The organism is Rhizobium sp. BE258, from assembly GCF_031457345.1.
Taxonomy (GTDB): domain Bacteria; phylum Pseudomonadota; class Alphaproteobacteria; order Rhizobiales; family Rhizobiaceae; genus Rhizobium.
Map to the genome: position 1 here is coordinate 110352 of NZ_JAVDWL010000009.1, position 56540 is coordinate 166891.

The following is a 56540-nucleotide window of genomic DNA, read 5'->3' on the forward strand; positions in this document are numbered from 1 at the left end:
GGCGCTCGCGGATGAAATGCCAGGGAACGATGTTGGAATGATGCTCCATGATCGACAGAACGATCTCGTCGCCCTCGCCGATCTCGGGCATGCCCCAGCCATAGGCGACGGTGTTGATCGCTTCGGTCGAGGACTTGGTGAAGACGATCTCGTCGACCGAAGGTGCATTCAGGAAGCGGCGCACCTTTTCGCGCGCAACCTCGTAAGCTTCGGTCGCGGCGTTCGACAGGAAATGCAGGCCGCGATGCACATTGGCATATTCGTTCGAATAGGCATGGCTGATTGCGTCGATCACCGCCTGCGGCTTCTGCGCCGAGGCGCCGTTGTCGAGATAGACCAGCGGCTTGCCATACACCTGCTTCGCGAGGATCGGGAAATCCTTGCGAATGGCTTCGACGTCATAGGCGGCCGGCGTAGTCTGGTCCATTGCAGACCCTTTCGGTTCTCGCTCCTTGATGGAGCCTAGTAGTAAGCCTCGGGCATACCCACAAGCGTCGCCCCTTGCTCCGCGTCATCCTCGGGCTCGTCCCGAGTATCCAATCACGTCGCAGCACGCTCGATGGCGGTAGATGCTCGGGACAAGCCCGAGCATGACGAAAGAGGAGAGTTCTCCTCCTTCGCGGCCTCAGGCGTGCTTTTCGAGCCAGACCGAGATCACGCCCTCGAGCGCTTCGACCAAGGCCTCGTCTTCCAGTTCTTCGACGATTTCGGCGACGAAGGCATTGACGAGCATCGCCCGCGCCTTGTTCTCCGGAATGCCGCGCGCCATCAGGTAGTAGAGATGGTTGTGGTCGATATCGGCAACCGTGGCGCCATGGCCGCACTGCACGTCGTCGGCGAAGATTTCGAGCTCGGGCTTGACCGAGAATTCGGCATCATCCGACATCAGCAGCGTGTTGCAGGCCATCTTGGCGTCGGTCTTCTGCGCATCCGGGGCAACCCGGATCATGCCCTGGAAGACGCCCTTGGCGCGGTCGAATACGACGTTGCGGATGATCTCTGTCGAAGCGGTATTCGGCACGTTATGGCCGAGAACCATGGTGACGTCGGTATGGGTATCGCCGCCGAGCAAATTGATGCCGCGCAGCGTCAGGTCGGAGCCCTCGCCCGTCGCCTTGATATGCAATTCCTGGCGCACCAGCTTGCCGCCGGCATTGATCACGAACAGCCTGAACTTGGCGTCAGCTCCGAGATCAACGCGGATCTGGGCGAGATGCGTGTCATCGGCGCCCTGCTGCTGCAGGATGATCCAGGTGAGTTCGGTGCCTTCGCCGATGGTGATGTCACTGACATGAGATACCAGCGCGGCATCCGATGTCACCGTCAGGTGACGCTCGATCACGGTCCCCTTGACGTTGGCGCCGAACGTCACCGGCAGACGCGTATGGATCTGACCGCCGGCATGGACGATGTCGATTTCGAGAGGCTTGTCGAGTTCGGTGCCATCGACAACGTCGATCACGTAGCCATCGCGCACGAAACTGCCATTGATGCGGCCGACCGCGTCATCGGCACCGAGGGCGCCAAGCGACGTCGCGGCCGAACCGTCGAGCAGATGCTGCGCGTAGCTGGAGACGTCGAGATCGCGGACCGAAGCCTTGGCATCGACATGACCCTGGACAATCGAAAGCACCGAAGATCCCTCGACGAGCGGCTTGACGCTCTTCGATGCGGCATCGCCGGCAACGGTCGGAACAGCGCGCAGCAGGTTCTTCAGGTCGGTATAATGCCAGGCCTCGACGCGGCGCGTCGGCAGGCCGGACTTCTTCAGATCATCAAGCAGGCGGTCGCGCGTCGCGGTGACCGCGCCGTCGCCCGGCAATTCGCCGAACTGGTTGTTGAAAGCCTCGATCAACGCCGCTTCCGCAGCAGTCAGGCGGCTCGTCGTCTGCATGTTCATGGACGTCGTCCTTTCCGCCTCGATCAGGCTGCCGCTCCGATGATGTCGGCATAGCCATTGGCTTCCAGCTCATGCGCCAGCGTCTTGTCACCCGACTTGATCACCTGGCCCTTGTAGAGAACGTGGACGGTGTCAGGCACGATGTAATCGAGCAGGCGCTGGTAGTGGGTGATGACGATGACGGCGCGATCCGGCGAACGCAGCGCGTTGACGCCGTCGGCCACGATCTTCAGCGCATCGATGTCGAGGCCGCTATCCGTCTCGTCGAGAATGCAAAGCTGCGGCTGCAGGAGCGCCATCTGCAGGATTTCCGCGCGCTTCTTTTCACCGCCGGAGAAACCGACGTTCAGCGGGCGCTTCAGCATCTCGGTGTTGATCTGCAGCTTGGCGGCCGCATCCTTCACCAGACGCATGAAATCAGGCGTCTTCAGCTCGTCTTCGCCGCGCGCCTTGCGCTGCTCGTTCATCGCCACCTTCAGGAACTGCATTGTGGCAACGCCCGGGATTTCGACCGGATACTGGAAGGCGAGGAAAATGCCCTTGGAGGCACGCTCGGCAGCGTCGAGCTCGAGAATGCTCTCGCCGTTATACAGAATGTCGCCTTCGGTGACTTCATAGTCTTCGCGGCCCGACAGGATGTAGGAGAGCGTCGACTTGCCGGAGCCGTTTGGCCCCATGATCGCAGCAATCTCACCGGCCTTCACCGTCAGGTTCAAACCACGAATGATCTCGGTGCCGTCTTCGGCGATGCGGGCGTGCAGGTTTCTGATTTCAAGCATGTTCTTTTTCCATAAAAGCGTTCGGAAACGGGCGCGCTCAGTCGCGCCCCTGAATAGTCAATCGCGACGGCGTCAGCCGACAGACCCCTCGAGCGAGATGCTGATCAGCTTCTGCGCTTCAACGGCGAATTCCATCGGCAGCTCCTGCAGGACTTCCTTGACGAAGCCGTTGACGATCAGGGCGATCGCCGCTTCGGTGGGGATGCCGCGCTGCAGGCAGTAGAACAGCTGGTCTTCGGAGATTTTCGAGGTGGTCGCCTCGTGCTCGAACTGCGCCGTCGAATTCTTCGCCTCGATGTAGGGCACCGTGTGAGCGCCGCACTTGTCGCCGATCAGCAGCGAGTCGCACTGCGTGAAGTTGCGGGCGTTGGACGCCTTGCGGTGGGCCGAGACCTGGCCGCGGTAGGTGTTCTGCGAGACGCCGGCGGCGATACCCTTGGAAACGATGCGGCTCGACGTGTTCTTGCCGAGATGGATCATCTTGGTGCCGCTATCGATCTGCTGATGGCCGTTGGAAACGGCGATCGAGTAGAACTCGCCTCTGGAATCGTCACCGCGCAGAATGCAGGACGGATACTTCCAGGTGATGGCAGAACCGGTCTCGACCTGCGTCCACGAGATCTTCGACCGGTCGCCACGGCAATCGCCGCGCTTGGTGACGAAGTTGTAGATGCCGCCCTTGCCCTGGGCATCGCCCGGGTACCAGTTCTGGACCGTCGAATACTTGATCTCGGCATCATCGAGCGCAACGAGCTCGACGACAGCAGCGTGCAGCTGGTTTTCGTCGCGCTGCGGCGCCGTGCAGCCTTCGAGGTAGGACACATAGGCGCCTTCCTCAGCAATGATCAGCGTCCGCTCGAACTGGCCGGTGTTCTTCTCATTGATGCGGAAATAGGTCGACAGTTCCATCGGGCAGCGAACGCCCTTCGGAACGAAGACGAACGAGCCGTCGGTGAAGACAGCAGAATTCAGCGTCGCATAGTAGTTGTCGGTCGTCGGAACGACGGAGCCGAGATACTTCTGAACGAGCTCCGGATACTCGCGGATCGCCTCGGAGATCGACATGAAGATCACGCCGGCCTTCTTCAGCTCCGCCTTGAAGGTCGTGACGACGGAAACGCTGTCGAAGACCGCATCGACGGCGATCCGGGGCTTTTCGACACCGGCCAGGATTTCCTGTTCCTTCAGGGGGATCCCGAGCTTCTCGTAGACCTTCAGGATCTCGGGATCGACTTCGTCGAGCGACTTCGGGCCCGGCGTGCTCTTCGGCGCGGCGTAGTAATAGAGGTCGTTGAAATCGATCTTCGGATAATCGACGCGTGCCCAGTTGGGCTCTTCCATCGTCAGCCAACGCTTGTAGGCGTCAAGGCGCCATTCCAGCATCCATTCCGGCTCCTGCTTCTTGGCGGAGATGAAGCGGATGATGTCTTCGGACAGGCCCTTGGGTGCCTTGTCCATTTCGATGATGGTCTCGAAACCGTATTTGTACTGATCGACGTCAATCTCGCGGACGCGATCAACCGTTTCTTGTACGGCTGGCATGTCATTCTCCAATCTCGCCGGATAAAGGGCCGGCAGGCTGTCGTGCGGGCATTTTTTGATTGCCCCTTATGTAGTGGGCCAAAAGGGCCTTTTCAGCCCTGATGGCAAGCGGAAATTTCCGTTTCCGCAATTTTCTGAGGCGCTCAGGCCGCCTCTCCAGCCGGCCTTCGCCGCCCGGCTATTTTCGCAAAGGCGCCGAGCGCCCGGTCTATGTCTTCGCCACTGGTGGCAAAGCCGAGCGAGATGCGCAGCGCGCCCATTTTCGGGTCATGGCCCATGGCGACAAGGACATGGCTTTCGCCCACCTTGCCCGAAGAACAGGCCGAACCCGCCGAAATCGCCACACCTTCGAGATCGAAGGCAATCTGCCCGGTCTCGGCTTTCAGCCCAGGCAGCGTGAAAAACGTCGTGTTGCATATCCGCGGACCGTCAGCGCCGTAAATGACGACATCGGGTGCCGCCCTCCGCATGCCGTCTTCCAGACGGCGCTGCAAGGCAGCAATACGTCCGTTCCGTTCGGCAAAGTCCGAAAGAGCCTCAGCGGCTGCGGCGCCAAAACCGACGACAGCCAGCGAATTCTCGGTCCCAGAGCGGTGCCCCTTCTCCTGGCCGCCACCATGGATCAGCGGTTTCGGCATCAGGATCTCACCGCGCGACACCAAGGCGCCGGCGCCCTTCGGGCCTCCAAGCTTGTGCGACGAGAGGATCAGGAAGTCGGCACCCAGCGCGTTGATGTCGATCTCGACACGGCCTGCTGCCTGAACCGCATCGACGACCAGCAGCCCGCGATGCGCCTTGACGATCTCGGCAGCCTCGCGGATCGGCTGGATGATGCCGGTCTCGTTATTGGCCAGCATGATCGCCACCATCGGCAGACCTGACGCAACGTCGTGACCGGCAAGCAGCGCTTGAAGCGCCTCAAGATCGACCGCACCTTCCGATGTGACCGGAATTTCGCTGGTCTTGTCCTTCGAAAAGCGTCCGCCCTCGCGCACGGCCGGATGTTCGACGGCGCTATAATAGAGATGTCCGATCGCCAGCGGCGTGCGCCCCATGCGGAATTCCGGCGTTAGCACCATATTGGCTGCTTCCGTCGCGCCGCTGGTCAGCACCACATGCGAAGCCTCGGCGCCGACAAGCGCTGCGACCTGACGGCGCGCAAGCTCGATCGCGGCCCTGACGGCACGGCCCTCGGCATGCACGGAATTCGGATTGCCAAACAGATCCATGGCGCGCAGCATGGCCTCGCGCACTGCAGGATGCAGCGGCGCCGTCGCGTTCCAATCAAGATAAAGGCGGGGCAACGCCATGATCTCAGGTCCTGCGTTTGGTTTCTGCTTTGGCCGCCCGGCTCATTTTTCTTGAAATTTCCGTCGGGCTTGCCGTATGACACGTTCCACACGACGTGGCTTGCCATGCAAAGTTTCGAATTGTTCTAAACTGCGTTTTAGAAAAGCTGACAACGTCCGTCAAGTCTGCGCAGTCCGAACGCGAAAATAAAACCCGGAGTACCGATGCCCGAAGTCATTTTCAACGGCCCAGCCGGCCGTCTTGAAGGCCGCTACCAGCCCTCCAAGGAAAAAAGCGCCCCGATTGCCCTCATCCTGCACCCGCACCCGCAGTTCGGCGGCACGATGAACAATCAGATCGTCTACCAGCTCTTCTACATGTTCCAGAAGCGCGGCTTCACGACACTGCGCTTCAATTTCCGTGGCATCGGCCGCAGCCAGGGTGAATTCGACCACGGCGCCGGCGAACTCTCGGATGCCGCTTCGGCACTGGATTGGGTGCAGAGCCTGCATCCCGATTCGAAGACCTGCTGGGTTGCCGGCTATTCCTTCGGCTCCTGGATCGGCATGCAGCTTCTAATGCGCCGCCCGGAGATCGAAGGCTTCATGTCGATCGCCCCGCAGCCGAACACCTACGATTTCTCGTTCCTGGCGCCCTGCCCGTCCTCGGGCCTGATCATCAACGGCGATTCGGACAAGGTCGCGCCTGAAAAGGACGTCAACGGCCTCGTCGAGAAGCTGAAGACCCAGAAGGGCATCCTGATCACCCACCGCACGGTGCCGGGTGCCAACCACTTCTTCAACGGACAGGTCGAGCCGCTGATGGCCGAATGCGAGGACTACCTCGATCGCCGCCTCAACGGCGAACTGGTACCGGAACCGGCTGCAAAGCGCATCCGCTAGGAATTGCTATTCGTGGCGCCCATCTCAAAGGTCGGCGCCACGAAGCCATCAATATGGCGCGGCGCAATCTGCCGCATACCGGCCTTTCGCAACACATGCTGCGACGCATGATTGTCCGGATGGGTGAAGGCGATCAGCCGGCCCATGTTTCTTGCCGAAAACCAGTCGATCAGTGCCCGGGCCACTTCCGTGGCAAACCCCTTGCCCCACTCATCTTCGCGAAACGCGTAACCCATCTCGTATTCGCCGGTTGCCCGATCGTGCAGCGATATCCCCGCGCGCCCGATAAAGCGGCCACCATCCCGGCTGAGAACCTTGTATTTCGTCGTCCCGTCCTCGGCCTGTTCACGGAACCATTGGCCAATGCGTTCCTCGCACCTCTTCATGTTCCACGGCTCGCCACCGGACATGAAGCGGCTCGTCGCCATTGTCAAATGCAGGTAATGCACCAGCCGCGCATCATCCGGCTGCCACATGACGAGGCGCATCCGTTCAGTCTCGAGAATGGTCTCCACGTCTCACCTCCGCAAGCACTCCACCACTGACAGGTTCCCGCACACCAGTCGTTCCCGGATAGGTCAGCGGCAATCCTTCGAGCGAGCGGACTGCCAGATAGGCCCAGGCCTCCGCTTCCATCGCATCGCCGTTGAAACCGGCATCCTCGGCGGAAATCACCGCCGCGTCCTGCCTTGCCGCCAGTTCCGTCAGGTCACGCATGATCACCCGGTTCAGCCGCCCGCCGCCGCAGATCACATAGAGTGCGGGCGTCACCGGCAGGTGACCGGCGGATTTGATGATTGAGGCCGCGGCTACATAGGCAAGCGTGCGTGCGCCATCGGCGAGCTCAGCATCGCTACCTGAAGGCGGCAAAAAATCGTTGCGGTCGAGCGAACGGCGTTTCGCGGCGGTAAAGAACGGGCTTGCGAGATAGCGCTCCGCCAGATGATCGGCGATACGCCCCTCCGAGGCGATCATCCCGCCCTGGTCGAAGGGAATGCCGGCATGCGCCTCGACCCACTGGTCGATCAGCGTATTGCCGGGACCGCTGTCATAGGCGATCACCGTCCCGTCAGCACCGACATAGGTCAGGTTCGAGATCCCGCCGATATTGACGAAACAGACCGGCAGTTTGGCGCCGTCTATGTTGGCAGCCAGTGCCGCGTGATAGGCGGGAACCAGCGGTGCACCCTGTCCGCCATGCACCATGTCGTTGGCGCGCATGTCGAAAACCGTGGCAATCCCGGTTTCATTCGCCAGCAACGCGCCGTCGCCGATCTGGACGGTCAGCGCCTCGTCTGGACGATGCAGAACGGTCTGGCCGTGAAAACCGAGCACATCCACCGCTTCGGCAGCAATCCCGTTCGTGTCGAGAAATTCCCTAACGGCAGCCACATGCCGTAGCGTAAGCTCGTGCTCGATGGCTGCCAGATCGCCCGGCCGCTCGCTCCGCTTCCTGATCGTCTTTGCCTGTTCGAGCGCCAGTTTCAGCCGGTTGCGGAAGGAAGCATCATAGCCGACGCCCAGAAACGGCCCGCGCTCGACGACACCCGCGCCGTCCGTCCGCACCAGAGCCACATCGATACCGTCCATCGATGTGCCGCTCATCAGGCCGATCGCGGTTCTCACTGCGGGCATGCTTCCTCCAAAAACTGTGCCGCCGAATAGTGCACTTTCGGCAAAACAGTGCTAAACGCGCCGCGGCGCTTCAACAAGTGCCGATCGCAATTCCCTCCGAAGCCTCAAGAGACGAAGTTCATGTCCGAGTTCAAATCCGATTTCCTGCGCACTCTGAAAGAGCGCGGCTTCATTCATCAGATCTCCGATGAATCCGGCCTCGACGATCTTCTCGCCAAGGAAACCGTGACGGCTTATATCGGCTATGACCCGACGGCCTCGAGCCTTCACGTCGGCCATCTGACGCAGATCATGATGCTGCACTGGTTCCAGGCGACCGGCCACCGTCCGATCTCGCTGATGGGCGGCGGCACCGGCATGGTCGGCGATCCCTCCTTCAAGGAGGAAGCGCGCAAGCTCATGACGATCGACATGATCGAAGACAACATCGCCTCGATCAAGCGCTGCTTCTCGAACTACCTCGATTACGGCAAGCCTGCCAATGCGGCGCTGATGATCAACAATGCCGAGTGGCTCCGCTCGCTGAACTACCTCGAATTCCTGCGCGATGTCGGCCGTCACTTCTCGGTCAACCGCATGCTGTCCTTCGACAGCGTCAAGACGCGCCTCGACCGCGAACAGTCGCTGTCCTTCCTCGAATTCAACTACATGATCCTGCAGGCCTACGACTTCGTCGAGCTTGCCAAGCGCTACGACTGCCGCCTGCAGATGGGCGGTTCCGACCAGTGGGGCAACATCGTCAACGGGATCGACCTCGGTCACCGCATGGGGACGCAGCAGCTCTACGCGCTGACCTCGCCACTTCTCACCACTTCCTCGGGCGCCAAGATGGGCAAGTCGGCGTCCGGCGCCGTGTGGCTGAATTCCGAGCTGCTGCCGGTCTATGACTTCTGGCAGTACTGGCGCAACACCGAGGATGCCGATGTTCCGCGCTTCCTCAAGCTGTTCACCACCCTGCCGATGGATGAAATCGCCCGCCTCTCGGCCATTGGCGGCGCAGAACTGAACGAGGTCAAGAAGATCCTCGCGACTGAAGTGACGGCTATCCTGCATGGCCGTGCAGCGGCCGAGCAGGCAGCTGAAACCGCCCGCAAGACCTTCGAGGAAGGCGCGCTTTCCGACAATCTCCCGTCGGTGGAAATTCCGTCCGCCGAACTGGATGCCGGTCTCGGCCTGCTCTCCCTGATCGTCCGCGCCGGTCTCGCGGCATCGAACGGTGAGGCGCGCCGTCATGTTCAGGGCGGCGCAATCCGCATCAACGATCAGGCCGTCAGCGATGAGCGCAAGATGATCGGCAACAGCGAGATCACCGCCGATGGCGTCATCAAGCTGTCGCTCGGCAAGAAGAAGCACATCCTGATCCGTCCTGCTGCCTGATCAGCCGGCAAGTCAGCATCATCGAAAGCCGGCCTCGCGCCGGCTTTTTCATTGGAATTCGAAGATGTTGCGGAAGACGCCGGGCGCGATGATCGACAGCGGATTGATCTGCAGGTTTGGCTTGTCGAACTTGCCCGTCAGCTTGAAGGTGATGCCGATCAGGCCGCGATCGGAACCGTTGCCGAGAATGATGCCGATAACCGGCAATTCTGCGAACAGGCGGTTCAGCCCATAGGCCGGCATGAACGTGCCGGTCATGTCCATATTGCCCTTCGGATCGCGGATGGTGCCCTGAAAGGTCGCGCCGATCTGCTCGCCGCGCACCACACCGTTCTCGATGCTGACAATGCCGTTCTGCGATACGATACGGGCAAAGCCGCGCTGGAAGCGCTGCGCCGATGTATCGATATCGCGCTTGACCGCCGAATTCAGGCTTCGCTGGTCCTGGCCCACAGGGGTCGACACGATCGAATGCAGCCTGTCTTCGTTGACGATCGAAAACCGCCGGACATCGGCAGAACCGTCCCAGCCGCCATTGCCGAAGCGCACCGTCATGTTGAGCAGCCCGCCGCGCATATGCTTGTAAAAATCGGCAAAACGCGACACGGAGCCAGCGTCACCGGTCGTGACGTTCAGGATCCGTCCGTCCTTCATCTGTGTGACCACCGCCTCGCCGCTGTCGGTCACGCCCGAAAGGTTGAGCACCTGCAGATCGCCGTCGCGCATCATGTAGAGCGCATCGAGGCTGCGCAGACGCTCGTCATTGAAGCCGACCACCTGTCCAAGCTTGGCGCGCACCGTGATGTCGCCGCCGCTGTCGGATTTCCCGTCGCCGTCGCCGCTACCGTTCTGGCCGTTCTTCAACCTGGCCAGGATCGGCCGCGCATCCGCGGTGTCGCCGGAAACCGAGACTTCGAAGACACCCTTGGCGCGGCGGATGGAGATCGCGAAATCGTCGAGCGACGACAGTTTCACGCTATCGAATGTCGCAGAGGTCAGTCCGCCCTTGCTGACCACGAGCGAGCCGCTGGCACCAAAACCGTCACCCTTCAACTTGAAATTCTTGACCTGCGTATTGTCTGCCGGACCGGATATCTCGAAGTCCGCCCCAGCCGGAATGCCCGCGCCTTTCGACCATCCGATCCACGGAAGCTGCAGCGTCGAGCGCGACAGGTCGATACTGACGGCCTGACGGTCGTTGTCGATCCGCGTCAGCTCTACCTTGATGCTGCCGTCGATGATGCCTGACAGACCGGGCAACAGTTTTTCACGCTGGTCGTTGGTCAATGTCGCGGTGATTTCGCGCTCCGGCGAGATGCCCGAATTCTTGTCGACCGGCTCCAGCAGCGAAATATCAGCAGGAACGCCGTCGATCTGCCCCTTGCCGTCGAGCGTGACCTGTTTCGGATCAGCGTTGAGCGTGCCATCGAGATTGGTGATCTTGCGGCCGGATACCGGCTTGGCGACATCGACGCCCGAAAGCTGCATCGACGCCTTCCAGTCCGGTGGTGGCGGGTTCTGGGCGCTGACCAGTCCGAAACGGGCCTGTACCGTGGCGCTGATCTTGCCGCTGAGATCCTGCGGCACGAGGTTGGCGCGCTGCAGCACCTGCACGGGCTTATAGGTAAGCAGTTCGCCGACGGCATCGGCAGCCCCCGATATGGCAAGCTGCATCTCCGCCATCAGCGGCTTGTCGTAAGTCGCCGGCAGTACGAACGTGCCTTCGCCGAGATCCACCGTACGCCCGGACGGAAAGAACGACCGGCCGCTTTTGATCGACACAGTCGCCCGCGGTCCCTTGAGATCGAAATGCGCCGCCGTGTCGCGGATCGGCGGAATATCGCCGGCAACGTTCATCCGCGCATTGGCGATATCGAAATCGATCTTGATCTGGTTCTCGTCGAGCTTCAGCCCCTTGCCGACAGCCTCGTCCAGCCGGCCGAAGGGGATGAAGACCGAAATCGAGGCATCGCTCACCGTTCCGCCGAACAGGTTCTTCAACACCCAGTCGCGCGCCTTCGGCGCCATCCAGAACGGCCAGAGCTGCTTGATCGCCGCCGTCTGCAATTGCTGCGACTGTCCGGCAAAACTTATCTCCGGCGAGACGTTGCCGAATTTCACATGCAGAGCGCCGTAAAGCTGTCCAAGTGGACTGGAGGCCGTGATGCCCGGGAATTGCAATTCGCGGGTAGCGACCATGAAGCGGCCGCTAGCCTGGATATCGAAGGGCACCGGCTGCTCGCCGGAACCAACGGGCGAAGCGCTGCCGCCGCTGACCAGGAGATCGACCCCAAAACCCTTGCCGGCCGCTGGATCGAGCCGGTCGAGATCGATCAGCGCGCCGTTGAACGGCACCGATGTGGCGCCGAACTGCCCGTGCGACTTGGCGATCTCGATCGTCTGTTTCTTGAAGTCGTAATCGAGATTGATCTGCCCGCTGGTGAGTTCCTGCTGGTCGCCATCGACATAGATCAGACCGGGCGCAAGCGTAATGCCGGCGCTCAGCGCGGGATCGGTACCCTCGCCGTCTCTCGCTGCCGACACCGTAAAATCGGCAAATGCATTGACCCCCTGCCGGATCTCGCCAAGTACGTTCCGCTTGATGGCAAACGGCGTGACATCGGCGTGGCTGAGCTTGGCGGTAAAGCGCTGGGTTTTGCTGTCGCGGTTGTCGGCCTGGACATCCAGCATCGCAGGCTCGCCGTTGATCGAGATCTGACCGGCCAGATGCAGCGCGGTTGCCGAAGGGCGGGAAAAAACGAGATCATCGACAACGATCGACAGCGGCCCGTTGGCGGTGTCGGCGATCTTGATGTCGATGCCTGAAATACGGATGCTGTCCGTACCGCCCCGCTGTGCGAAACTGTCGAACAGGTCGAGATGGGAGAAAGCCGCTTCCAGCGCCTCGGGGATCTGATCGACCCGCAGATTTTCGAGCTTTACCGGATTGCCTGACGGCAGAAGTGCCGTGTCGAGGGCGATATCCTCGGCCTCGACATCGGCAATCGCTATCCGCCCGCGAAACAGCGCCAGCGGATTGAGAGCCATGCGCATTGCGCCTGTCGTCGACAGATGCTGGCCGCTTTGCTGGTCGATCATGTTGACGTTACGCGCTTCGAGAGCCAGCCGAAGACCGGAGGTGAAACGGATCACGGTCGATCCGACCTCGGCCCTGTATCGCGGACCGATCGCCGAATTGAGCGCCATCTGCGCCTGCTTCGAGAGGGTCTGATCCACCATTCCGCTTTCGATGACGGCGGCGATGACAGCCAGAATGAGGACAAGCACGGCGAAACATCCGCCGGTCCATCCGGCGGTGCGCCGCAGCTTGGAGCGCGGCGGCGGGCAATGCACGATCATGGGATCTTCGGTTTGGGCCGAAGGGAGTTCATGCAAGGCGACGATGTCTTTCTTGCGAAACGTAACTTTTTCGCCGCGGATCGCCGACATACGTCTTGGGTAACTCCTTGAATTCCAATTTCCGGTCTAGCTCGCCCGGTACTCGCCCAATATATATCGGCTGGGTTAAGTGTCACCCATAAACCCGGCAAAAGAAAGGTTTCCACATGGCGGATATCGGCATCGGCGCCGAAGCCCCGGACTTCGACCTCCCGCGTGATGGCGGCGGCCGCGTATCGCTCGCAGAATTCAGGGGCAAACCTCTGGTTCTGTTCTTTTATCCGAAAGATGACACGGCGGGCTGCACCGCCGAATCGATCGGCTTCACCGAGCTTGCCGGCGAATTCGAAAAGGCCGGTGCCGGGCTTGTCGGCATGTCGCCCGACTCGGTCAAATGCCACGAGCGTTTCATCAGGAAACATAGCCTCGCCGTCGCGCTTGCTTCGGATGAGGAAAAGACCGTGCTGCAGACCTATGGCGTGTGGAAACAGAAGAGCATGTACGGCCGCACCTATATGGGCGTCGAGCGCACCACCTTCCTGATCCGCGCCGACGGCACCATTGCCACCATCTGGCAGAAGGTCAAAGTGCCCGGCCATGCAGAGGCAGTGTTGCAGGCCGTCAGGAACCTCGCCGCATGACCGCACTGACGATGACGTCGTTGCGAGGTGGCGCGATCGACGCCATCCGCTCCGCCGATCTCGACAGGAAGACGGAGCTCGCCCAGGAAGCAGCGACGCGCTGGTTCGAGCGCCGGATTTCGCTGCGCTCGCCGCTCGATCCCCCATTGCCGGAGCGGCCGGGCCGCCCGGAGAAACCGAAGCTGGTTCCGCCGACCCAGGTCGAGAAGCGCTCGCTGCACACGGTTCACGGCCGTATCGCCCTGCTTCATTCGATCGCCCATATCGAACTCAACGCCGTCGATCTGGCCCTCGATATCATCGCCCGCTTCGCCACCGAACCGGTGCCGAACTCCTTCTTCGACGGCTGGATGCAGGTTGCCTTCGAGGAAGCCAAGCATTTCCGTATGGTCCGCGACAGGCTGCGAGACCTCGGCGCCGACTACGGCGATGTTCCGGCCCATGACGGGCTCTGGCAGGCGGCGCACTCCACCCGCAACGACCTGACCGCCCGGCTCGCCGTCGTCCCGCTCATTCTCGAAGCACGCGGCCTCGACGTCACGCCGTCGCTGCGGGCGAAGATGCACGAAACCGGCGACCTTGAAAGCGCCGCCATCCTCGATGTCATATACAACGATGAAAAGGGCCATGTCGCGATCGGCGCAAAATGGTTCCGGTTTCTCTGCGCCCGCGAACGCCGAGATCCGGCTCAGACCTTTCGAGAGCTCGTCCGGGCAAACTTTCGCGGCCCGCTGAAACCGCCTTTCAACGACTTGGCGCGTGCCGAAGCCGGACTGACGCCATCGTTCTACCGTTCATTGACATCGACAAGCAGTGGCTGAACCATTGCGTGCGCCAGCCCCATGGCCGAAGTAATTTGTTAACCTTAACAGTGTGTAATCAAACCAATCGAGGCACGGGCGCATCAATTGGGAGATTCTCCGTGACGCATGCACAGCATCAGCGCGTATTCGGCAAGCGTTCACAGGAACATATCCTCATTCTGGCCAGCGGCGACAAGGTCCGCCACATGACGGTCAAGCCCTGGATGGCCGCCCTTGCCTTCTGCTTTGTCGGCGTCTTCGCCATCGGCTATCTGCTCGCAACCTCCTATCTCGTACTCCGCGACGATCTGATCGGCGCCACCATGGCGCGCCAAGCCCGGATGCAGCACGATTATGAAGACCGCATTGCCGCCCTTCGCGCCCAGGTCGACCGCGTCACCTCCCGCCAGTTGCTCGATCAGCAGGTCGTCGAGGACAAGGTCGACAAGCTGATGGAACAGCAGATGGCGCTGACCTCGCGTCATGGGAAGCTCGGATCGCTGCTCGACCGGGCCGAAAACTCCGGCCTGACGGACAAGGACGTGCAGGCGCCGGTCCAGTCTTTCGTGCCCGATACCAAGGACAAGCGCGCATCGCTTTCGGGCGGAGCCGCAGCGATCAACAAGATGCTTTCAGGCGGCAGCGAACCGGCGGACGCCACGCCTGACAATACCACCCTCGCCTATGTTCCCGCACCTGAAACCGTCGGCGACCGCGCCGACCGTCTGTTTTCGAAGGTCACGCTTTCGCTGAAAGGCGTCGAGGAAGACCAGCGTTCGCGGGTCGATCAACTGACAGCCGATGCAGGCGATGCCGCCGATGCCATTTCCAGCGTCCTGAACCGCTTCAGCATTTCAGTCCCGCAGCAGACGGCAAAAGCCGGCGATGACGACAGCGCCATCGGCGGCCCTTATGTCGAGCCGGAGAGCGAAGACGATTTCGACAATTCCCTGGTGCAACTCGACACCGCGCTGACACGGCTCGAGACCGTGCGTAACACCGCAGAATCCCTGCCCTTCCGCAATCCCGGTATCGGCAAGGACATCACGAGCCCCTTCGGCAACCGCCGCGATCCGTTCCTCGGCCGCCTGGCACTTCATTCCGGCATCGACTTCCGCTTTGCCCCCGGCGAAAAGGTTCGCCCGACGGCCGCGGGCAAGGTCATCACCGCCGGCTGGACGGGTGGCTATGGCAACATGGTGGAAGTCGATCACGGCAACGGCATTTCCACCCGCTATGGGCACATGTCGCAGATCCTGGTAAAGGTCGGCGACACTGTCGATCGTGGCGATGTTATCGGTCTCGCAGGTAGCACCGGCCGCTCCACCGGCACGCATCTGCACTATGAAGTACGCCAGAACGGCCGCGCCGTAGACCCGATGTATTTCATGAATGCAGGGTTGAAACTGGCGACCTATATAAAATAACCAAAGGCAGTAACCACAGCTTTACCTGTGCAAGGGCTGCAAGGCCCGTATTCCTTGACTTGCAAGCCGTTTGGGAATATGTCGCGCTGCATTGCGGCATGCAATCCCGCCGACTCAGCCAGAGTTCGGCCGAACCTGAACGGAAATAGTTTTCCCTTTGACGACATTTGCTGATCTTGGCTTGAGCCAAAAAGTGCTTTCCGCCGTTACCGACGCCGGCTACACGATCCCTACCCCTATTCAGGCGGGCGCCATCCCGTTCGCCCTGCAGCGCCGCGACATTTGCGGTATTGCACAGACGGGTACGGGCAAGACGGCGTCCTTCGTTCTGCCGATGTTGTCGCTGCTGGAAAAGGGCCGCGCCCGCGCCCGCATGCCACGCACGCTGATTCTCGAGCCGACCCGCGAACTCGCGGCTCAGGTCGCCGAGAATTTCGAGAAATACGGCAAGAACCACCGTTTGAACGTCGCCCTTCTGATCGGCGGCGTATCCTTCGAAGAACAGGACCGCAAGCTTGAGCGCGGCGCCGACGTTCTGATCTGCACGCCCGGCCGACTGCTCGACCATTTCGAGCGCGGCAAGCTGCTGATGAGCGGCGTCGAGATCTTCGTCATCGACGAAGCCGACCGCATGCTCGACATGGGCTTCATCCCGGATATCGAACGCATCGCTAAAATGATCCCGTTCACCCGCCAGACGCTGTTCTTCTCGGCCACCATGCCGCCGGAGATCCAGAAGCTGGCAGACCGCTTCCTGCAGAACCCGGAGCGCATCGAAGTCGCCAAGCCGGCCTCCGCTTCGAAGACCATCACCCAGCGTTTCGTCGCCACCCATGGCAAGGATTATGAGAAGCGCGCCACCCTGCGTGATCTCGTCCGTGCCCAGGAAGAGCTGAAGAACGCCATCATCTTCTGCAATCGCAAGGTGGATGTAGCCGATCTGTTCCGCTCGCTAGAGCGGCACGGCTTCTCCGTCGGTGCGCTGCATGGCGATATGGACCAGCGTTCGCGCACCACCATGCTGCAGAACTTCCGCGACGGCCAGCTCCAGCTTCTGGTGGCCTCTGACGTCGCAGCCCGCGGCCTCGACATCCCGGATGTCAGCCACGTTTTCAACTTCGATGTACCGATCCATTCGGAAGATTACGTTCACCGTATTGGCCGTACCGGCCGTGCAGGCCGCTCCGGCGCCGCCTTCACGCTGGTGACCAAGCGCGATATGAAATTCACCGATGCGATCGAAAAGCTGATCGGCGAAAAGGTCGAATGGCTGAACGGCGATCTCAATGCCTTGCCTCCCGCAGAGGAAAGCAAGGAGACGGATCGTCCGGGACGCGGCGGCCGTGGCGACAAGAGCCGCGATCGCGGCCGCGGCAAGGGCCGTGGCGCTTCGGGTCATAAATCTGATACCGCCGTCGAACATACTACCGCCGAAATCATCGAAGTCGCAGCACCAGCCCCAGTAAAGGTCGAAAGCGTGAAGCAAGAGCGCAAGGCAGAGAACAAGCAGCACAACAACGCGCGCAACACTCGGCCCTATCCGGCAAACGACGACTCTCGCGACCGCCGCCGCTACCGCGACCACGATGACGGCCCGACACCGGTTGGTTTCGGCGACGACATCCCTGCCTTCATGTTGATCGCAGCCAGCGCCAAGGTCTGATCCCGCGATGGGTCAGCCGGGCATCGATTTCCCAGGCCTCGGCGTAGGCCTGGTGATTTTGCGCGGCGGCAAGATTCTCCTTTATAAGCGCGTCAAGGCGCCCGAACCGGGTCACTGGAGCATTCCAGGCGGCAAGGTGGATTTTATGGAATCCACCGCCGAGGCCGCACGCCGCGAGGCTGAGGAAGAAACCGGCCTCGAAATCCGCACTGTCAGACTGCTTGGTCCAGCGGAGGTGCTCAGCCAGGCCGACAGGCAGCATTGGATTTCGGTGCTTTACATCGCCGACGACTTTCGCGGCGATCCCGAGATCACTGAGCCGGATAAGCTTTCCGATTTCGGCTGGTTCGGCTGCAACGAGCTGCCGCAGCCACTCTCCGAATTTGCCCGTGCGGCAATCGATTTCCTCGGCGACACCGACCTCCGCTGACTACTCGGCCCGCAGCGCTGCCTCGTAGGCAAGCCTGACCCATTTCGCCATCTCGTCCGGATCATCATAGGCATTCTCGGGGATCGACCAGTAGGGCATCTTCACCGGATTGCCCTTCTTGCCCTCGTAGGCCCACTGGCTGGCGCCGGCATCGGCAAATTCCGGCGCGCTCTTCTCGTCAGCCTTCAGGAGCATTTCATCGCGCAGTTCGATCGCGATGATCCGGCCGAGGTGATAGATTCCCTTGCCGCCGAAGATCCGCTTGATGGTGACAGGGCCGAGACCCTGAAACATTTCCTCGATCGCCGCCGTATCCATTCTATCCCCTCAAAATGCCACCGGCCGCAACAACGGCTTCCGGCGTATCCACGTCCAGATGTGCCGCATCGCCGATATCGACATCGATCACAGGCAATCCGGATGTCTCGATGATATGCCGCGCGCCGACATCGCCTTCAAGCCGCATCACGGCATCGCCGAGCGCGCGCGGAAGAATGACCGGGTTGCCACGCTTGCCGCGCGACACCGCGCGAACGATCGCCCGGCCGGAAGCGGCGCGGAAGGCCGAGATCAGGGCGTCGAGATCGGCACCCGTTACGCCGGGCATATCCGCGAGCATGACGAGCACACCGTCCGCATCGCGTACCGGCACCGCCGAAAATCCTGATATCAGCGAGCTTGCCATGCCGGACGCATAATCGGCGTTCTCGATGGCCGCCACACCCAATCCGACGAGTGCAGCCTCGATCTCGCTCCCCCGGTGACCAGTCACGACGATGACGGATGCCGTACCGGCAGCAAGAGCGGTTTCGGCGGCGCGGCGTACCAGCGGCTTGCCGTCGAACTCCGCCAGCAGCTTATGGGCACCACCCTCTCCCATACGGCTGGCTTTGCCTGCCGCCAGGATGACCGCAGCAACTGTCACCGGCCGGTGATGCCCCTCGGCACTGTCCCGCGGCCGTGGCCGTGTCTCGATTTCCATCAGTAGCCCTCCGACACCCATGCCCGTGAGATCGTGGGCATCGGGTTTCTCTCCAGCCAGAATGCGATCCAGCACCCAGTCGAAACCGTTCTCCTTCGGACTGCGGGCGCAGCCCGGGGCACCGACGACATAGGTCTCGCCGATCCGCCCGAGCACCATCAGATTGCCGGGATCCACGGGCATGCCGACGCTCAGAATCTCGCCGCCGGCCTGCCGGATCGCCGCCGGGATCACATCATCTTCGTCGATCACGGCCGACGCCCCAAAGACGATCACGAGCTTCGGAAAGCGATCGGCAGCCACCATTGCCTCACCGATGGCGGCAGCGACGGCGTCGCGCCGGTGAGCCACACGCTGCTCGCGTGCCAACCGGTTGCCGGATGCAGCCAGCCGCCGCTCCAGAATGCGCGCCGTCTTGTCCATGACCACGGGTTTCAGCGACGGCAGTTCGGTGGCGACAAGCGATACCGCATATTCGGCAAAAGGCTTGACTTGGAAGGCCACCGCAGCCCGCAATGCATCGCACGCAGCCTCGACCTTGCTTCCTGGCACCGCCAGCGGAATGATCTTGAAGGTCGCCACCATATCGCCCGCCCGCACGCGCGCATGATCTCCAAGACAGGCGAGCGTGATTGCCGGATCGATACGATTGACGCGGTCGACGACGGCGCGGTCCGCGACAAACAGCCCGTCGGCTGCCGCATAGACATTCACCCGCCCTGTGGCGGCCTCCGAAAACCGCAGATGATCCGGCGCAATTGCCGCAGCGAGCTGCCGCGCTGCTTCGTCTTCGCTGAGATCGCCGTCTTCGATGCGTGCTGCGGTGATGCTGACGATACCGGCCCGCTGGAGCGTTTCGATATCCTCCGGCAAAACGCGGTGGCCTTTGTGCAAGGTCCGGTCACGCAGTTTGACCGCATGCGCAAGCATCAGTCCTTCGGCACCGGCGATCGGAAATTCGCCGAACTTCATCCCCTGTCACCCTTCGGAGGCTGAAGATTGCGCGAGCGCAGTGCCGCGATAATCTGCGCCAGGATGGCGACGGCGATCTCTGCCGGACTGGCTGCGCCGATATCGAGCCCGATCGGCCCGTTGATGCGCGCCAGCGCCTCATCCGGGAAACCCTCAGCCCCCAACCGCTCCAGACGCGACGCATGGGTCTTCCTACTTCCGAGCGCGCCGACATAGAAACAGCCGCAGCGCAGTGCCTCGGCAATCGGAAAATCGTCTATCTTCGGATCGTGCGTCACCGCGACCAATGCCGTATAAGCATCGAGCGGCTTGTCCTTCAGGACATCGATCGGCCAGTCGGCCGTCAAGTCGATTCCCGCAAAACGCTCCGGCGTCGCGAACGCCGTCCGCGGATCGATGATCCTGACATCGAAGCCCACCAGCGCTGCCATTCGCGCCAGAACCTGGCTGATATGGACCGCGCCGATGATGACGATATCAGGCGGTGGCAGATGGACGTTGAGGAAATAGCGCCCGCCATCGGCCTCCACAATGCTCGAGCGCCCCGAGCGAAAGGCAGCCGCTATGGCTTCCCCAAGCGCGCCGGAGAGCTGGTCACCTTCGGCAACGACGCTCGCCCGGCCACCGCTGAGATCGGTGACCAGTGCGGCAGCGATCCGTGCCTGCCTCAAGCCATTCAGCCGCTCGAGCGCCGCCAGCTCCACTAGCCGAGCCTTTCCACATAGACGCGAATCCGTCCGCCGCAGGAAAGCCCGACACGCCAGGCCGTCTCGTCGGCAACGCCGAATTCCAGCATCTTCGCTTCGCCGTTGCCGATAACATCGAGTGCTTCGGTGATCACCGCGCCTTCGACGCAACCGCCGGACACCGATCCCTCGAAATTGCCGTCGCTGTCGATCACCAGATGGCTGCCTGCCGGACGCGGCGCCGAGCCCCAGGTCTCGATCACGGTGGCGATCGCCACGTCGCGACCGCTCTTCCTCCAGGCTTCCGCCGTCGCCAGCGGGTCGAGGCCGAAAGGTGTTTCGTTCATGCAGAGCCTCTCATTCTCTCCAGATAGCGCCGCGGGTCGTAGCTCTCCGAGCGTCCTGTGCCGAGTGCCGCAGCAAGATCGCTCAAGGAGGATAGATTGTGAACCGGCCGGAATTCGTCAACATGCGGCAGCATGGCGCGAACGCCGCGCGCCCGCGGCTCGAAGCCATCGAAGCGCAGCAGCGGATTGAGCCAAATCAGCCTCCGGCAGGAGCGATGCAGCCGGTCCATCTCGGCCGAAAGCTGCTCGACGCCCTCGCGCTCCAGCCCGTCGGTGATCAGCAGCACCACGGCGCCCTGCCCCAGCAGGCGCCGTCCCCAGAGGCGATTGAACTCGTGCAGCGTCTCGCCTATCCGCGTTCCGCCCGACCAGTCGTTGACCGCAGCCGCGCAATCGTCCAGCGCCTGATCCGGATCCTTGTTGCGCATCTGCCGCGTTACATTGGTGAGCCGCGTCCCGAACAGAAAGGTGCTGACGCGGCGGCGGCGCTCGGTCAGCACATGCAGGAAGTGCAGGAAGATCCGCGTATATTGGCTCATCGAGCCCGAAATATCGGCGAGCACCACCAAAGGCGGCTGGATCTCCTTGCGCTCGCGGTAGCGTGGCAGGATCAGCGATCCGCCGGTACGAAGGGCAGCGCGCATCGTTGCGCGGGGATCGACCGTCGCGTGGCGATGCGATGGCTTGAATCTCCGGGTGGTGACACGGTCGAGCGGCAGTTGCAGGCGTGCCAGCTCCTTCTTGGCGAGTGCGATTTCCGCCGCCGACATCTGCGCGAAATCCATGCGCCGGATGATCTCATTGCCCGACATCGTGAAGCGCGCATCGATCTCGATATCGGGCTCTTCGCGCGGCGGCCTGTCGGCGCGCCGGTCACCGAGCAGCGCGTCGCTTGCCCGGGTCTCTCCCGGCCTCTGCTTTTCCTTCTCCCGCGTATCCGGCGCCCTTGGCGACATCATCGCGATCATCTTCTCGACGAGATTGCGCGATCGCCAAAAAAGCCGGAAGGCTTCGTCAAAGACAGCCGCATCCTCATGCCGCTTGACGAAGACCGCCGAGAGCGCCGCATGGAACTCGTCGCGCGATCCCATACCGATCGCTTCCACCGCCTCGATGGCGTCAGCGATCGCCGCAGGGCCAACCTTCAGCCCGGCCTTGCGCAGCGTGCGGCCGAAGAAAACGATATTGTCAGCAAACCGGCCGTCACCCAGCGGAAGCGGCGGAACGACGATACCATCCTCTGCCTTCTCGCCCTGCATCGCCTATCCCGCAACCCGCAATTCGTCCTGGACATCCTTCAGCACCCGTGCGCCCTCGCCGTCCTGAATGCGCGCGATGTCGTCCTGATATTTCAGGAGCGTGCCGATCGTGTCGGAAATCGTTTCCGGATCGAGCGCCAGCCGATCGAGCTCCGTCAGCGCCGTCGCCCAGTCGATCGTCTCGGCAACGCCTGGGTTCTTGAAGAGGTCGAGTGTCCTCAGCCGCTGCACATAGGCAACGATCTGGCGCGACAGCGTCTCGTTGCAGTGAGGCACTTTCCGGCGGATGATCTCAAGCTCCTGCTGCGCCTCGGGATAATCGACCCAGTGGTAGAGGCAGCGCCGCTTCAGGGCATCGTGCACCTCACGCGTCCGATTTGTGGTGATGATGACGATGGGTGGTTCGTCTGCCCTGATCGTCCCGAGCTCGGGAATAGTCACCTGAAAATCGGACAGGACCTCCATCAGGAAAGCCTCGAAGGCCGCGTCGGTACGGTCGAGCTCGTCGATCAGGAAAACCGGCGCACGCCCGTCTGTGGAGGAAAGCGCCTGCAGCACCGGGCGGCGGATCAGATAGCGCTCGGAAAAGATATCGGATTCGATCCGCGCGCGGTCGGTCAGGCCCGAGGCTTCCGACAGCCGGATCTCCAGCATCTGTGCCGGGTAGTTCCACTCGTAGACGGCAGAGGCAACATCCAGCCCCTCATAGCACTGCAGCCGGATCAACGGACGCTCGAGCGCCTTTGACAGAACCTTGGCGATTTCAGTCTTGCCGACGCCCGCCTCGCCCTCGAGAAACAAGGGCCGCTTCATCTTCAATGCCAGGAAAAGCACGGTGCCGAGCGCCCGGCCCGCCAGATAATCCTGCCCGCCGAGCAGCGCGATCGTTTCATCGATCGATTGCGGCAGAAGCGGCGCGGTCTGATCAGCCATGTCTCCTCCCTTTTGGAGAAGTTATAGCGTGTGATAGTCGCGGTTCATATAGAGAAGAGCCGGTTTTGTTTCGTCGAAACGGACACCGACGACCTCGCCGAAGATGACGTGATGCGTCGACATCTCCTTGATTTCCATGACTCGGCAATCGAAGGAGGCGAGTGAATCCGAAAGCACCGGCGCACCCGTCACCAGCTTCTCGAACCTGCCCCTCGAGAACCTGTCCTCGTTGTCGAGCTTCATGCGTCCGGAGAAGGCATCGGCCAGCCCCTGATGATGGGCGCCCAGCGTGTTCAGCGCAAAGATGCCGCTGCGGAAGAAGATTTCATTCTTGGGGTTGCTGTTGTTGAGGCAGACGAGCACGCAGGCCGGACTGTCGGAGACGGAGCATGCGGCAGTGATCGTCACGCCGCGCTTCTGATCGCCGAGCGCCGTTGTCACCAGCTGGACATGCCCACCAAACCGGCTCATGGCATCGCGATACAGCGCTGGATCGATCGGTTGCCTGCTCAACACAGAAGGTCTCCTGCGGCCTCGCCGCTTGTTGTTATCTCACTAATATGGCCGCCATCGGTTACATTTTCTACAATGAACGCGACGAAATGCTGCCTATTACGCTGTTTTTCTTTGACGATTAGTATTCGCCGGATAAAAGGGCATGGACAAAGGTCAGGAGCCGGCGACTTTTATGAATATTCTGCGTGGCATAGCTGCTGTTTCGATGCTGCTGATGGCGGCGCCGGCAGGCCATGCAGCTGGCATCACCATCGGCGTCGTTGCCCCCCAGGGCGGCAATCTCCAGCAGCTCGGAACCCAGATCTTCGCCGGTGCGAATTTTCAGGTCACCAAGGATGGCAACACCTTCGTCGCGGTCAACGAACCCTGCGAGGACAACAGCGGCGGCACGATTGCCGACGCGCTGATCGCCGCCAAGGTCCAGGTCGCCATCGGCTTTCTCTGCAGCGAGACGCTGGAAGGCGCCCTGCCGAAGCTGAAGGATGCCAATATCCCCGCAATCACCGTGTCCGTCCGTTCCCGTATCCTGATGGAAGATTCACTGAAGAACGGCTGGCCGCTCTTCCGTCTTGGCCCGCCTGATGGGGCTGAAGCCGCTCGCATCATCGAGGTCATCCTGCGCGACTGGGCAGCCGCGCCGATCGCACTCATCGAGGACGGCACGATCCACGGCCGCGAACTGACCGAAGCCGTCAGGAACGCTCTTGAGCAAAACGGCCTGAAGGCGGCCTTCACCGACACCTACCGGCCGGGCCAGGAACAGCAGATCGCGCTTGTCCGCCGGCTGAAACGCGCCGGCGCCGCCAAAGTCTTCATCGGCGGCGACCGCTCGGACGTGGCGATCATCGCGCGCGATGCGGCGGCCGAAAAAATCCCGCTCGATATTCTCGGCGGCGACGCGATGCGGGCCGCCAATCAACCGCTGGCGCTGGCGGACGGGGTGCACGCTGTCGCGATCCCCGAATATGCAAACCAGCCGGATGGCAAGGCTGCCGCCCAGGCGATGCGCGAACAGGGCATCGAACCGGAAGGCTATGTGCTTCCCGCAGCCGCAGCCGCCACGATTGCACAGCAGGCGGTGTCCGCGGCAAACGGCAAGCCGCTCGCCGATGTGCTGACCGGCACGCGCTTTGAGACGCCGATCGGTCCTGTCACATTCGGAGCCAATCACGAACTGGCGGACAACCCCTACCGCCTGCAGGAATGGCGCAACGGCGCCTTCACGATCCTCGGCGCGGCCTCGGAGTGATGCTGCAGATCGGGCACCTCGATCAGTTGCCCGTCGCGTCGCACACTGCTAAATCCGCGGCGAGCATCTTAACGAGAGAGAGTTCCCCATGACGCTGCCGATCCGCATCGCCCCCTCCGTCCTCGCCGCCGACTTCGCCAAGCTCGGCCAGGAAATCCGAGACGTGACCGCAGCCGGCGCCGATTGGATCCATCTCGACGTCATGGACGGCCACTTCGTTCCGAACATTTCCTTCGGCCCCGATGTCATCAAGTCCGTGCGCTCCTATACCGACGCCACCTTCGACTGCCATCTGATGATCGCGCCTGTCGATGCCTATCTCGAAGCCTTCGCCAAGGCCGGCTGCGACCGCATCACCGTCCATGCCGAATCCGGCCCGCATCTGCACCGCTCGCTGCAGACCGTCCGCAATCTCGGCAAGAAGGTCGGCGTGACGCTCAATCCGGCAACGCCGCTCTCCGTCATCGAAAACGTCATCGACGATATCGACCTGATCCTCATCATGTCCGTAAACCCCGGTTTCGGCGGCCAGAAGTTCATTCCGGCGATGGCCGGCAAGATCGCCGCCGCCAAGTCCCTGATCGGTGACAGGCCGATCGAATTGCAGGTCGACGGCGGCGTGACGCTGGAAACAGCACCCATCGTCGGCAAGGCGGGCGCCAATGTGCTCGTCGCAGGATCGGCGATATTCAAGGCCGGCTCGCCCGAAGCCTATCGCAGCGAGATCGCCGCATTGCGGGCGGCAGCCGAAGCCGGCCGTGTATGACGGCACTCTCCGCAATCGCCCGCTGACCATGGAACGCCTGCGCGCCGCAAAGCCACCGCTGCTCGATGTCCTTGCGGGCGCCCTGCTCTGGGGCCTGATGATGACGGCCTCGGCGACCGCGGCGCTTTATCTGCGCAACCGCTTCGAAACCAGCCATCTTGCCGAACTCGCGCTGCTCTATTTCTTCGGCGGCCTGTTCGCCTGGCCGTTCATGCTGCCGCTCGCCCGCTTCTTTGCCTGGCAACGCCCGCTCGAAACCCGTTTCGCCGCCTTCTTCGCCTGCCTGACGATTGGCACGATCCTGATGACGGCGTTTCTGTTTTCGATGGATTACCGCATCTTCTATTCGCGCTGGCATGCCCCCTTCGGCAGCGTCATCTGGATTTTCGAGTTCATCTTCACCGGCGCCAATGCCGTCTACCAGTTCTCGGTGCTCGGCGTCCGGCTGTTCCTGCCCTTCGGCCTGATCTGCCTGCTCGCCACCAGTTTCGCGCTGGCGAAACGCATGCGTTGAGATTGCCGCCCGTCTTTGCTACAGGGGCGCCAGCAAGTTTTGTCTACCAACGAAAGCAGTGAGCCATGATCCCGCGTTACTCCCGCCCAGAGATGGTCGCCATCTGGTCGCCCGAAACCAAGTTCCGCATCTGGTTCGAGATCGAAGCCTTCGCCTGCGATGCGCTCGCCGAACTCGGCGTCATCCCCAAGGACGCGGCGAAGACCATCTGGGAAAAGGGCAACGCGGCGGTATTCGACGTCGCACGCATCGACGAGATCGAAGCCGTCACCAAGCATGACGTCATCGCCTTCCTGACCCATCTGGCCGAATTCGTCGGTCCTGACAGCCGCTTCGTGCACCAGGGCATGACGTCGTCCGACGTGCTCGACACCACTTTCAACGTCCAGCTCGTCCGCGCCGCCGACATCCTGCTTGCCGGTGTCGATCGCGTGCTCGCCGCCCTGAAGACCCGCGCCTTCGAGCACAAGGACACCGTCCGCATCGGCCGCAGCCACGGCATCCATGCCGAGCCGACGACGATGGGCCTGACGCTTGCCCGCTTCTATGCCGAGATGGACCGCAACCGCGCCCGCCTCGTCGCTGCCCGCGCCGAAATCGCCACCGGTGCGATCTCGGGTGCCGTCGGCACCTTCGCCAATATCGACCCGCGAGTCGAAGAGCATGTCTGCGCCAAGCTTGGCCTGACACCAGAGCCGGTCTCGACGCAGGTCATCCCTCGCGACCGCCACGCGATGTTCTTCGCCACGCTCGGCGTCATCGCCTCGTCGATCGAAAACATCGCCATCGAATTCCGCCACATGCAGCGCACCGAAGTTCTGGAAGCCGAAGAGTTCTTCTCGCCGGGCCAGAAGGGCTCGTCGGCCATGCCGCACAAGCGCAACCCGGTCCTGACCGAAAACCTGACCGGCCTCTCGCGCCTCGTACGCATGTCGGTCATCCCAGCGATGGAAAACGTTGCCCTCTGGCATGAGCGCGATATCAGCCATTCGAGCGTCGAGCGCGCCATCGGCCCCGATACGACGATCACCCTGGACTTTGCCCTCAACCGCCTTGCCGGCGTCGTCGAGAAACTGGTGATCTATCCTGAGAATATGGAGAAGAACCTCAACAAGTTCCGTGGACTTGTTCACTCGCAGCGCGTTCTGCTTGCCCTTACGCAAGCTGGCGTCTCCCGCGAGGACGCTTACCGCCTGGTACAGCGCAACGCCATGAAGGTCTGGGAACAGGGCAAGGACTTCCTCGAAGAGCTGCTCGCCGACCAGGAGGTGCGCGCCGCGCTCTCCGAAGAACAGATCCGCGAGAAGTTCGACCTTGGCTATCACACCAAACATGTCGACACGATCTTCAAGCGCGTCTTCGGCTGATACGCTCCATCTGCATTGCAAACGGCGCCTCAGGGCGCCGTTTTTGCTTTCTGCTTGCGGCTTTTCACATCCATCGGCTTGCGCCCGGCCGCTTTTGCAGACGCTGATCTCTTGACGGCAAAACTGGCCTTCTTGGCAACAGTAGCGGCCTGCTGCCGTTTCGGGCCCTTGCCGCTCCTGTCTTCATCGGCAAGCTTGACCTCCCCTCCATCCTCCTGCGCGTTGCGCCTGCCCTTCGCCGCCTTGGCAACCAAGCGATCGAGATGCTTCAGATCGTCCTCGTCGAGGTTCTCGATGCCGATGAAGCGGTTCTCGGCATGGCTGGTCAGGATGATCTCGTCGAGCTTCGCCTGGATCGCCCGCGTATCGCGCGTCTGGGCGTTCTGCAGCACGAAAACCATGAGGAAGGTGACGATGGTGGTGCCGGTGTTGATCACCAGCTGCCAGGTCTCCGAATAATCGAAAACCGGGCCAAGCCCGGCCCAGACAAGAACGGAGATGACGGCAAGAACGAAGGTAACGGGCGCGCCCGCCAACTCCGAGATCTTCGTCGCGAAATGCGCAAAGAGTTTTTTGGCACCTTCCATTCGCTGCCTCCCTCAAAGATGTCGCAAGACAACTCGGAGGAAGGCCGCAAAGTTCCGGTTGCGCCCGAACCGGCCAGATCAGGCCGGCGCGACGAGCTTTCTATAGAGATGCCAACTCGCATGTCCGAGGATCGGCATCACGAGGGCCAGTCCGGCAAACAGCGGAATGCTGCCTATGACGAGCAGCACCGCAATGATGAGCCCCCAGAAGAATACCGGCACCGGATTGGCCGCCGTTGCCCGGATCGAGGCGCCCATGGCAGCCACCAGACCGACATCGCGGTCGAGCAGCATCGGGAACGTCACGACCGTCGTCGCCAGCACGACGATGGCAAAGACGAGCCCCAGCACATTGCCCCAGAGCATCAGCTGCATGCCTTCGGGTGTTCCGAAGATCTGCGCCGAGAATGTCTCGACCGAGCGCGGGAAGACGTCGCCGAAAAGATTGCTGTAGAGCGTCTGTGCTGCAACCAGCCAGACGACGAAGAAGGCGAAGAGCAGCAGCCCGCCGGCAATGATTGAAGGCAGCGCCGGGGAATGGCGGACGTCGAGGGCATGGGTCCAGGACGTATCAAGCCCGGTTTCGCGGCGGCGGCTGATCTCATAAAGGCCGATCGCCGCGATCGGGCCGATCAGCGCGAAGCCTGAAATCAGCGGGAAGATCATCGGCAGCAGATTGGCGCTCGATGTCGCGACAGCCAGGAACACCCCGGCGACAGGATACATCAGACACAGGAAGACATAGTGAGACGGCTTTTCGCGAAAATCGTCCAGTCCGCGCTTCAGCGCGTCGAAGACGTCTGCAATGCTGATCTTGTTGATGGCGGGATGCGCATAGGCTTCGCCTGCTCCCGTCATGACATGGAATGCCGTCATGGCTTTCTCCTCCGTGAGCCGTACACCGGCGGCGGAAGAAGCATCGGCTTTGAAGGGCCGACACGAAATCCGCAACCGGCAATGGCCAAACGATAACAAATTTTGCCGCCTTTGTCCCGTCTTCCCTTGACAGACGGGTCAAGCTTTCTCACATCGGCGGCATCATGAAGGTTTCAGACGCAGATATTCTCATCATTCCCGGTTACACCAATTCCGGCCCCGATCACTGGCAGAGCCGCTGGGAAGCCAAGCTCAGCACGGCGCGCCGTGTCGAACAGGCGGAATGGTCGAAGCCGGTTCGCGACGATTGGGCTGCCCGGATCGCCGAGGAGGTCAACGCCTCCACGCGCCCGGTGGTGCTCGTCGCCCACTCGCTCGGCATCCCCTCGGTGATCCATGCGATCCCGCAGTTCAAGAACAAGGTGGCTGGCGCGTTTCTGGTCGCTCCCCCGGATGTCGCCAATCCGGATATCCGCCCGAAGCACCTGATGACATTCGGCCCCTATCCGCGCGATCCGCTGCCGTTCCCGACACTCACCGTCGCCAGCCGCAACGATCCGTTCGGTACCTACGAGCATGCCGACGATATCGCCGCCAGCTGGGGTTCGATGCTGATCGATGCTGGCGAGTCCGGACATATCAACGCCGAGTCCGGTCATGGCCCCTGGCCGGAGGGCACGATGGTCTTTGCGCAGTTTCTGTCGAAACTGAATCCCTGACCACGCGGCACCCCTGAGTTTTAATAGATATTTCAGTGAACGCTACGATAATGCGCCGAGGCGAATGAATCGAGTGCGCGCATTTGAAGCGATACAGACAAGACCATCCGGCAACCGTAGAGCTGAAGCCCGCCAAGCCGGCGGACAAGCGGCGGCTCGAAGTGCGCGATACGCCGGATCTGGCCGAACGCGAAAGCCGCTGGAACTACGCCCTGATCGGCTCGGGGCTCGGCGTCTGGGATCACAACCACCGTGCCGGCACCAAATACTATTCCGAGACCTGGAAAGAAATCCGCGGCATGGGCCCGGATGAGGAAGCCGACGGCGACTACGAAGAGTGGCTGGCGCTTCTGCATCCCGATGACCGCGCGTTCGTCATCAAGGCGATCGAGCGGCAGATCGCCGGCGACCCGGAATACCAGGTGTTCGAGTATCGCGAGCGGCACAAGGACGGGCATTGGGTCTGGATCGAATGCCGCGGCGCCTGCGTCGAGTGGGATGAGGACGGCAATCCTGCCCGCATCGTCGGCACCGACACCGACATTACCGCCCGCAAGCGCGCCGAGGAGATGCTGGAGCATCTCTCCCGCCGCCTCGATCTGGCGCTCGACATCACCCGCATCGGCGTCTTCGAAGCTGATCTCGAGGCAGGCACCGTCGAATGGGACGACCGGCTTCTCACCATGTACGGCCTCGAAGGCACGGCCCGCATCCAACCCGGCGAAGCCTGGGAACAGATGCTGCATCCCGATGACCGAACCGCGGCGCTCGCCAAGCTGGACGAGAGCCTCGACAAGGACCAGGGCCTGCTGCACGAGTTCCGCATCATCAGAACCGACGGCCTAGAGCGCGTCATTCGCGCCCGCTCGGCCTTTTTTGTCGATGCCGAAGGCAAGCGGAAGCTGATCGGCGCCAATTGGGACGTCACGGAAGAGGTCAAGCTTCGCAACGACCTGCAGAATGCGAAGAACCTTGCCGAAGCCCGCAACCAGGAGCTTGAAGCCGCCAAGGAGAGCATCGAGCATCTCGCTCTCCACGACTATCTGACCGGCCTGCCGAACCGTCGCTACCTCGACCGCACGCTTGAAGAACGCGCCGAAGAATGCCGTAAGGGCGGGCTGACGCTTGCCGTACTGCATATCGATCTCGACCGCTTCAAGCAGATCAACGACACGCTGGGCCATCGCGCCGGCGACGCGATGCTGAAACACGCCGCCAGGGTGCTGAAGGACTGCGTCCGCTCGACGGATTTCGTTGCCCGCATCGGCGGCGACGAGTTCGTCGTCCTCTGCGCCGTCGAAAGCGGCACCAAGAAGCTGTCGAACATGGCGGCCCGCATCATCCGCGAACTCTCCAAGCCGATCCGCTACGAAGGCCATGAATGCCGCTTCGGCGCCAGCATCGGCATCGCGGCCGATAGCGGTGTAGACCTCGACGCGAAACAGCTCCTACTGAACGCCGATATCGCGCTCTACCGGGCCAAGGGCGCCGGGCGGAACCGTCACGAGTTCTTCTCCAAGGACGCCCGCCGCAGCATCATTGCCGCCAAACGCCTGGCCGACGAAATCCTGCAGGGCCTTGAGCGCCACGAATTCGTACCCGTCTACCAGCTGCAGTTCCACGCCCGCACGCTCGAAGTCGCCGGCGTCGAGACCTTGGCGCGGTGGCAGCATCCCGAACACGGACTGATGGCGCCTGACCGCTTCCTGAAGATCGCCGAGGATCTCGACGTCGTCTCAACGATCGACGGGCTCATTCTCGAACATGCCCTCGCCGACCGCGCCGTTTGGGCAAAGGACGGATTCCTTGCGCCGAAAATCTCGGTCAACGTCTCGTCCAGCCGTCTTAACGATCCGGCGCTTGGCAAGAAGCTGCGCGCCCTCAAGGTTGCTCCGGGCACACTTTCTTTCGAGCTGCTCGAATCGATCTCGCTCGATGACTGCGACGACGCCGTGATCGCCAACCTCCGGCATTTCCGCAGGCTCGGCATCGATATCGAGATCGACGATTTCGGAACCGGTCACGCCTCGATCGTCAGCCTTCTGAAGCTCAGCCCGCGGACGCTGAAGATCGACCGCGAGCTGATCCGCATGTTGCCGCAATCGGCCGAACAGCGCAAACTCGTGCGCTCGATCATCGATATCGGCCGTTCGCTGAATATCCTGGTGACGGCCGAAGGCGTCGAGACCATGGATCACGTCCGCATTCTCGCCGATCTTGGCTGTGACGTGCTGCAGGGCTACGCACTTGCCCGGCCAATGCCCGCAACGCAAATTCCGGCCTATGTCCAGGCAGCAAGCTGGCGCCATCAGGAGGGCGGAGCGCGGGCGCTGCAAAGCGGCCTCAGCCGCGAGATCAAGCGCAACGCCACCAAATAAGCCTGCATAACCGGCGCGTCCCACGGCTTTGATTTCCAACAGTCATCAAAATTCTGTAGGCTGATATCCGCAATATCTTCGATTCTCTCAGACCGCATCCCTATATCTTGGGAATCCGGGGAAGGAGTTACTGGCGCATTGTGAAAGTGACTCTTTTCCTTTATGGGGACGCCACGAGATCGATCCACTGCGCTATCCCAAGAGCGCCAAGACAGAGAAAAGCTTAAAATGAACCGTCGCCGCCGTATCTACGAGGGCAAGGCCAAGATTCTATATGAGGGACCGGAACCGGGTACGTTGATCCAGTTCTTCAAGGATGACGCCACCGCCTTCAACAAGAAGAAACACGAAGTTATCGACGGCAAGGGCGTTCTCAACAACCGCATTTGCGAGTTCATCTTCAACCATCTGAACAAGATCGGCATCCCGACGCATTTCATTCGCCGCCTCAACATGCGCGAGCAGTTGATCCGCGAAGTCGAGATGATCCCGCTCGAGATCGTCGTGCGCAACGTTGCGGCCGGTTCGCTGGCCAAGCGCCTCGGCATCGAGGAGGGCGTCGTCCTTCCACGCTCGATCATCGAATTCTATTACAAGTCCGATGCGCTCGATGACCCGATGGTTTCGGAAGAGCACATCACCGCGTTTGGCTGGGCCAACCCCGCTGAACTCGACGACATCATGGCGCTCGCCATCCGCGTCAACGACTTCATGACCGGCCTCTTCCTTGGCGTCGGCATCCAGCTCGTCGATTTCAAGATCGAATGCGGCCGCCTCTTCGAAGGTGACATGATGCGCATCATTCTGGCCGACGAAATCTCGCCGGACAGCTGCCGTCTGTGGGACATCGAAACGCAGGAAAAGATGGACAAGGACCGCTTCCGCCGCGATATGGGCGGCTTGCTGGAAGCGTATTCCGAAGTCGCGCGGCGCCTCGGCATCATCAATGAAAACGAGCCCGTGCGCGGCACCGGGCCTGTATTGGTCAAGTAAGTCAGGGAAGACAGGCAAGTGATCAAAGCTCGTGTAACCGTCACGCTCAAGAATGGCGTTCTCGACCCGCAGGGCAAGGCAATCGAAGGCGCTCTCGGCGGCCTTGGATTCGCTGGTATCGGCAATGTCCGCCAGGGCAAGGTCTTCGACCTGCAGCTCGAAGGTGCGGACAAGGCCAAGGCCGAATCCGACCTCAAGGCGATGTGCGAAAAACTCCTCGCCAACACCGTTATCGAGAATTATACTATTTCTCTCGACTGAAGGTTGCGGAGAATGCGCGATGGCTGATGTTACTCAGGAATTCATGTATGAGCTTCTGAAGAAGCTCAGCCAGCGCTTCGACAAAGTCGATCATGCCATTAGCGAACTTCGCACGGATAATATGACGTTGCGAAACCAGCTGCACGTAATCCAAGGTGACGTGAACAATCTGCGCGCCACCTTCGGCCACGTCGAGAACCGTCTCGATCGCATTGAAAATCGCCTAGAACTTCGAGAACTCGCAGAAGCACAAGCAAGGTTTGAACCGCACCCATGAAGTCCGCCGTCGTTCAGCTCCCTGGTCTCAATCGCGATCGTGACATGATCGCAGCGCTCACCAAGATCTCCGGTCACGCGCCGGTAACGGTGTGGCAGACGGAAACGCAGATTCCGGATGTCGATCTGATCGTCATCCCGGGCGGCTTCTCCTACGGCGATTACCTGCGCTGCGGCGCGATTGCTGCCCGCATGCCGGTCATGCAGGCTATCATCGAGAAGGCCAAGCAGGGCACCAAGGTTCTGGGCGTCTGCAACGGCTTTCAGATCCTCGTCGAAGCAGGCCTCCTGCCCGGCGCGCTGATGCGCAACGCCTCGCTGAAATTCGTCTGCCGCGAAGTCAAGCTTGAGGTCGTCAACGCCGATACCGACTTCAGCCGCGCCTATGCCAAGGGCCAGATCATCCGCTCTCCCGTTGCCCATCACGACGGCAACTATTTCGCCGACGCGGAGACGCTGGCGAAGATCGAAGGCAACGGCCAGGTCGTCTTCCGCTACGCCGAAGGCACGAACCCGAACGGCTCGATCAATGACATCGCCGGCGTGATGAACAAGAGCGGCAATGTTCTGGGCATGATGCCGCATCCGGAAAACCTGATCGAAGCAGCTCATGGCGGCTCCGATGGCCGCGGTCTCTTCGCTTCGGCGCTTGACGTAATCGCCGCTTAACCTTCGCCGGATATCAGGTGGGTCTAAACCACCATGGGAGACCACCGATGCGCATTGCGACCACCCTCACGGCTGCCGCCGCTCTTGCTGTCATCGGAATTCTGGCTGCGTCTTGCCAGTCCAAGGCGCCTACCGTCAGCGCAAACCGCGACGCGCTCTCCACCATGGAACGCGTTGCCGTCGGCGCAAACAATTGCTGGTTCAAGTCGGGCGACGCATCCTTCGCGACCTATCGCCTGGCGCCGGAGCTCAATTCCTTCTCCGGGCGCCCGCGCATCCTGGTCGTGCACAAGAACAGCCCGGCAGGACTGCCGCATCTCGTTGTGCAGGCCGAAGGCAATCCGGCCCGCCTGCAGGCCTTCGGCCCGATGATGTCGCAGCCGGTCTCTGCCCGTATTGCCGCCGACGTCAATCGCTGGTCGTCAGGCAGCAAAGCCTGCAGCTGATCAGTCCCAGAAAGTCGATTTTCCGACTTCACGTGCCGCGTCCGATTGCGATAGCCCGATATCCTTGAGCTGATCGGCCGTGAGTTCGCGCAGGGCACGTCTTCCCTCGCGCTTCTCGTGCCAGACGAGAAATCCATTCCACATGCGCTGGAGCCAAGATTGACCGGTCGTCTCGACCCGGGGAACGATCACGTGCGGACCATCGATCGACACAATCGGCACAATATCACCCTTGATCTGCTGTACTATCGACATCGCCGCTCTCCTGTCATCTTACCTGGCGGTAATGTCTCATAATGTTGACAGGGCGACGGCGACAATCTATTCATTGTCACCATGACAAATTGGCTCCCTGATCTCTCTCGCGGCTCCGGTCCGGTCTATATGCGGCTGGCTGATAGCATCGAATCCGCCATTGCCAGCGGCGCCCTGCCCGCCGGCGGCAAGCTTCCGCCACAGCGCAATCTCGCCTACGATATCGGGGTGACAATCGGCACAATCGGCCGGGCCTACGCCTTGGTGCATGAACGCGGACTGGTTGCCGGAGAAGTGGGGCGCGGGACCTACGTTCTCGACCGCACGCAGGTGGCGCCCAACGAACAGGCCGATCCGCTGACGCTATCGCTTGGCGGTACGCGTGCCATCGATGCCCCGCCAAACAAGATCCGCTTCGACACGACAGCGGCTCCGGACCTTGGCCAGGGTAAGATCGTTGGCGGCATTCTCGGCGAGATCGGCGAACAGCACATGGCCGAAGTCTCCTCTTATTCGCGGCACTTCCCCGCGAACTGGTTCACGGCCGGACGCCTCTGGCTTGCGCGCAACGGCTGGACGCCGGATGCCGAAAACATCGTGCCGACGCTTGGCGTCCATGCTGCCGCGATCGCCGTCATCTCCGCGATGTCTGCGCCCGGTGACAAGATCGTTTTCGAGAACCTGAGCTACACGCAGGTCAGCCGCAGCGCCCGTATTCTCGGCCGCCGCACCATCATCGTCGATTCCGACGAGCACGGCGTCATCCCCGACGATTTCGAGCGCGTCTGCCATCAGCAGCACCCGAAGATCGCCTTCCTGATGCCGACTGCCCATAATCCGACGCTCGCAACCATGCCCGCCGCGCGCCGCGTGGCCATCGCCGACATTGCCCGCCGCCACGGTGTCTGGCTGATCGAGGACGATCTCTATGGTGGCATGACCGGAGACGATGCACCGCTGCTGGCCTCACTGGCGCCCGAGCGTACCTTCCTCGTCAATGGCCTGTCGAAATCGGTCGCAGCCGGGGTTCGCGGCGGCTGGGTCGCGTGCCCGCCGCATTTCGCCCAGCGCATCAAGGTCACCCACAAGATGATAACCGGCGGCCTGCCCTTCATTCTGGCAGAGACCGCGGCCCGCCTTGTCGAGAGTGGCGAAGCGGAGCGCATTCGCGCCGCCTGCGTCAAGGAGCTGGCATCGCGCCAGGCCGTTGTCAGGGAACACCTCGGCGGCTTCGACTTCGTGTCGCATCCGCATGTGCCTTTCCTCTGGCTGAAGCTTCCGGAACCCTGGCTCTCCGGCACATTTAAGAATGCCGCCTATCAGGAAGGCGTACTTGTTGATGACGAGGACGAGTTCAAGGCGGCCCGCTCGGAGCGCGTATTCCATCGTGTCCGCGTCGCCTTCTCATCGCCGGGTGGCAGTGCCGAGCTCGCCAAGGGAATGATGATCCTCCGCCGCCTGCTGGAAAGCGGCGTCTCGTCCTACGACAGCGAAGTCTAACCTGTTGCATTTTCGCGCCATCGCAGTGCCGAACCCTGTCATATTTTAGGGGCCTCTTTACCGGCGTCTCACGCTGAGTTCCAATCGAATAACAGCCGCGGCTGTGATTCGATGGGCGCGAGGAAAAGCCTATGGACGCTTGTATCCGTGAAGTGGCGTTGCGTTTCCTGTCAGCATCTGCAGCCGCCGTTCTCATTGCCGGATCAGCGAGCCTCCCTGCCCATGCGCAGGATCAGATATTCGACGAACTGCGCTTCGGCGCCTCGGCCTCCATACAGGGTGGCAGCGAACATGAGGACGGCGTCTTCCCTGAATTGACGCTGTTCTTCGATCCGTTCGGCCATGATGAAGCCACCGGCCTGCAGAAACTGGCCCGCCCGCGCATCCATTTGGGAACGTCGATCGGCACATCCGGATCGGCAACACAGGTCTTCACCGGCTTTTCCTGGACCGCCGACTTTTCGGAAAAGGTCTTCGCCGAAGCGGGTTTCGGCGGCGTCATCCACACGGGTGAACTGGATGAGAACGACGACGGCCCGGCGCTTGGCTGCCGTGTGCTGTTTCACGAATATATCGGCGCCGGCTACCGTTTCGACAATCACTGGAATGTCATGGCCCAGGTCGCCCACTCCTCGCATGCCAATCTCTGCGATGGCCCGAACAACGGCATGACCCGCGCCGGCCTGCAGATCGGCTACAAATTCTAGGCATCTGCCGCTTCGAAAGGCGCTCGGTCCCGTCTTTGTTGACGGCGGGCATTTTCCTGTCGCGCGCCGCGCCAACTTGGGTTAAAGACACCCCAAAACGCGCAACGGCAGGGACTTTCGAGAGCTCATGACCATATCCAATACCCGCCCGATCACCCCCGAACTCATCGCCAGCCACGGCCTGAAGCCGGACGAATATCAGCGGATTCTGGATCTGATCGGCCGCGAGCCGACCTTCACTGAGCTCGGCATCTTCTCGGCCATGTGGAACGAGCACTGCTCCTACAAGTCTTCGAAGAAGTGGCTGCGCACGCTGCCGACCAAGGGACCGCGTGTCATCCAGGGTCCGGGCGAAAATGCCGGTGTCGTCGATATCGATGACGGCGACTGCGTCGTGTTCAAGATGGAAAGCCACAACCACCCGTCCTACATCGAGCCCTACCAGGGTGCGGCGACGGGCGTTGGCGGCATTCTGCGCGACGTCTTCACTATGGGCGCCCGCCCGATTGCCGCGATGAACGCGCTGCGCTTCGGCGAACCCAGCCACCCCAAGACCCGCCACCTCGTCTCCGGCGTTGTCGCCGGTGTCGGCGGCTACGGGAATTCCTTCGGCGTCCCCACTGTCGGCGGTGAAGTCGAGTTCGATGCCCGCTACAACGGCAACATCCTCGTCAACGCTTTTGCTGCAGGCCTCGCCAAGTCGAACGCCATCTTCCTGTCGGAAGCCAAGGGCGTCGGCCTGCCGGTCGTCTATCTCGGCGCCAAGACCGGCCGCGATGGCGTTGGCGGTGCGACGATGGCATCGGCCGAATTCGACGAGTCGATCGAAGAGAAGCGTCCGACCGTTCAGGTCGGCGACCCCTTCACCGAAAAGTGCCTGCTGGAAGCCTGCCTCGAGCTGATGAAGACCGGCGCCGTCATCGCCATCCAGGACATGGGTGCCGCCGGCCTCACCTGCTCTGCCGTAGAAATGGGCGCCAAGGGCGACCTCGGCATCCTGCTTGACCTCGACACGGTTCCCGTCCGCGAAGAGCAGATGACCGCCTATGAAATGATGCTGTCTGAAAGCCAGGAGCGCATGCTCATGGTTCTCGAACCGTCGAAGGAAGAGGTCGCCAAGGCGATCTTCGTCAAGTGGGGCCTCGATTTCGCCATCGTCGGCAAGACCACCGACGATCTGCGCTTCCGTTGCGTCCACCAGGGCGAGGAAGTCGCGAACCTGCCGATCAAGGATCTCGGCGATCAGGCTCCGGAATACGACCGCCCATGGCGCGAATCCGGCAAGCGCGCGCCGCTCCCGGCCGAACTCGTCGAAGCACCCGCCGATTACAACAAGGCCCTGCTCGACCTCGTCGGCTCCGCCAACCAGTCGAGCCGCCGCTGGGTCTACGAGCAGTATGACACGCTGATCCAGGGCAACTCGCTGCAGCTGCCGGGCGGCGACGCCGGTGTCGTCCGCGTCGAGGGCCATCCGACCAAGGCGCTCGCCTTCTCCTCGGACGTCACGCCGCGCTATGTCGAGGCCGATCCGTTCGAAGGCGGCAAGCAGGCTGTTGCCGAATGCTGGCGCAACATCACGGCCACCGGCGCCGAGCCGCTGGCTGCGACCGACAACCTGAACTTCGGCAATCCGGAAAAGCCCGAAATTATGGGCCAGCTGGTTGAATCCATCAAGGGCATCGGTGAAGCCTGCCGCGCACTCGACTTCCCGATCGTCTCGGGCAACGTCTCGCTCTATAACGAAACTAACGGCGTCGCCATTCTGCCGACCCCGACCATCGCTGGCGTTGGCCTGCTGCCCGACTGGAAGTCGATGGCCCGAATCGGCAGCGCCGCCGAAGGCGACCAGCTGATCCTCATCGGCACCGATGGCAGCCATCTCGGCTCTTCGATCTACCTGCGCGACATCATCGGTAGCACCGATGGTCCGGCGCCGGAGGTCGATCTCTTCGCCGAGCGCCGCAATGGCGACTTCGTCCGCTCCGCGATCCGCAACGCCCAGGTTTCCGCCTGCCATGATATTTCGTCCGGCGGTCTGGCACTGGCGCTTGCCGAAATGGCAATGTCGTCGGGCAAGGGCCTCAATGTCACGCTGTCAGAGGGCAAGGGTGCCGCCCATGCCCTGCTCTTCGGCGAAGACCAGGCCCGATATGTGATCGCGGTCAAGGCCGATGTCGCGAACTTCGTTTGTGCCAATGCCGAAGGTGCCGGCGTACCGTTCCGCCGCCTTGGTTCTGTTTCCGGTGAGAACCTTGTTATCGACGATCTGATCTCGCTGCCCATTCAGCAATTGCGCAATGCCCATGAATCGTGGTTCCCTGAGTTCATGGACGGCGGCAACGCGCTTGCCGCTGCCGAATGATGCGCAAGGAGTAAATCGATCATGCCCATGAAACCCGGCGACATCGAAGACATGATCAAGTCCGGGATCCCCGGTGCCAAGGTGACGATCCGTGATCTGGCGGGTGACGGCGACCACTACGCTGCCGAAGTCGTTGCTGAAGCCTTCCGCGGCAAGAGCCGCGTGCAGCAGCACCAGATGGTCTACGAGGCGCTGAAAGGCAATATGGGTGGCATCTTGCACGCCCTGGCGCTTCAGACCTCGGCGCCGGAATAAGACAGATGGATGCCCGGCCAAGCCGGGCATTTTCTTTTTCGGCCCCTTCCGCGCCCTAGCGCAATTTTAATCGTCTGCCGTCCATAATTCCCCCGCACACGAGAGCGGCGGATATTGGCATGACTTCTGGTTTCCCGGGCATTGCAGCTGAGGCAGAGAGTAGCGACCGTTCTTCTTCCTGGCTGAGAGTATTTGCGATCATCGCGCCGCTCAGCCTGATCATCGCCCTCCTGGATCTGGCCGACGGTCAGGCGTTTCTCGGCGATATCGACGACAAGATGCGGGAACTTCAGATCCGTCATCTTTTCCTCGGTGGCGGACACTGGTTTGATCTCGGTCTGCCGGTTATTGCAACGCCAGAACCCTACACATCGCCCTGGTCGCGGCTGATCGACCTCCCCTTTGTGACGATTGCCTATCTGCTCTCGCCGGCATTTGGACCGGAGCACGCGCTCCAGATCGCATTCCATATCTGGCCGCCAGTGATGCTTATTGGCTTCAGCGCTCTGACGGCCATGTTCTTCTCCCGGCAGATGCGCAGCGGCGTCGTCATCAGCTATCCGATCCTCGTCATCAGTATCGTTTTTATGACCTATGCGATCTGGGAGTTCGTTCCCACGCGCATAGACCATCACAACATGCAGATCCTGGGCTTGCTGATGATCGGTGTCGGCCTGGAGCGCTGGAGCCGAGGCGGTGGAATTCTGATGGGCATCGGGACGATGATCTGCATCATCGTCGGCCTTGAGGGTCTGCCGCTGATCGCCGTCGCCTTTCTGGGCCTGGTGGGCTGCTTCATCTTTCAGATCGCCGGATCCCGCGATGTTCTTCTTGGCGCGGCAGCCACCATCCTGGTGTTGACGTTGCCCGCAGCCTTCGCATTCATCGGACCTGCAGGAATACGATCGACACAATGCGATTCCTTCTCGGCTCCCTATATCGTTCTGGCGCTCGGCTGCTCATCGATCTTGCTGATCGGCGGTTTAGTGCTGCATCGGCAGACAGCACCGATCAAGATTGCTGCCCTTACAGCAATGGGCGGCGCATTCTTGGGCGTGACGGCCTACATCTTCCCGAGATGTCTATCCGGCCCCTACTGGATGATCGATCCGCTGTCGCGTCACGACTGGCTTGACCGCGTTCCGCAGGAATTCAGTTTTATATACTATTTCCAGCATCCGCAGTTCACGATCCTGATGATGCTTGGCGTACTCGTGTGTATCGCCATTGCGGCACTACCGGCCATTCTTCAAGCCGCCCGGCGGGGAAATGCCGGTCTTGCCATCGTTTTTGCGATTGCCCTCGCCAGTCTCGCGATAACACTGCTGCAGACCCGAAACATCAGATTTACCTTCGCCTTCGTACCGCTTTTTCTGCCGTACGCACTGCAAATAGTGACCGCTCCCGAGAGCTTTGGGCCAAACGGCAAGCAGGCTCAGCGCCTCGTCGGCGCCGCTTTGGCATCGGTCATCGCGATCGCGCTGTTGCTCCGTCTGGTTTTCCCGCCCCAGGAACAGAGCTACGACGCGATCGACTACATGGCCTACAGCGAGTGTGAGGGCCAGGATTTCTCGGTTCTGTCATCTGTCGCGCCGGGCAAAATCGCCGTTCCGGCCGGGCTTTCGCTTCCGCTTGCGTTCGCCCTGCCTCCGGGTTTCTCGGTCGCAGCGCTTCCATTTCACCGCGCCTCGCCCGGCATGAAGCGCATGTTCGAACTCTTCACATCAGCAGACAGCGAAATCCGAAGAGAAGCAGCCGCTCCTTTTGATTATGTCGCCGTCTGTGCGTTTCCGCTACCGGTCGACGCCAGCCAAGCGCCGGTCTACGCTGCGCTTGCGCAAGGCGGCACGTGGCCGGGACTGATCCAGATCAACAATCCATCGGCATCGGATTTCAAGCTGTTCCGCATCGACCACCAACTTTTCCGCTAGCTGATCTCTGCGAGCCCCGACTTCAACGCCCCATCAGCTATCTCCGTTCCCGCCAGCGGCCCTGCGGTCAGCAGCGTGAAATCGAAGGACGCCTGCAAATCAGGGCCAAGCACGTATTGCCGGTGCACCCGCAGGAAATCGAGCTTGATCTTCTTGTAATGCTCGGGCGTCAGCATCTGCTTGACGCGGATGAACAGCATCTTTGCCTGTGGCGCATCGGCGTGACCGGCAGCGGCGACAACCGGAACCTTATAGAAATGGATCGCGTCCGTCAGACACTGGACGTCGAGCCAGAAGATCGCGGGATTTCGGGCAATGGCGCCGACGCGCGACCGCAACAGGGTGGCAGATTTCAGCAGCGCACATTGCAGCACGGCAGAGCCAAGCGAGGCGAAAACGACACGCTTGCCATCGAGCAGACCCGGTTCACGCTCAAGCAGCATCCCGAGAACATGCGCAGCCACGCTTGAGCCCATGCTGTGCGATGAGATGACGTATTCGTCCGCCTCTTCCGCAAGAGCCGCACGCGCGGCCAGAGCACAGCGCTCCAGAAAGTCCTGGAATTGCGGCCTGTTAATGCGCCCCAGCCCGACGGCCATCTCCCAATCGGCAAACAGGTGCAGCGTATGGAACCGTTCCGTGAACGGCAGAAGCACGAAGGCAAAGAAGATGCCGGCAAGCGGCAGACTCCAGACCAGATGCCATGCGGCAAAACCGGCGCCAACGGGCAGAAGCGCGATGGCGGCGGTCAGCAGCATGCCGAGCATCATCAGCAGAAAGGGAAAGATGAAGAACAGGCCGAAGCGCCAGGCGTGGCGGAAATAGCCGGTCATTGCGCCACCGGCGATAATCCTCGCTGCTGCGGCAAATCCATCCGCCATCCGCCGCGCCAAAGGCTTATTGCGAAGCGATTGGACGAGTTCGTCGTGGTCGAAGATGTGGATCGTGTTTTCGGTCTGCCAGGCCGGCGCATTGGCATGAACGGTAAAGCGCAGAGGATAATCGGATGTTTCCGCGTCTCCCGTCTCGACCGCGTAATTCCAGGCCGCAGCACTTTGCTTGGCGGAGCGCTCGTAGCGCGCCCGCTGCGCGCGTCCATCCAGAGGCTCGAAGCCTGGGAAATGCAGGACCACCCGCTTCCTGATCAGTTCCATCACTATCTTTCCGGCAAGCCCCCATGGCGCCATCGGCCGCCGCCTTGCACGCCAAATAAGGCGGAAAAAGCACGAACGGACGCGAACTCCGCTTGCTAACCTAAAACATCCGGAATTCAATAGCCGGGGAACCGGTTTGTATCGCAGGGGGCATTGGATGGCAGATCTTATCAAGGAACTTGTCAACGGCGTGGTCGAAAGCGTTCTCAAGGAGATCCTGAAGAAGACCACTGGAAGCAACACGACGAAGCGCACGAAACGTCAGACGCGCTCGGCAACCACGGGCCGGTTCAAAAAGGCTGCCGCCCCGCCCAAGACCGCCAAGAAGCAGGTCAGCAAGCGCCGCACCGCAGCCGTCCGCACCAAGCAGCGCAGCCGCTGAAGACAGCGGCGTAACGAAAGCGCAACAGCATTACCTAGCATGCTTACGATTGGTCTTTTTTTGGCATTGACTGCTGGAATTTGATCGGGCGCATGCTATCTAAAGCAAACGATTGAAACGGTGGGCCTTTAACCCGCCTGTTGAAAGGATTAAGTCCCATGAGCGGCATCAACGAATTCATCGCCAACGAAATCAAGACCAACGACGTCGTCCTTTTCATGAAGGGCACGCCGCAGTTTCCCCAGTGTGGTTTCTCCGGCCAGGTCGTCCAGATTCTCGATTACATCGGCGTCGACTACAAGGGCATCAACGTGCTCGCCGATTCGGAAATCCGCCAGGGCATCAAGGATTACTCCAACTGGCCGACGATCCCTCAGCTTTACGTGAAGGGTGAGTTCATCGGCGGCTGCGACATCGTCCGGGAAATGTTCCAGGCGGGCGAATTGCAGCAGCATCTGCAGGAAAACGGCGTCGCGGTTCGCGCCGCCTCCTGACCGGGCACCGGGCGTCCGTCCGGTTTCCAAACCTGATTTGATTTGAGTCCGAGGCGCTGTGCTGAACAGCGCCTTGGCCTGTTTATGGGAATTTCTAAAGTGACGGACACCTCTCCCACCGTTGCCGCGGGTCGAACACCTATGGGCAAGCGAGAGTTCATCTTTCTGGCTGCCTTCATGATGGCGGTCAATTCTCTCGCCATCGACGTCATGCTTCCCGCCCTCCAGCAGATCGGCGCCAATCTCGGGGTCGAAAGCGAAAACCACCGGCAGTTCGTCGTCTCAGCCTATCTCTTTGGCTTTGGTCTGGCGCAGCTGTTCTTCGGCCCGATATCGGACCGTTTCGGCCGCCGCAAACCGCTCTTCGTGGGCCTTGTCATCTATATCTGTTCCGCCTTCGGCATCGCGCTGATCCCGTCCTTTGGCGGCCTGCTGGTGCTTCGCTTCATCCAGGGCATCGGCGCTGCGGCCACCCGCGTCATCACCATATCGATCGTCCGCGACATCTATGGCGGCCGCCAGATGGCCGAAGTGATGTCGCTGATCTCGATGACTTTCATGATCGTGCCGGTGATCGCACCGGGCACCGGCCAGCTCGTCATGCTGTTTTCCACCTGGCACATGATCTTCGTCTTCATCGGCACGATGGCGACGCTGATCCTGATCTGGGCCTATAACCGGCTGCCGGAAACGCTGGCGCCCGCCAATGTCCGCCCGTTCACGGCGAAGTCCGTTATCGGCGGCTTCAAGCTGGTGCTGACCAATCGCAGCGCGCTTTGCTACACGCTGGCGACCACCGTCGTCTTCGGCGCGCTGTTCGGCTTCATCAATTCGGCGCAGCAGGTCTATGTCGGCATCTATGATCTCGGGGTCTATTTCCCCTTCGCCTTTGCCGGCGTCGCGATCTTCATGTCCTTCTCGTCATTCCTGAATTCGCGTCTCGTCGGCCGCTTCGGGATGCGGCGGCTGTCGCATGCCTCGCTCGTCGGCTTCATCATCGTCAACACCATCTGGCTGCTGGTGCAGCTTTATGGTCCGCAGCCAACGCCCTTCCCGGTCTTCATCTGTCTGTTCGGGCTGGCGATGTTCCAGTTCGGCTGGATCGGCTCGAACTTCAATTCGCTGGCGATGGAGCCGCTCGGCCATGTCGCTGGTACCGCCTCTTCGGTGCTCGGTTTCACCAGCACCATCGGCGGTGCAGCTATCGGTGCAGCCATCGGCCAGGCCTTCAACGGCACGGCGCTTCCGATGGTCATCGGCTATTTCACCGTCGCCTTCATCGGTCTCGGCTTCGTGCTGATCGCTGAAAAGGGACGGCTTTTCCAGCCTCACAATCCGGCCGTCTAGGCGGCCGGACCGCATTTCTTTGGGGGACTTCATCATGGCGGCGGATCACACGACGCATATCGAAAACCAGGGCTCGGCCCGCATCGGCATGGGCTTTGCCGAATTCGTCATCACCATCGCGATCATGACCGCGAGCGTTGCGATGGCGATCGACAGCATGCTGCCGGCGTTGCCGGCCATCGGCCATTCGCTCAACGTCACCAATACCAACGACGCCCAGCTGGTCATCGCCGTGTTCTTCTTCGGCTTCGGTGTGTCGCAGATCCTGTTCGGCAGCCTCTGCGATGCCTTCGGCCGCCGCAACATCCTGCTTGGCGGTCTTGCGGTCTATGTGCTCGCGATGTTCGGCGCAGCCGCGACCTCGAGCTTCGAAATGCTGCTTGTCATGCGCTTCGTTCAGGGCATCGGCGGCGCGGCCGTGCGCATCACCAGCATGGCGATCGTCCGCGACTGCTTCGGCGGCCGCGAAATGGCCCGCGTCATGTCCTTCGTGATGATCGTCTTCATGATCGTGCCGATCGTCGCCCCGTCGGTCGGCCAGCTGATCATCAGCTATGCCAACTGGCACTGGATCTTCATCCTGCTCGGTCTCGTCGGCTCGATCCTATTCATCTGGGCAGCCGCCCGGCTGAAGGAATCGCTACCGCGCGAGGAGCGCATACCACTCTCGTTTGCCGCCGTCGGCAATGGCTTCAAGACCGTTTTGACCAACCGCATTACCTGCGGCTACATGATCGGCTTGACGATGTTCACCGGCGTCATCAGCGCCTATGTCATCTCCGTCCAGCAGGTATTCGGCGAGGTCTATGGCCTCGGCGACTGGCTGCCGATCGCGTTTGCGGCGACCGCCGGTGGCATCGCCGTCGCCAACTTTGCCAACGGCTTTTTTGTCCGCACCTTCGGCATGCGCCGCATTTCCCATGCAGCGGTGCTTCTCTTTACCGTCATCTCTGCTTTCGGCTTCGTCATGGCGCTCGGAGGCACAGTCAATTTCGCGCTCGACTACGCCCTCCTCACGGTGCTGCTAATGCTGTTTGCGGTGATCGCCACCAATTTCACGGCAATCAGCCTTGAGCCGATGGGCAATCTGGCCGGCACGGCAACAGCGATCACGGGCTTCGTGTCGACGACTTTCGGTGCCCTTCTCGGCGGCGGCGTCGGCCAGCTATTCAATGGCACAGTCCAGCCGCTCTTCGCAGGCTTTGCCGTCTTCGGTGCGATCAGCGTTGCCGCAACGCTCTGGGCCGAAAAAGGCAAGCTCTTCACCCATCCCGGCGACAGCCCGCAGCTCGATCCTGGTACTGCGCACTTCTAATAAAAAAAGCCCGCCGGATTGGCGGGCTTTTTTGATTGCGGCACTGATGGCGAAGCTTATCGCTTGCCCATCGGCTTGCGGCTCTTGTCGCCCTTTACCGACGATGTCTTTGCATCGTAGGCCTGACCGAAATTCGTGCCGCCGAGATGGCCGCCACCGCTGGTGTTGGCAACCTGGCGTTCGGCTCTGCGAAGAAGCAAGTCTGCATTTGTCTTTTTCATCATGGCTCTCAATATTGGATCAATGAAAAAAGGCTGGGCGAAAACCCAGCCTCCCGATCGTCTGAAGACCAGTGCCAGTACATCCGTGGTCAAAGGTCGAAGACGGTAGTGTTATGCAGTCGCGAGGTTCTCGGCAGCATTCTTGCCGCTGCGATTATCGCGCACGACGTCGAAAGTGATCTTCTGACCTTCAACGAGGTTGCTCATGCCCGACCGTTCGACGGCCGAGATATGAACGAAGATGTCAGGCGAGCCGTCGCTCGGCTGAATGAAGCCGAAGCCCTTGGCGGAATTGAAAAACTTGACGATTCCATTGTTCATGACGATTTCCTTTCAATCGCGTTGAGATTACCGCCCGGCGCACGCCGTCGGTGTGTGATCGATTTGAGAGGAAAGATTAGCTCGGGCGCTCGAAGCGCAAAAACGAAGCTCAACAGGCAAGTTCGATGCGCCGGTATATAGTCCTCAATTGTGCTCGCATAAAGGCAGAGCGTGATTTGGCGAAAACTATTGCGTGTGGAGCGCCGAAATCACCCAATAAGGTGCGCCTCTGTAGCGGCCACCAGAAATTTCTTCCGGGCCTCGCCGGCATCCGCCAAACCATTGAAGGCGTCGAGACAGGTAACCTCCGCACGATACAGTGCAGGTCCTTCCTTCAAAGGCCACTCCGTCACCATCAGGCGGTAGGCGTCATGAACAGTCTTGACGACGCGGTAACGGCCACCGAGCCTGATACGCACTGGAGAAAATGCAGGGGCGCTCTTCATGACATCAACCTCACGCAAAACATGCGACTCAACGAATCACCTTGCGAGTCGTTCCGGACCAACGCGCGCCCATGCCAATCACGGTTCAAGACCGCTTCGGCATGGGATTGATGACGTTTCGTTCATCTGGCATTCATATTCCTTGCTGCCATCGCTCTTTGGGGCTACTCTCCATGGGCAACGTTGGAGCAAGAGATGATCAAGACCACCGTCGCGGCGTCCGTATTTGCCGCTTATGCCTTTGCGATGTTCGCAATCGCCTCCCTTCCGCAGAACCTGCCGGCAGTGCCGGTCGACCAAATCACCACGAGTTCGACGAACTGACCAAACGAAAAACCCCGCTCGATAAGCGGGGCCGTTTCGTGATCAAAATGCTTGGGAGGAAATATGCTTTCCCTCCTATATATCGAGCATGGATCGAGGCTTTCGGCCTCGCCACCTAAACGGTGAACACTTCTCTCCGCAACAACTCCCAGGACGCCTTGTCCGGCGCGATCAGCAATCCGCCATCGACATGATGCGGCAGATAAGGCGTGCCGTCGAAACGCGCCGCATGGGCTCCGGCTTCCTGAGAGATCAGCGTCCCTGCCAGATGATCCCACGGCATCAGCTTGTTATACGAGAGATAGTGCACGTGCCCGGATGCAAACGCGCGGTATTCATGTGCGGCGCAGCGGTAGTTCGCCAGAAAGCGAACCTTGGCCAGATTCCCGAGGATTTCGGCGCGCTTTTCCTTGGCGAAAAAGCCGGTCGAGGCCATCCCAACCATCTGGCCAAGTTCGACAGGCTCCGCAACCTTCAGCCGCTCCGTCTCACCATCCGGCCTCTTCAGCCAGGCGCCGCCACCCTTCTCCGCCAGAACCCAATCGTCACCCATCGGATCGTAGATAATCCCCGCGACGGTTTCGCCCCTCGACACCACCGATGCCATGACGCCAAAAGCCGGAATGCCGGACGCGAAATTGAACGTACCGTCGACCGGATCGACGATGATCGCGAGATCCGCGCCTTCAATTCGGTCGAGCAGTGCCGGATCGGCTGCCACCGATTCCTCGCCGACGAACAGGGCGTCCGGCCAGAGTTTGGCTGCCTCGGCCTTGATCATCCGCTCGGCCTGCTCATCGGCCTCCGTCACCAGATCGGTCGCCTCACTCTTGGCGCGCACGTCGCTGGCGCCAAGCCTGCGGAAACGCGGCAATATTTCGGCCTTCGCCGCCCGCCGAAGAAGATCGGAAAGCGTCGTGATATCAATTGTCGAGGTCATGATAAGTCCCTGTTTGAGCGTTCCGCCCAGTTACTCGCTCTTCGGTGACGGTTCCGTGACCATCAGGCTCGAAAAATCGAAGAGCTTCGGATCTAGAAGATGCGACGGGTTCACATGCGAGAGTGCGCGCAGCATCGTGTCCTTGCGGCCAGGCATCCGCCGTTCGATATCGGCAAGCATGTCCTTCATCGCATTGCGCTGCAGACCGTCTTGCGAGCCGCAGAGATCGCACGGAATGATCGGGAACTGCATCGCCGCCGCAAACTTCGCCATGTCATCCTCGGCGCAATAGGCAAGCGGCCGGAGAACCATCAGGTTACCTTCGTCGTTGAGCAGCTTCGCCGGCATCGATGCCAGCCGCCCGCCGTGGAAGAAGTTCATGAAGAAGGTCTCGAGAATATCCTCGCGGTGGTGGCCGAGAACCAGCGCGTCACAGCCCTCTTCCTTGGCAATACGGTAGAGATTGCCGCGGCGCAGGCGCGAACAGAGCGAACAGTAGGTGGCCCCCTCCGGCACCTTTTCCTTCACGATCGAATAGGTGTCGCGATATTCGATCCGGTGCTTGACGCCAATACTCTTCAGATATTCCGGCAGAATGTGCTTCGGGAAGTTCGGCTGGCCCTGGTCGAGATTGCAGGCAATCAGTTCGACGGGCAGCAGCCCGCGCCATTGCAGGTCGAGCAGCAGCGCCAATAGGCCGTAGCTGTCCTTGCCGCCGGACACGCCGATCAGCCAGCGCTTCTGGCCCTTCAGCATATCGAAATCGTCGAAGGCCTGGCGCATCTGGCGCAGCAGGCGCTTGCGCAGCTTGTTGAACGAAACCGAACGCGGCGCATCGGCAAACAGCGCATGGCCGATCCCGCCTTCGTCGGCGGTTTCATCAAGTGCATCGGCAATGTTGGCTGCGATATTCATCGTTTCTTCCAGATGGTCAGGACTTTGCCTTTAGCAGAAAGCGGCCGGCAGACACAGCATCAATCGCCGAAAATGGACCAGCCGGTGCGGGCCGCCAGCATCTCCAGCGCCACGGCGCCAAGCTGCGAGTTGCCGACCTTGTTCAGGCCCGGAGACCAGACGGCGATCGAGGCGACACCCGGCGCCACCGCAAAGATCCCGCCGCCGACACCGCTCTTGCCAGGCAGGCCGACATGATAGGCGAAGTCGCCGGATCCATCATAGTGGCCGCACATCAGCATCATGGCGTTGATACGCCGCGCACGCTTCGGCGAGACGACCGAATGGCCGGTCACCGGGTTGCTGCCGCGTGCCGCTAGGAACAGGCCGGCGCGCGCCAGCTGCTCGCAGGTCATCGACAAGGCGCATTGATGGAAATAGACGCCGAGCACGTGCTCGACCGGATGATCGATATTCTTGTAGGCGCGCATGAAATTGGCGAGCGCGAAATTACGGTAGCCGGTCTGCGTTTCCGAACGCGCCACCTTCTCGTCGATCGTCACCGATTCGTCGTCGGCGAGGTAGCGGACGAAGCGCAGCAGCTCGCCGATCGCCTCGCGCGGCGCATGTCCCGCCATGACGACATCGGTGACGGCGATGGCACCGGCATTGATGAAGGGATTGCGCGGGATGCCGCCCTCATGCTCCAGCTGGACGATGGAATTGAAGGCCGAACCTGAGGGTTCGCGGCCGACACGCTTCCACAGGCTCTCGCCCACCTTGCCGAGCGCCAGCGTCAGCATGAAGACCTTGGAAATGCTCTGGATCGAGAAGGGCACGGCGGCATCGCCGACGCTGTAGACCTTGCCGTCGACGGTCGAGATCGTCATCCCGAACTGGTTCGGATCGATCTTGGCCAGCTCCGGAATGTAATCCGCAACCTTGCCCTCGCCGATCCGCGGCGCCAGTTCCTTGTAGATGCTGTCGAGGACTGCCTGCAAATCCACCATGACTTCTCTCCAGAGAACAAAAAAGCCGCCCTGTGAGGCGGCTTTTCCGTATGCGAAAACGCCTCGCGTTGATTAACGCGAATAGAATTCGACCACCAGATGCGGCTCCATGACGACCGCGTACGGCACGTCGGAGAGCGTCGGGACGCGGGCGAAGGTCGCAACCATCTTGTTGTGATCAACTTCGATGTAGTCAGGAACGTCACGCTCAGCGAGAGAGACGGATTCCAGAACCGTTACGAGCTGCTTCGACTTCTGACGAACCTCGATGACGTCGCCGGCCTTGCAACGGTAAGAACCGATGTTGACGCGGACGCCGTTCACAGTCACGTGGCCGTGGTTGACGAACTGACGTGCAGCGAAGACGGTCGGAACGAACTTGGCGCGATAAACGATCGCATCCAGGCGCGATTCCAGCAGACCGATGAGGTTTTCCGAAGTGTCGCCCTTGCGGCGGTCGGCTTCAGCGAAGATTGCGCGGAACTGCTTCTCACGCAGGTCACCGTAGTAACCCTTCAGCTTCTGCTTGGCGCGCAGCTGCACACCGAAGTCCGAAAGCTTGCCCTTGCGGCGCTGACCGTGCTGGCCCGGGCCGTATTCGCGGCGGTTCACCGGGGACTTAGGACGGCCCCAGATGTTTTCGCCCATACGGCGGTCAATTTTGTACTTAGACGATTCGCGCTTGCTCATCGTATTTCCTTTCAGAGTGTTAGAACGGTCTGCTGCCAGATCGCTCGAAGGAAACACGCCCTCCTTTGGCCCCTTTTGGGAGGCCCGACAGGATTTTCCGGTTACGCGAACTGGAAAGATCCACGGGACATGTCAAATGAAACACGGGACATTGCTGCCCCGTGCTGGCGCGGTCTTTAGGGATAAGTCACGGGATTGTCAAACGGAATTTGGCTCCGCCGCGTCTGCGCCAGCCGCCTCGATCGAACCGGCAAGCTTGCGCAGCAGACCGGCAAGAGCCCTCCGCTCACCCTCGTCGAGCACGTCCAGATGACGGAGCTCACGGGCCATGTCTTCGCGAAACGCCGCCTCGGCACGAGCGATACCCGTTTCCGTCAGCGCCACCTCGAAGCTGCGCTTGTCCTGCTCCGACCGCCGCCGCTCGATCAGCCCCGCCTTTTCCAGCCTGTCCAGCCTGTGCGTCAGCCCCCCGGACGAGATCATCAGCAGGCGATAGAGATCGGTAGGGATCATCCGGTAGGGCGGCCCTGCCCTGCGGATCGTCGAAATCACATCGAATTCGCCGCGATCGAGACCGAACTCCGCGAAGGTCGCCTCGATCGACGGCCGCACAAGATTGGAGAGCCGGTAGATCCGCCCGAGAATGCTCATCGGCACCGTATCGAGGTCGGGCAGTTCCTCGGCCCAAAGCGCGCGCAGCCGGTCAACGTGGTCTTCCGTCGTCATCAACAGCTCCAATTTATCTTGACGAGAAGATAAATTGTGTTATCTTCTCACTAAGATACTTAGATAGCGAAGTCCGGCGCACGATCCAAGGAGGAAATCATGTTCCACATCATCCCGCGCGAAGATCAGAACCAGTTCCCCAATCGCACCATCCTCTTTGAAGGCGGAAATTTCGGCGCACCCGTCTCGGTCTTCCTGATCGACAGCGAACCCGGCCAGGGGCCGGCACTCCACACTCACCCCTACACGGAAATGTGGATCGTCCGCTCCGGCAAGGCGCGCTTCACGGTCGGCAACGAAACGCTCGACCCCAATCCCGGCGACATCGTCGTCGTCAACCCCGAGACGCCGCACCGCTTCAAGAACATCGGCACGACGCGGCTCGAGCTCACCTGCATCCATGCAAGCCCTGAGATCATTCAGACTTGGGTTTGAGCGAGATTATTCCGCGGCACTCTTCAGCGCATCATCGTCTGGCGCGTCCGCCGAGCCCGGGGCCGTCTCGGCCTGCAGATCGGGGAATGCGACAATGCGCTTGCCGGTGAAGTCGGTGTGGACGACGATCAGGCCCTGTTCCTCAAAATAACCGAGAAGGCGGCGGGCACGGCGGGCGGAGTGGGTACCGTAGGCGCGGGCGATCCGGGCATCCGACGGGCATTGCTCGCCGCCGATTGCGGCCTTCGCCATCATCAGAAACACGCCCTGCAGGTCGTCGGTGACGCCGTTTGAAAGCGAGAGCGCCGTCGCCCAGGCTTCGCCTGACGCCATCTCGGCATCCACGCCGGAGCGCGACACCGCAACGCGGCGGCGGAATTCCGGCAGCGGCATTGGCGGGCCTGGCACGCGGCGCATGCGCAGACGCACCAGGAACTCCTGGTAGAGCACCGAATCCGTGCGGAAACCCGAGGCCGGATCGTCGAGAATTTCGGCAAGGACCGCCGACAGGCGCTCTTCGCGCTCGTCTGCCGAAAGCTCCGGCTGGCTGCTGCGTGGCTCGGCTGGTGCTGGCGTGGCTGCTGGTGCCGAGCGGGCCAGCTCGGCAAGGATATCGGTGGTCGGCCGCGGTGCTGGCGGAGCGCGGCGAACGAGCGGCCGCTGAAACTCTTCCGGGTCCGGTGTGAAGATCAGGTCTTCGACATCCTGCGGAGCATCCGGCAGCGGCATCAGCTTCGGGCTCGAAGAGCGCGCCGATGTCTCGACATTGCCGATCTGGATCGGCAGCGGCCGGCGCGACAGTGCCGGGCCGAGCGCCACGAAGTTGCCGCGCTTGAGGTCGCGGAACATTTCCGCCTGGCGCCGGTCCATGCCGAGCAGGTCGGCGGCACGCGCCATGTCGATATCGAGGAATGTACGGCCCATCAGGAAGTTTGAGGCTTCGGCCGCAACATTCTTGGCAAGCTTTGCCAGACGCTGCGTAGCGATGACTCCGGCCAGGCCGCGTTTACGGCCACGGCACATCAGGTTGGTCATCGCGCCCAGCGACATCTTGCGCGCATCTTCCGAAACATCGCCACCGACCGATGGCGCGAACATCTGCGCTTCGTCGACAACGACGAGAACCGGATACCAATATTCGCGGTCGGCATCGAACATGCCGTTGAGGAAGGCAGCGGCAGCGCGCATCTGCTGCTCGATATCAAGCCCTTCCAGCGTCAGGACGCAGGAGACACGGTGCTGACGGATGCGGTTGGCGATACCGGCAAGCTCGGCCTCCGTCCGCTCGCCATCGACGACGATATGGCCGAAGCGGTCGCTCAGCGTCACGAAGTCGCCTTCGGGGTCAATGATGACCTGCTGAACCCATTGAGCAGATTGCTCCAGCAGCCGACGCAGCAGATGTGATTTTCCGGAGCCGGAATTGCCCTGCACCAGCAAACGGGTTGCCAGCAGCTCCTCGATATCGAGTGTCGCCGGGCTGCTGCCGGACGCCGTTCCCATATCGATGCCAACCTGCAAGTCGAATTCCTTTTAAGATCTGTCCGCCGTCTCTAGCAGATTCGCCGCTGTCTTTGTTACCCGTCTCTGATCGAAACCCACAGAAAGACTGCAGGCTTCAGACCGCCTCGCGTTCCACAAGACGGCTCTGCGCATCGCCGCTGCGTGGCGTCAGCATCCGGGTGAAGATCAGGCTGACGGAGAGCGGCACGATCAGCACCGCAAGCCCTGCCCTCAGTCCCCAATATTCGCCGATGAAGCCAATGATCGGCGGACCGATCAGGAAGCCGAGAAGTGCGACGAAGGACAGGATCGCAAGACTCGCGGCCGCCGGCCGGTCGGTCAGCGCTGCAGCCGCCGTAACCGCAAGCGGAAAGCCGACCGAGACGCCGACGCCAACAGCCGCAAATCCGATCAGCGCCAGGGGAGCTGCCGGTGCCAGCAGGATGATCGCCATCCCAGCAAGCGAAGCGGTGCCGCAGGCCCGTGCGATCGCCACCGCGCCGAAGCGGCCTTTCAGATAGTCGCCGCTGAACCGCCCGGCGGCCACCATGCATGCGAAGACCGAATAGCCCAGCCCCATCTGCGCTCCATCTGAGCCAAAAACATCACGCAGATAGACCGCCGACCAATCGGCGATCGCGCCCTCTGTCATGGTCACGCCGAAGACGAAGGCGCAGACGCCGAGCAGCGCCAGCCCCGGAAGCTTGAAACCGCTTTTTGCCGCAGTCTCCGCATGGTGACTTTCCGGCAGTTTTGGCAGGCGGGTACTGACGAAGAGCGCGATCGGTAGCACGATCACCGATATTGCCAGGATCGACCAATGCGGCGCAGCACCAATGGCGATCGCGCCAACGCCGAGCAGACTGCCGAACATGATGCCGAGGCTCCAGAAGCCGTGCGACCGGCTCATGATGATCAGCCCGGTGACTTTCTCCGTCAGGTCGGCCTCGACATTCATGCCGAGCTCGACGGTCGACAACGCAACGCCGAGGATCATCAACGAGAAGAACAGCAATGTGACGGTCGGCGCAAAGGCCGGCAGCGAGACAACGGCGAGGAAAAAGACAAAGCCATAGATAATCGCCGCCCGTCCGCCGATGCGAGAGACGACGCGCCCGGCAAAGGAGAGCGTCAGCAGCGTTCCGACAGGCAGGCCAAGCAGGGCGATCGCCAAATCGGCAGTGCCGAGCTGCAGTTTCGCCTGAATGTCGGGAATCCGTGGCAGCCAGGCGCCGAAGGCGATCGGCTGCAGGAAAAAGATCAGCATGACAAGTCGTTGAAGCGGCACGGCGCATTCCTTCATTCTCAGGCACGGAAGGCGCCGCACCTGATTCCCCGGCAGCGAGTCTGCGTCATCATCAGAGCGAAAGAAAGCGTTGAAACGCCTCAGCGGGTGCTGAGACCGAAGCCCTGCATCAGCCGTGTGGTGGCAAAATCCGGGTTGCCCGACGTGAAGACCGCAAAATCGAAATTGTCAGGATGAACCGCATCGGCAACTTCGGGCACGAGGCTGCGGGCACGGCGCGCAATCGCCTCGGCCGGATCCAGCCAGTCCACGGGCCACGGCGCCAGCCGCCGGAAAAGATTGGCCATGAAGGGATAATGCGTACAGGCGAGCACGACGATATCGGTTTTGCGCCCGTCCTTTTCGACAAAACATTGCTCGATCTCGCTCATCACCGCGGCGTCCGATACGGTCTCGCCGCGGATATAGGCCTCGGCCATCCGCGCCAGATTTTCCGATCCGACCAAACGGACATGGCATTGCTGCGCGAAGGACTGGATCAGGTCGCGCGTATAGGCGCGCTTGACGGTGCCAGGCGTTGCCAGCACCGAAACCAGCCCGGAACGCGTCCGTTCGGCCGCCGGTTTGATCGCAGGCACAGTTCCGACGAAGGTCATCTGCGGAAACGCAGCGCGCAGATCGGCGCCGACAAGCGTGAAGGCCGTGTTGCAGGCGATGATGCAGACTTCGGGATCATGCTCTTCGAGCAGTCTGGCAAACAGGCTGACGACACGCTCCTTCAGCGCCTGCTCTTCCCAGCCACCGTAAGGAAAGCCGGCATCGTCGGCGATGTAGATGAAGCCGCGCTCCGGCATCAGCACGCGCGCCTCGCGCAGCACGGTCAGCCCGCCGATACCGGAATCGAAAACCAGGACCGGTTTCAGCTCATTCCCCGCTGCTGTCATCTTTCGGCCGTTCCTTGGTCTTTTCGGGAGCCCGGCTGCCGCGCGGATATTGCCGCGAGAACCGGTCGAGGGAGGAGATTACGCCGCGCAGCACGCTGATTTCCTGCTCGGTGAAGGCGCGGCGCGACAAAACTGCACGCAGATTGTCCACCATTTTGGGCTTTTTCGCGGGCGGGTGGAAATAATTGCGCGCATCGAGCGCCTCTTCCAGCTGGTCGAAGAAGCCGAACAGCTGCTCCTTGGTTGATGGCGTCTGCTCCATGGCCTGGAAGCGCACCTCGCCCAGATCGTCCATCCCGGACTTCATCCACTCGTAGGACATCAAAAGCACCGCCTGGGCGATGTTAAGCGAGGCGAATGCCGGATTGACCGGAAAGGTGACGATCTCGTCCGCCAGCGCCACTTCCTCGTTGCTGAGGCCCCAGCGTTCGCGCCCGAAGAGAATGCCGACGCCCTCCCCGGCGCGAAATCTCGTCCGCAACGTCTCGGCGGCAACCACGGGCGAACGCACCGGCTTGAAACCGTCCCGCTCGCGCGCCGTCGTCGCATAGACG

60 protein-coding genes (2 of these 60 cut by a window edge) are annotated in these 56540 nt (G+C 61.3%); 29 read left to right on the forward strand and 31 right to left on the reverse strand.

The genetic code is table 11. The features are described from left to right. From J2X43_RS27010 to J2X43_RS27030, 5 genes are all read right to left on the reverse strand, one after another. On the reverse strand, nt 1-427 hold the 5' portion of the coding sequence (locus J2X43_RS27010; protein WP_310299939.1) for a cysteine desulfurase. 812 nt of this gene lie to the left of the window's left edge; only the first 427 of its 1239 coding nucleotides appear in the window; the start codon lies at nt 425-427; its stop codon lies off the left edge, out of view. Nucleotides 428-625: 198 nt separating this feature from the next. Then, nucleotides 626-1900, reverse strand: coding sequence for a Fe-S cluster assembly protein SufD (gene sufD / locus J2X43_RS27015; RefSeq protein ID WP_310299941.1), 1275 nt, complete (start codon nt 1898-1900; stop codon nt 626-628). Nucleotides 1901-1923: 23 nt separating this feature from the next. Then, the gene (sufC, locus tag J2X43_RS27020) at nt 1924-2679 is read right to left on the reverse strand and encodes a Fe-S cluster assembly ATPase SufC (protein ID WP_112387290.1); all 756 of its coding nucleotides are present in this window, start codon (nt 2677-2679) and stop codon (nt 1924-1926) included. A 72-nt stretch (nt 2680-2751) separates the two neighbouring features. Continuing rightward, entirely contained in the window at nt 2752-4221 is a 1470-nt protein-coding gene (gene sufB, locus J2X43_RS27025) for a Fe-S cluster assembly protein SufB (RefSeq protein WP_112516183.1), read from the reverse strand. Nucleotides 4222-4364: 143 nt separating this feature from the next. Next, nucleotides 4365-5531 carry a cysteine desulfurase family protein gene (locus tag J2X43_RS27030; protein WP_310299944.1) on the reverse strand — a complete coding sequence of 389 codons (1167 nt, stop codon included), beginning with the start codon at nt 5529-5531 and terminating at the stop codon, nt 4365-4367. Between the two features lie 204 nt (nt 5532-5735). Between J2X43_RS27030 and J2X43_RS27035 the strand changes: the two genes are divergently transcribed. Then, complete coding sequence (locus J2X43_RS27035) at nt 5736-6413, forward strand: alpha/beta hydrolase (protein WP_112516181.1); 678 nt, start codon at nt 5736-5738, stop codon at nt 6411-6413. On the opposite strand, the gene J2X43_RS27040 is transcribed toward J2X43_RS27035, so the two are convergent. Together J2X43_RS27040 and J2X43_RS27045 are read right to left on the reverse strand one after the other, a co-directional pair. Beyond that, nucleotides 6410-6928, reverse strand: coding sequence for a GNAT family N-acetyltransferase (locus tag J2X43_RS27040; RefSeq protein ID WP_310299949.1), 519 nt, complete (start codon nt 6926-6928; stop codon nt 6410-6412). The two genes, J2X43_RS27035 and J2X43_RS27040, sit on opposite strands and share 4 nt — an antisense overlap. Then, a complete protein-coding gene (locus J2X43_RS27045; RefSeq protein WP_310299951.1) occupies nt 6906-8048 on the reverse strand; it encodes an anhydro-N-acetylmuramic acid kinase in 1143 nt (380 codons plus the stop codon). Before J2X43_RS27045 ends, J2X43_RS27040 begins: the two co-directional genes overlap by 23 nt. 120 nt (nt 8049-8168) lie before the next feature. Here J2X43_RS27045 and tyrS point away from each other — a divergent pair, with 120 nt between their 5' ends. Next, nucleotides 8169-9425, forward strand: coding sequence for a tyrosine--tRNA ligase (gene tyrS / locus J2X43_RS27050; protein ID WP_310299953.1), 1257 nt, complete (start codon nt 8169-8171; stop codon nt 9423-9425). A 48-nt stretch (nt 9426-9473) separates the two neighbouring features. On the opposite strand, the gene J2X43_RS27055 is transcribed toward tyrS, so the two are convergent. Next, nucleotides 9474-12875, reverse strand: a complete 3402-nt coding sequence (locus J2X43_RS27055; protein ID WP_310299956.1) for a DUF3971 domain-containing protein — start codon at nt 12873-12875, stop codon at nt 9474-9476. 116 nt (nt 12876-12991) lie between these two features. Here J2X43_RS27055 and J2X43_RS27060 point away from each other — a divergent pair, with 116 nt between their 5' ends. The 5 genes from J2X43_RS27060 to J2X43_RS27080 all read left to right on the forward strand — a co-directional run bounded on the left by J2X43_RS27060 (nt 12992) and on the right by J2X43_RS27080 (nt 17788). After that, nucleotides 12992-13465, forward strand: a complete 474-nt coding sequence (locus J2X43_RS27060; RefSeq protein WP_112387283.1) for a peroxiredoxin — start codon at nt 12992-12994, stop codon at nt 13463-13465. Beyond that, nucleotides 13462-14286, forward strand: coding sequence for a ferritin-like domain-containing protein (locus J2X43_RS27065; RefSeq protein WP_310299960.1), 825 nt, complete (start codon nt 13462-13464; stop codon nt 14284-14286). Before J2X43_RS27060 ends, J2X43_RS27065 begins: the two co-directional genes overlap by 4 nt. Before the next feature lie 101 nt (nt 14287-14387). Further along, a complete protein-coding gene (locus tag J2X43_RS27070) occupies nt 14388-15695 on the forward strand; it encodes a M23 family metallopeptidase (RefSeq protein WP_310299963.1) in 1308 nt (435 codons plus the stop codon). A gap of 157 nt (nt 15696-15852) precedes the next feature. Beyond that, nucleotides 15853-17358 (forward strand): DEAD/DEAH box helicase, encoded by a 1506-nt coding sequence (locus J2X43_RS27075; protein ID WP_310299966.1) that lies wholly within the window; start codon nt 15853-15855, stop codon nt 17356-17358. A 7-nt stretch (nt 17359-17365) separates the two neighbouring features. Next, nucleotides 17366-17788, forward strand: a complete 423-nt coding sequence (locus J2X43_RS27080; RefSeq protein ID WP_310299969.1) for an NUDIX domain-containing protein — start codon at nt 17366-17368, stop codon at nt 17786-17788. Here the strand turns inward: J2X43_RS27080 and J2X43_RS27085 are convergent, their stop codons facing one another. The 7 genes from J2X43_RS27085 to J2X43_RS27115 are packed head-to-tail and all read right to left on the reverse strand — an operon-like array spanning nt 17789 to nt 23483. Next, nucleotides 17789-18106: a TfoX/Sxy family protein gene (locus J2X43_RS27085; protein WP_310299972.1), complete on the reverse strand. Its 318-nt coding sequence runs from the start codon at nt 18104-18106 to the stop codon at nt 17789-17791. A gap of 1 nt (nt 18107) precedes the next feature. Continuing rightward, complete coding sequence (locus J2X43_RS27090) at nt 18108-19742, reverse strand: NTP transferase domain-containing protein (protein WP_310299975.1); 1635 nt, start codon at nt 19740-19742, stop codon at nt 18108-18110. Further along, the gene (locus J2X43_RS27095; protein WP_310299979.1) at nt 19739-20446 is read right to left on the reverse strand and encodes an XdhC family protein; all 708 of its coding nucleotides are present in this window, start codon (nt 20444-20446) and stop codon (nt 19739-19741) included. Before J2X43_RS27095 ends, J2X43_RS27090 begins: the two co-directional genes overlap by 4 nt. Beyond that, a complete protein-coding gene (locus tag J2X43_RS27100; protein WP_310299982.1) occupies nt 20446-20775 on the reverse strand; it encodes an XdhC family protein in 330 nt (109 codons plus the stop codon). Before J2X43_RS27100 ends, J2X43_RS27095 begins: the two co-directional genes overlap by 1 nt. Further along, a complete protein-coding gene (locus J2X43_RS27105) occupies nt 20772-22034 on the reverse strand; it encodes a VWA domain-containing protein (protein WP_310299985.1) in 1263 nt (420 codons plus the stop codon). Before J2X43_RS27105 ends, J2X43_RS27100 begins: the two co-directional genes overlap by 4 nt. 3 nt (nt 22035-22037) lie before the next feature. After that, nucleotides 22038-22967: a MoxR family ATPase gene (locus J2X43_RS27110; RefSeq protein ID WP_310299988.1), complete on the reverse strand. Its 930-nt coding sequence runs from the start codon at nt 22965-22967 to the stop codon at nt 22038-22040. A 21-nt stretch (nt 22968-22988) separates the two neighbouring features. Then, on the reverse strand, nt 22989-23483 hold the full coding sequence (locus J2X43_RS27115) for a flavin reductase (protein ID WP_310299991.1): 495 nt from the start codon (nt 23481-23483) through the stop codon (nt 22989-22991). Between the two features lie 172 nt (nt 23484-23655). On the opposite strand from J2X43_RS27115, the gene J2X43_RS27120 reads away from it, so the two are divergent. From J2X43_RS27120 to purB, 4 genes are all read left to right on the forward strand, one after another. Beyond that, nucleotides 23656-24732: an ABC transporter substrate-binding protein gene (locus tag J2X43_RS27120; RefSeq protein ID WP_310299994.1), complete on the forward strand. Its 1077-nt coding sequence runs from the start codon at nt 23656-23658 to the stop codon at nt 24730-24732. An 88-nt stretch (nt 24733-24820) separates the two neighbouring features. Continuing rightward, entirely contained in the window at nt 24821-25498 is a 678-nt protein-coding gene (rpe, locus tag J2X43_RS27125; RefSeq protein ID WP_310299997.1) for a ribulose-phosphate 3-epimerase, read from the forward strand. A 28-nt stretch (nt 25499-25526) separates the two neighbouring features. Next, entirely contained in the window at nt 25527-26012 is a 486-nt protein-coding gene (locus J2X43_RS27130; RefSeq protein ID WP_310300315.1) for a hypothetical protein, read from the forward strand. Nucleotides 26013-26077: 65 nt separating this feature from the next. Continuing rightward, complete coding sequence (gene purB / locus J2X43_RS27135; RefSeq protein WP_310300002.1) at nt 26078-27379, forward strand: adenylosuccinate lyase; 1302 nt, start codon at nt 26078-26080, stop codon at nt 27377-27379. Between the two features lie 29 nt (nt 27380-27408). Here the strand turns inward: purB and J2X43_RS27140 are convergent, their stop codons facing one another. Next, the gene (locus J2X43_RS27140) at nt 27409-27966 is read right to left on the reverse strand and encodes a low affinity iron permease family protein (protein WP_310300005.1); all 558 of its coding nucleotides are present in this window, start codon (nt 27964-27966) and stop codon (nt 27409-27411) included. Nucleotides 27967-28044: 78 nt separating this feature from the next. Beyond that, entirely contained in the window at nt 28045-28842 is a 798-nt protein-coding gene (locus J2X43_RS27145; protein ID WP_310300008.1) for a DUF2189 domain-containing protein, read from the reverse strand. Between the two features lie 164 nt (nt 28843-29006). Here J2X43_RS27145 and J2X43_RS27150 point away from each other — a divergent pair, with 164 nt between their 5' ends. The 7 genes from J2X43_RS27150 (at nt 29007) to J2X43_RS27180 (ending at nt 34584) form a co-directional block, all read left to right on the forward strand. Beyond that, the gene (locus J2X43_RS27150) at nt 29007-29561 is read left to right on the forward strand and encodes an alpha/beta hydrolase (RefSeq protein WP_310300011.1); all 555 of its coding nucleotides are present in this window, start codon (nt 29007-29009) and stop codon (nt 29559-29561) included. A 122-nt stretch (nt 29562-29683) separates the two neighbouring features. Next, nucleotides 29684-31939, forward strand: coding sequence for an EAL domain-containing protein (locus tag J2X43_RS27155; RefSeq protein WP_310300318.1), 2256 nt, complete (start codon nt 29684-29686; stop codon nt 31937-31939). Nucleotides 31940-32167: 228 nt separating this feature from the next. Beyond that, complete coding sequence (purC, locus tag J2X43_RS27160; protein WP_112387266.1) at nt 32168-32932, forward strand: phosphoribosylaminoimidazolesuccinocarboxamide synthase; 765 nt, start codon at nt 32168-32170, stop codon at nt 32930-32932. Nucleotides 32933-32950: 18 nt separating this feature from the next. After that, nucleotides 32951-33193 (forward strand): phosphoribosylformylglycinamidine synthase subunit PurS, encoded by a 243-nt coding sequence (gene purS / locus J2X43_RS27165; RefSeq protein ID WP_112387265.1) that lies wholly within the window; start codon nt 32951-32953, stop codon nt 33191-33193. 19 nt (nt 33194-33212) lie between these two features. Then, a complete protein-coding gene (locus tag J2X43_RS27170) occupies nt 33213-33470 on the forward strand; it encodes a hypothetical protein (protein ID WP_112387264.1) in 258 nt (85 codons plus the stop codon). Beyond that, a complete protein-coding gene (gene purQ, locus J2X43_RS27175; RefSeq protein WP_310300015.1) occupies nt 33467-34138 on the forward strand; it encodes a phosphoribosylformylglycinamidine synthase subunit PurQ in 672 nt (223 codons plus the stop codon). Before J2X43_RS27170 ends, purQ begins: the two co-directional genes overlap by 4 nt. Nucleotides 34139-34185: 47 nt before the next feature. After that, nucleotides 34186-34584, forward strand: coding sequence for a hypothetical protein (locus J2X43_RS27180; protein ID WP_310300018.1), 399 nt, complete (start codon nt 34186-34188; stop codon nt 34582-34584). On the opposite strand, the gene J2X43_RS27185 is transcribed toward J2X43_RS27180, so the two are convergent. Beyond that, nucleotides 34585-34839 carry a DUF1127 domain-containing protein gene (locus J2X43_RS27185; RefSeq protein WP_310300021.1) on the reverse strand — a complete coding sequence of 85 codons (255 nt, stop codon included), beginning with the start codon at nt 34837-34839 and terminating at the stop codon, nt 34585-34587. A gap of 81 nt (nt 34840-34920) precedes the next feature. On the opposite strand from J2X43_RS27185, the gene J2X43_RS27190 reads away from it, so the two are divergent. The 5 genes from J2X43_RS27190 (at nt 34921) to J2X43_RS27210 (ending at nt 41594) form a co-directional block, all read left to right on the forward strand. Continuing rightward, nucleotides 34921-36339, forward strand: a complete 1419-nt coding sequence (locus J2X43_RS27190) for a PLP-dependent aminotransferase family protein (protein ID WP_310300024.1) — start codon at nt 34921-34923, stop codon at nt 36337-36339. 131 nt (nt 36340-36470) lie between these two features. Continuing rightward, nucleotides 36471-37046 (forward strand): acyloxyacyl hydrolase, encoded by a 576-nt coding sequence (locus J2X43_RS27195; protein ID WP_112516156.1) that lies wholly within the window; start codon nt 36471-36473, stop codon nt 37044-37046. A gap of 127 nt (nt 37047-37173) precedes the next feature. Continuing rightward, a complete protein-coding gene (purL, locus tag J2X43_RS27200) occupies nt 37174-39408 on the forward strand; it encodes a phosphoribosylformylglycinamidine synthase subunit PurL (RefSeq protein ID WP_112516155.1) in 2235 nt (744 codons plus the stop codon). A 21-nt stretch (nt 39409-39429) separates the two neighbouring features. After that, entirely contained in the window at nt 39430-39663 is a 234-nt protein-coding gene (locus J2X43_RS27205) for a BolA/IbaG family iron-sulfur metabolism protein (protein WP_112387257.1), read from the forward strand. 119 nt (nt 39664-39782) lie between these two features. Next, complete coding sequence (locus tag J2X43_RS27210; RefSeq protein ID WP_310300028.1) at nt 39783-41594, forward strand: hypothetical protein; 1812 nt, start codon at nt 39783-39785, stop codon at nt 41592-41594. Here the strand turns inward: J2X43_RS27210 and J2X43_RS27215 are convergent. Further along, nucleotides 41591-42748 (reverse strand): hypothetical protein, encoded by a 1158-nt coding sequence (locus J2X43_RS27215; protein WP_310300030.1) that lies wholly within the window; start codon nt 42746-42748, stop codon nt 41591-41593. The two genes, J2X43_RS27210 and J2X43_RS27215, sit on opposite strands and share 4 nt — an antisense overlap. A 157-nt stretch (nt 42749-42905) precedes the next feature. On the opposite strand from J2X43_RS27215, the gene J2X43_RS27220 reads away from it, so the two are divergent. The 4 genes from J2X43_RS27220 to J2X43_RS27235 all read left to right on the forward strand — a co-directional run bounded on the left by J2X43_RS27220 (nt 42906) and on the right by J2X43_RS27235 (nt 46286). After that, complete coding sequence (locus J2X43_RS27220) at nt 42906-43130, forward strand: hypothetical protein (protein ID WP_310300031.1); 225 nt, start codon at nt 42906-42908, stop codon at nt 43128-43130. 158 nt (nt 43131-43288) lie between these two features. Next, nucleotides 43289-43624, forward strand: coding sequence for a Grx4 family monothiol glutaredoxin (gene grxD / locus J2X43_RS27225; RefSeq protein ID WP_112387253.1), 336 nt, complete (start codon nt 43289-43291; stop codon nt 43622-43624). 141 nt (nt 43625-43765) lie between these two features. Next, entirely contained in the window at nt 43766-44971 is a 1206-nt protein-coding gene (locus J2X43_RS27230) for a multidrug effflux MFS transporter (protein WP_112443942.1), read from the forward strand. Nucleotides 44972-45005: 34 nt separating this feature from the next. Further along, complete coding sequence (locus tag J2X43_RS27235; protein ID WP_310300034.1) at nt 45006-46286, forward strand: multidrug effflux MFS transporter; 1281 nt, start codon at nt 45006-45008, stop codon at nt 46284-46286. A 56-nt stretch (nt 46287-46342) separates the two neighbouring features. Here the strand turns inward: J2X43_RS27235 and J2X43_RS27240 are convergent, their stop codons facing one another. From J2X43_RS27240 to J2X43_RS27250, 3 genes are all read right to left on the reverse strand, one after another. Then, nucleotides 46343-46507, reverse strand: a complete 165-nt coding sequence (locus J2X43_RS27240; RefSeq protein ID WP_310300036.1) for a hypothetical protein — start codon at nt 46505-46507, stop codon at nt 46343-46345. Between the two features lie 111 nt (nt 46508-46618). After that, nucleotides 46619-46828 carry a cold-shock protein gene (locus tag J2X43_RS27245; RefSeq protein WP_112387250.1) on the reverse strand — a complete coding sequence of 70 codons (210 nt, stop codon included), beginning with the start codon at nt 46826-46828 and terminating at the stop codon, nt 46619-46621. Between the two features lie 209 nt (nt 46829-47037). Further along, complete coding sequence (locus J2X43_RS27250; protein WP_112516151.1) at nt 47038-47274, reverse strand: DUF982 domain-containing protein; 237 nt, start codon at nt 47272-47274, stop codon at nt 47038-47040. 195 nt (nt 47275-47469) lie between these two features. Here J2X43_RS27250 and J2X43_RS27255 point away from each other — a divergent pair, with 195 nt between their 5' ends. Continuing rightward, a complete protein-coding gene (locus J2X43_RS27255) occupies nt 47470-47598 on the forward strand; it encodes a hypothetical protein (protein WP_310300038.1) in 129 nt (42 codons plus the stop codon). 115 nt (nt 47599-47713) lie between these two features. On the opposite strand, the gene J2X43_RS27260 is transcribed toward J2X43_RS27255, so the two are convergent. From J2X43_RS27260 to J2X43_RS27280, 5 genes are all read right to left on the reverse strand, one after another. Continuing rightward, nucleotides 47714-48538, reverse strand: coding sequence for an inositol monophosphatase family protein (locus tag J2X43_RS27260; RefSeq protein ID WP_310300040.1), 825 nt, complete (start codon nt 48536-48538; stop codon nt 47714-47716). Between the two features lie 30 nt (nt 48539-48568). Further along, nucleotides 48569-49453 (reverse strand): tRNA 2-thiocytidine(32) synthetase TtcA, encoded by an 885-nt coding sequence (gene ttcA / locus J2X43_RS27265; RefSeq protein WP_112387247.1) that lies wholly within the window; start codon nt 49451-49453, stop codon nt 48569-48571. Between the two features lie 59 nt (nt 49454-49512). Beyond that, the gene (locus J2X43_RS27270; protein ID WP_112516148.1) at nt 49513-50442 is read right to left on the reverse strand and encodes a glutaminase; all 930 of its coding nucleotides are present in this window, start codon (nt 50440-50442) and stop codon (nt 49513-49515) included. A gap of 72 nt (nt 50443-50514) precedes the next feature. Further along, a complete protein-coding gene (gene rpsD, locus J2X43_RS27275) occupies nt 50515-51132 on the reverse strand; it encodes a 30S ribosomal protein S4 (protein WP_112387245.1) in 618 nt (205 codons plus the stop codon). A gap of 198 nt (nt 51133-51330) precedes the next feature. After that, the gene (locus J2X43_RS27280) at nt 51331-51858 is read right to left on the reverse strand and encodes a MarR family transcriptional regulator (RefSeq protein WP_112516300.1); all 528 of its coding nucleotides are present in this window, start codon (nt 51856-51858) and stop codon (nt 51331-51333) included. Between the two features lie 99 nt (nt 51859-51957). On the opposite strand from J2X43_RS27280, the gene J2X43_RS27285 reads away from it, so the two are divergent. Further along, the gene (locus tag J2X43_RS27285; RefSeq protein WP_112387244.1) at nt 51958-52293 is read left to right on the forward strand and encodes a cupin domain-containing protein; all 336 of its coding nucleotides are present in this window, start codon (nt 51958-51960) and stop codon (nt 52291-52293) included. Between the two features lie 6 nt (nt 52294-52299). Here the strand turns inward: J2X43_RS27285 and J2X43_RS27290 are convergent, their stop codons facing one another. The 4 genes from J2X43_RS27290 to J2X43_RS27305 all read right to left on the reverse strand — a co-directional run. Then, nucleotides 52300-53814, reverse strand: a complete 1515-nt coding sequence (locus J2X43_RS27290) for an ATP-binding protein (RefSeq protein ID WP_310300044.1) — start codon at nt 53812-53814, stop codon at nt 52300-52302. A gap of 97 nt (nt 53815-53911) precedes the next feature. Further along, nucleotides 53912-55099: an MFS transporter gene (locus J2X43_RS27295; RefSeq protein ID WP_405049653.1), complete on the reverse strand. Its 1188-nt coding sequence runs from the start codon at nt 55097-55099 to the stop codon at nt 53912-53914. Nucleotides 55100-55182: 83 nt separating this feature from the next. Next, a complete protein-coding gene (gene murI / locus J2X43_RS27300) occupies nt 55183-55986 on the reverse strand; it encodes a glutamate racemase (protein ID WP_112387242.1) in 804 nt (267 codons plus the stop codon). Beyond that, nucleotides 55967-56540: the 3' portion of an RNA methyltransferase gene (locus tag J2X43_RS27305; protein ID WP_310300050.1), read on the reverse strand. The gene runs 257 nt beyond the window's last position; 574 of the gene's 831 nt are visible here — the last part of the coding sequence; the start codon falls outside the window, past its right edge; it ends in the stop codon at nt 55967-55969. The genes murI and J2X43_RS27305 overlap by 20 nt, the downstream gene beginning before the upstream one ends.

Coding starts and splice junctions, on each gene's coding strand:
- murI (WP_112387242.1), bottom strand. CDS start 55,986: ATGACAGCAGCGGGGAATGAGCTGAAACCGGTCCTGGTTTTCGATTCC.
- rpsD (WP_112387245.1), bottom strand. CDS start 51,132: ATGAGCAAGCGCGAATCGTCTAAGTACAAAATTGACCGCCGTATGGGC.
- J2X43_RS27145 (WP_310300008.1), bottom strand. CDS start 28,842: ATGACGGCATTCCATGTCATGACGGGAGCAGGCGAAGCCTATGCGCAT.
- J2X43_RS27130 (WP_310300315.1), top strand. CDS start 25,527: ATGGAACGCCTGCGCGCCGCAAAGCCACCGCTGCTCGATGTCCTTGCG.
- tyrS (WP_310299953.1), top strand. CDS start 8,169: ATGTCCGAGTTCAAATCCGATTTCCTGCGCACTCTGAAAGAGCGCGGC.
- J2X43_RS27060 (WP_112387283.1), top strand. CDS start 12,992: ATGGCGGATATCGGCATCGGCGCCGAAGCCCCGGACTTCGACCTCCCG.
- J2X43_RS27180 (WP_310300018.1), top strand. CDS start 34,186: ATGCGCATTGCGACCACCCTCACGGCTGCCGCCGCTCTTGCTGTCATC.
- J2X43_RS27110 (WP_310299988.1), bottom strand. CDS start 22,967: ATGGCTGATCAGACCGCGCCGCTTCTGCCGCAATCGATCGATGAAACG.
- sufD (WP_310299941.1), bottom strand. CDS start 1,900: ATGAACATGCAGACGACGAGCCGCCTGACTGCTGCGGAAGCGGCGTTG.
- J2X43_RS27065 (WP_310299960.1), top strand. CDS start 13,462: ATGACCGCACTGACGATGACGTCGTTGCGAGGTGGCGCGATCGACGCC.
- purC (WP_112387266.1), top strand. CDS start 32,168: ATGAACCGTCGCCGCCGTATCTACGAGGGCAAGGCCAAGATTCTATAT.
- J2X43_RS27185 (WP_310300021.1), bottom strand. CDS start 34,839: ATGTCGATAGTACAGCAGATCAAGGGTGATATTGTGCCGATTGTGTCG.
- grxD (WP_112387253.1), top strand. CDS start 43,289: ATGAGCGGCATCAACGAATTCATCGCCAACGAAATCAAGACCAACGAC.
- J2X43_RS27140 (WP_310300005.1), bottom strand. CDS start 27,966: ATGGAAGGTGCCAAAAAACTCTTTGCGCATTTCGCGACGAAGATCTCG.
- purQ (WP_310300015.1), top strand. CDS start 33,467: ATGAAGTCCGCCGTCGTTCAGCTCCCTGGTCTCAATCGCGATCGTGAC.
- J2X43_RS27085 (WP_310299972.1), bottom strand. CDS start 18,106: ATGGATACGGCGGCGATCGAGGAAATGTTTCAGGGTCTCGGCCCTGTC.
- J2X43_RS27210 (WP_310300028.1), top strand. CDS start 39,783: ATGACTTCTGGTTTCCCGGGCATTGCAGCTGAGGCAGAGAGTAGCGAC.
- sufC (WP_112387290.1), bottom strand. CDS start 2,679: ATGCTTGAAATCAGAAACCTGCACGCCCGCATCGCCGAAGACGGCACC.
- J2X43_RS27280 (WP_112516300.1), bottom strand. CDS start 51,858: ATGACGACGGAAGACCACGTTGACCGGCTGCGCGCGCTTTGGGCCGAG.
- J2X43_RS27230 (WP_112443942.1), top strand. CDS start 43,766: ATGGGCAAGCGAGAGTTCATCTTTCTGGCTGCCTTCATGATGGCGGTC.
- J2X43_RS27295 (WP_405049653.1), bottom strand. CDS start 55,099: ATGAAGGAATGCGCCGTGCCGCTTCAACGACTTGTCATGCTGATCTTT.
- J2X43_RS27270 (WP_112516148.1), bottom strand. CDS start 50,442: ATGGTGGATTTGCAGGCAGTCCTCGACAGCATCTACAAGGAACTGGCG.
- J2X43_RS27045 (WP_310299951.1), bottom strand. CDS start 8,048: ATGCCCGCAGTGAGAACCGCGATCGGCCTGATGAGCGGCACATCGATG.
- J2X43_RS27190 (WP_310300024.1), top strand. CDS start 34,921: ATGACAAATTGGCTCCCTGATCTCTCTCGCGGCTCCGGTCCGGTCTAT.
- rpe (WP_310299997.1), top strand. CDS start 24,821: ATGACGCTGCCGATCCGCATCGCCCCCTCCGTCCTCGCCGCCGACTTC.
- J2X43_RS27220 (WP_310300031.1), top strand. CDS start 42,906: ATGGCAGATCTTATCAAGGAACTTGTCAACGGCGTGGTCGAAAGCGTT.
- J2X43_RS27235 (WP_310300034.1), top strand. CDS start 45,006: ATGGCGGCGGATCACACGACGCATATCGAAAACCAGGGCTCGGCCCGC.
- J2X43_RS27105 (WP_310299985.1), bottom strand. CDS start 22,034: ATGCAGGGCGAGAAGGCAGAGGATGGTATCGTCGTTCCGCCGCTTCCG.
- purB (WP_310300002.1), top strand. CDS start 26,078: ATGATCCCGCGTTACTCCCGCCCAGAGATGGTCGCCATCTGGTCGCCC.
- J2X43_RS27250 (WP_112516151.1), bottom strand. CDS start 47,274: ATGAAGAGCGCCCCTGCATTTTCTCCAGTGCGTATCAGGCTCGGTGGC.
- J2X43_RS27080 (WP_310299969.1), top strand. CDS start 17,366: ATGGGTCAGCCGGGCATCGATTTCCCAGGCCTCGGCGTAGGCCTGGTG.
- J2X43_RS27285 (WP_112387244.1), top strand. CDS start 51,958: ATGTTCCACATCATCCCGCGCGAAGATCAGAACCAGTTCCCCAATCGC.
- J2X43_RS27240 (WP_310300036.1), bottom strand. CDS start 46,507: ATGAAAAAGACAAATGCAGACTTGCTTCTTCGCAGAGCCGAACGCCAG.
- J2X43_RS27170 (WP_112387264.1), top strand. CDS start 33,213: ATGGCTGATGTTACTCAGGAATTCATGTATGAGCTTCTGAAGAAGCTC.
- J2X43_RS27035 (WP_112516181.1), top strand. CDS start 5,736: ATGCCCGAAGTCATTTTCAACGGCCCAGCCGGCCGTCTTGAAGGCCGC.
- J2X43_RS27245 (WP_112387250.1), bottom strand. CDS start 46,828: ATGAACAATGGAATCGTCAAGTTTTTCAATTCCGCCAAGGGCTTCGGC.
- J2X43_RS27255 (WP_310300038.1), top strand. CDS start 47,470: ATGATCAAGACCACCGTCGCGGCGTCCGTATTTGCCGCTTATGCCTTT.
- J2X43_RS27090 (WP_310299975.1), bottom strand. CDS start 19,742: ATGAAGTTCGGCGAATTTCCGATCGCCGGTGCCGAAGGACTGATGCTT.
- purL (WP_112516155.1), top strand. CDS start 37,174: ATGACCATATCCAATACCCGCCCGATCACCCCCGAACTCATCGCCAGC.
- J2X43_RS27260 (WP_310300040.1), bottom strand. CDS start 48,538: ATGACCTCGACAATTGATATCACGACGCTTTCCGATCTTCTTCGGCGG.
- J2X43_RS27100 (WP_310299982.1), bottom strand. CDS start 20,775: ATGAACGAAACACCTTTCGGCCTCGACCCGCTGGCGACGGCGGAAGCC.
- J2X43_RS27055 (WP_310299956.1), bottom strand. CDS start 12,875: ATGTCGGCGATCCGCGGCGAAAAAGTTACGTTTCGCAAGAAAGACATC.
- J2X43_RS27195 (WP_112516156.1), top strand. CDS start 36,471: ATGGACGCTTGTATCCGTGAAGTGGCGTTGCGTTTCCTGTCAGCATCT.
- sufB (WP_112516183.1), bottom strand. CDS start 4,221: ATGCCAGCCGTACAAGAAACGGTTGATCGCGTCCGCGAGATTGACGTC.
- J2X43_RS27030 (WP_310299944.1), bottom strand. CDS start 5,531: ATGGCGTTGCCCCGCCTTTATCTTGATTGGAACGCGACGGCGCCGCTG.
- J2X43_RS27215 (WP_310300030.1), bottom strand. CDS start 42,748: ATGGAACTGATCAGGAAGCGGGTGGTCCTGCATTTCCCAGGCTTCGAG.
- J2X43_RS27205 (WP_112387257.1), top strand. CDS start 39,430: ATGCCCATGAAACCCGGCGACATCGAAGACATGATCAAGTCCGGGATC.
- J2X43_RS27150 (WP_310300011.1), top strand. CDS start 29,007: ATGAAGGTTTCAGACGCAGATATTCTCATCATTCCCGGTTACACCAAT.
- ttcA (WP_112387247.1), bottom strand. CDS start 49,453: ATGAATATCGCAGCCAACATTGCCGATGCACTTGATGAAACCGCCGAC.
- J2X43_RS27120 (WP_310299994.1), top strand. CDS start 23,656: ATGAATATTCTGCGTGGCATAGCTGCTGTTTCGATGCTGCTGATGGCG.